At 61.9% G+C, this 57671-nt stretch carries 41 protein-coding genes and 1 tRNA gene (1 of these 42 running past the window's edge); 24 read left to right on the top strand and 18 right to left on the bottom strand.

Features of this window, described 5'->3' with window-relative positions; all coding sequences use genetic code 11:
- On the bottom strand, positions 1–743 hold the 5' portion of the coding sequence (gene egtB, locus D0550_RS07065; protein WP_116808414.1) for an ergothioneine biosynthesis protein EgtB. It extends 556 nt beyond the left edge of the window; the window shows 743 of its 1299 coding nt (coding positions 1–743); the start codon lies at positions 741–743; its stop codon lies beyond the left edge, outside the window.
- Between the two features lie 372 nt (positions 744–1115).
- Between egtB and D0550_RS07060 the strand changes: the two genes are divergently transcribed.
- A tRNA-Phe gene (locus D0550_RS07060) sits at positions 1116–1191 on the top strand.
- Positions 1192–1219: 28 nt separating this feature from the next.
- On the opposite strand, the gene D0550_RS07055 is transcribed toward D0550_RS07060, so the two are convergent.
- Positions 1220–3505: a S9 family peptidase gene (locus D0550_RS07055; protein WP_116808413.1), complete on the bottom strand. Its 2286-nt coding sequence runs from the start codon at positions 3503–3505 to the stop codon at positions 1220–1222.
- Positions 3506–3594: 89 nt separating this feature from the next.
- Here D0550_RS07055 and D0550_RS07050 point away from each other — a divergent pair, with 89 nt between their 5' ends.
- Positions 3595–5007 carry a glycoside hydrolase family 28 protein gene (locus tag D0550_RS07050; protein WP_206606145.1) on the top strand — a complete coding sequence of 471 codons (1413 nt, stop codon included), beginning with the start codon at positions 3595–3597 and terminating at the stop codon, positions 5005–5007.
- Between the two features lie 3 nt (positions 5008–5010).
- On the opposite strand, the gene D0550_RS07045 is transcribed toward D0550_RS07050, so the two are convergent.
- Both D0550_RS07045 and putA read right to left on the bottom strand, forming a co-directional pair.
- On the bottom strand, positions 5011–6183 hold the full coding sequence (locus tag D0550_RS07045; protein ID WP_153067077.1) for a M23 family metallopeptidase: 1173 nt from the start codon (positions 6181–6183) through the stop codon (positions 5011–5013).
- Positions 6184–6674: 491 nt separating this feature from the next.
- Entirely contained in the window at positions 6675–9830 is a 3156-nt protein-coding gene (gene putA / locus D0550_RS07035; RefSeq protein WP_116808409.1) for a bifunctional proline dehydrogenase/L-glutamate gamma-semialdehyde dehydrogenase PutA, read from the bottom strand.
- A 113-nt stretch (positions 9831–9943) separates the two neighbouring features.
- Between putA and D0550_RS07030 the strand changes: the two genes are divergently transcribed.
- On the top strand, positions 9944–10438 hold the full coding sequence (locus tag D0550_RS07030) for an Lrp/AsnC ligand binding domain-containing protein (protein WP_206606144.1): 495 nt from the start codon (positions 9944–9946) through the stop codon (positions 10436–10438).
- A 6-nt stretch (positions 10439–10444) separates the two neighbouring features.
- Here D0550_RS07030 and D0550_RS07025 read toward each other — a convergent pair whose 3' ends face one another.
- The 5 genes from D0550_RS07025 to D0550_RS07005 form a co-directional block, all read right to left on the bottom strand.
- A complete protein-coding gene (locus tag D0550_RS07025; protein WP_116808407.1) occupies positions 10445–11134 on the bottom strand; it encodes a hypothetical protein in 690 nt (229 codons plus the stop codon).
- 92 nt (positions 11135–11226) lie between these two features.
- Positions 11227–11787, bottom strand: a complete 561-nt coding sequence (locus D0550_RS07020) for an RNA polymerase sigma factor (RefSeq protein ID WP_161965680.1) — start codon at positions 11785–11787, stop codon at positions 11227–11229.
- Positions 11788–11881: 94 nt separating this feature from the next.
- The gene (locus tag D0550_RS07015; protein ID WP_116808405.1) at positions 11882–14518 is read right to left on the bottom strand and encodes a CHAT domain-containing protein; all 2637 of its coding nucleotides are present in this window, start codon (positions 14516–14518) and stop codon (positions 11882–11884) included.
- Positions 14484–15023, bottom strand: a complete 540-nt coding sequence (locus tag D0550_RS07010; RefSeq protein WP_153067076.1) for a hypothetical protein — start codon at positions 15021–15023, stop codon at positions 14484–14486. The genes D0550_RS07015 and D0550_RS07010 overlap by 35 nt, the downstream gene beginning before the upstream one ends.
- Positions 15024–15034: 11 nt before the next feature.
- Positions 15035–16318 carry a peroxidase family protein gene (locus D0550_RS07005; RefSeq protein ID WP_116808403.1) on the bottom strand — a complete coding sequence of 428 codons (1284 nt, stop codon included), beginning with the start codon at positions 16316–16318 and terminating at the stop codon, positions 15035–15037.
- A 411-nt stretch (positions 16319–16729) separates the two neighbouring features.
- On the opposite strand from D0550_RS07005, the gene D0550_RS07000 reads away from it, so the two are divergent.
- Positions 16730–17704, top strand: coding sequence for a GNAT family N-acetyltransferase (locus D0550_RS07000; RefSeq protein WP_161965679.1), 975 nt, complete (start codon positions 16730–16732; stop codon positions 17702–17704).
- Here the strand turns inward: D0550_RS07000 and D0550_RS06995 are convergent.
- The 5 genes from D0550_RS06995 to D0550_RS06975 form a co-directional block, all read right to left on the bottom strand.
- Positions 17694–19187 carry a tryptophan halogenase family protein gene (locus tag D0550_RS06995; protein WP_116808401.1) on the bottom strand — a complete coding sequence of 498 codons (1494 nt, stop codon included), beginning with the start codon at positions 19185–19187 and terminating at the stop codon, positions 17694–17696. The genes D0550_RS07000 and D0550_RS06995 overlap by 11 nt on opposite strands.
- Before the next feature lie 9 nt (positions 19188–19196).
- A complete protein-coding gene (locus tag D0550_RS06990) occupies positions 19197–20210 on the bottom strand; it encodes a cupin-like domain-containing protein (RefSeq protein ID WP_116808400.1) in 1014 nt (337 codons plus the stop codon).
- Positions 20194–20904, bottom strand: a complete 711-nt coding sequence (locus D0550_RS06985; protein WP_116808399.1) for a SapC family protein — start codon at positions 20902–20904, stop codon at positions 20194–20196. The genes D0550_RS06990 and D0550_RS06985 overlap by 17 nt, the downstream gene beginning before the upstream one ends.
- Before the next feature lie 6 nt (positions 20905–20910).
- The gene (locus tag D0550_RS06980; RefSeq protein ID WP_116808398.1) at positions 20911–22461 is read right to left on the bottom strand and encodes a tryptophan halogenase family protein; all 1551 of its coding nucleotides are present in this window, start codon (positions 22459–22461) and stop codon (positions 20911–20913) included.
- A gap of 82 nt (positions 22462–22543) precedes the next feature.
- Positions 22544–25519, bottom strand: coding sequence for a TonB-dependent receptor (locus D0550_RS06975; protein ID WP_116808397.1), 2976 nt, complete (start codon positions 25517–25519; stop codon positions 22544–22546).
- A 234-nt stretch (positions 25520–25753) separates the two neighbouring features.
- Between D0550_RS06975 and D0550_RS06970 the strand changes: the two genes are divergently transcribed.
- From D0550_RS06970 to D0550_RS06960, 3 genes are read left to right on the top strand one after another with little or no spacing between them, the layout of a single operon-like run.
- Positions 25754–27109 (top strand): sugar porter family MFS transporter, encoded by a 1356-nt coding sequence (locus tag D0550_RS06970; RefSeq protein WP_116808396.1) that lies wholly within the window; start codon positions 25754–25756, stop codon positions 27107–27109.
- Between the two features lie 16 nt (positions 27110–27125).
- Positions 27126–28187: a LacI family DNA-binding transcriptional regulator gene (locus tag D0550_RS06965; RefSeq protein WP_116808395.1), complete on the top strand. Its 1062-nt coding sequence runs from the start codon at positions 27126–27128 to the stop codon at positions 28185–28187.
- A gap of 4 nt (positions 28188–28191) precedes the next feature.
- Positions 28192–29535: a GH1 family beta-glucosidase gene (locus tag D0550_RS06960; RefSeq protein ID WP_116808419.1), complete on the top strand. Its 1344-nt coding sequence runs from the start codon at positions 28192–28194 to the stop codon at positions 29533–29535.
- A gap of 3 nt (positions 29536–29538) precedes the next feature.
- Here D0550_RS06960 and D0550_RS06955 read toward each other — a convergent pair whose 3' ends face one another.
- Positions 29539–29967, bottom strand: coding sequence for a hypothetical protein (locus D0550_RS06955; RefSeq protein WP_153067075.1), 429 nt, complete (start codon positions 29965–29967; stop codon positions 29539–29541).
- 156 nt (positions 29968–30123) lie between these two features.
- On the opposite strand from D0550_RS06955, the gene denD reads away from it, so the two are divergent.
- The 9 genes from denD (at position 30124) to D0550_RS06910 (ending at position 39186) form a co-directional block, all read left to right on the top strand.
- Entirely contained in the window at positions 30124–31104 is a 981-nt protein-coding gene (gene denD, locus D0550_RS06950) for a D-erythronate dehydrogenase (protein WP_116808418.1), read from the top strand.
- Positions 31105–31107: 3 nt separating this feature from the next.
- Positions 31108–31857 carry an SDR family oxidoreductase gene (locus D0550_RS06945; protein ID WP_116808393.1) on the top strand — a complete coding sequence of 250 codons (750 nt, stop codon included), beginning with the start codon at positions 31108–31110 and terminating at the stop codon, positions 31855–31857.
- Between the two features lie 93 nt (positions 31858–31950).
- Entirely contained in the window at positions 31951–32403 is a 453-nt protein-coding gene (locus tag D0550_RS06940; protein WP_116808392.1) for an META domain-containing protein, read from the top strand.
- Positions 32404–32415: 12 nt separating this feature from the next.
- Entirely contained in the window at positions 32416–33576 is a 1161-nt protein-coding gene (locus D0550_RS06935) for an MFS transporter (protein WP_116808391.1), read from the top strand.
- Positions 33573–34046, top strand: a complete 474-nt coding sequence (locus D0550_RS06930) for a cupin domain-containing protein (protein ID WP_116808390.1) — start codon at positions 33573–33575, stop codon at positions 34044–34046. The genes D0550_RS06935 and D0550_RS06930 overlap by 4 nt, the downstream gene beginning before the upstream one ends.
- A 24-nt stretch (positions 34047–34070) precedes the next feature.
- Positions 34071–35387 carry a Xaa-Pro dipeptidase gene (locus tag D0550_RS06925; RefSeq protein WP_116808389.1) on the top strand — a complete coding sequence of 439 codons (1317 nt, stop codon included), beginning with the start codon at positions 34071–34073 and terminating at the stop codon, positions 35385–35387.
- Between the two features lie 4 nt (positions 35388–35391).
- Positions 35392–36735 carry an amino acid permease gene (locus D0550_RS06920; protein WP_116808388.1) on the top strand — a complete coding sequence of 448 codons (1344 nt, stop codon included), beginning with the start codon at positions 35392–35394 and terminating at the stop codon, positions 36733–36735.
- A 121-nt stretch (positions 36736–36856) separates the two neighbouring features.
- Positions 36857–38542: a GMC oxidoreductase gene (locus D0550_RS06915; protein ID WP_116808387.1), complete on the top strand. Its 1686-nt coding sequence runs from the start codon at positions 36857–36859 to the stop codon at positions 38540–38542.
- 8 nt (positions 38543–38550) lie between these two features.
- Complete coding sequence (locus D0550_RS06910) at positions 38551–39186, top strand: gluconate 2-dehydrogenase subunit 3 family protein (RefSeq protein ID WP_206606142.1); 636 nt, start codon at positions 38551–38553, stop codon at positions 39184–39186.
- A gap of 3 nt (positions 39187–39189) precedes the next feature.
- On the opposite strand, the gene D0550_RS06905 is transcribed toward D0550_RS06910, so the two are convergent.
- On the bottom strand, positions 39190–39996 hold the full coding sequence (locus tag D0550_RS06905) for a lysylphosphatidylglycerol synthase transmembrane domain-containing protein (RefSeq protein WP_153067074.1): 807 nt from the start codon (positions 39994–39996) through the stop codon (positions 39190–39192).
- A 330-nt stretch (positions 39997–40326) separates the two neighbouring features.
- Positions 40327–41850, bottom strand: a complete 1524-nt coding sequence (locus tag D0550_RS06900) for a tryptophan halogenase family protein (RefSeq protein ID WP_116808416.1) — start codon at positions 41848–41850, stop codon at positions 40327–40329.
- A 373-nt stretch (positions 41851–42223) separates the two neighbouring features.
- Between D0550_RS06900 and D0550_RS06895 the strand changes: the two genes are divergently transcribed.
- The 4 genes from D0550_RS06895 to D0550_RS06880 all read left to right on the top strand — a co-directional run bounded on the left by D0550_RS06895 (position 42224) and on the right by D0550_RS06880 (position 48051).
- Positions 42224–44581: a TonB-dependent receptor gene (locus D0550_RS06895; protein ID WP_116808385.1), complete on the top strand. Its 2358-nt coding sequence runs from the start codon at positions 42224–42226 to the stop codon at positions 44579–44581.
- A gap of 317 nt (positions 44582–44898) precedes the next feature.
- Complete coding sequence (locus tag D0550_RS06890) at positions 44899–45252, top strand: YciI family protein (RefSeq protein WP_116808415.1); 354 nt, start codon at positions 44899–44901, stop codon at positions 45250–45252.
- Positions 45236–46492: an RNA polymerase sigma factor gene (locus tag D0550_RS06885; RefSeq protein ID WP_116808384.1), complete on the top strand. Its 1257-nt coding sequence runs from the start codon at positions 45236–45238 to the stop codon at positions 46490–46492. The genes D0550_RS06890 and D0550_RS06885 overlap by 17 nt, the downstream gene beginning before the upstream one ends.
- A gap of 14 nt (positions 46493–46506) precedes the next feature.
- The gene (locus tag D0550_RS06880; RefSeq protein WP_116808383.1) at positions 46507–48051 is read left to right on the top strand and encodes an ATP-dependent DNA ligase; all 1545 of its coding nucleotides are present in this window, start codon (positions 46507–46509) and stop codon (positions 48049–48051) included.
- 15 nt (positions 48052–48066) lie between these two features.
- Here the strand turns inward: D0550_RS06880 and D0550_RS06875 are convergent, their stop codons facing one another.
- Positions 48067–49395, bottom strand: coding sequence for a DUF418 domain-containing protein (locus tag D0550_RS06875; RefSeq protein WP_116808382.1), 1329 nt, complete (start codon positions 49393–49395; stop codon positions 48067–48069).
- Between the two features lie 124 nt (positions 49396–49519).
- Between D0550_RS06875 and D0550_RS06870 the strand changes: the two genes are divergently transcribed.
- The 4 genes from D0550_RS06870 (at position 49520) to D0550_RS06855 (ending at position 57569) form a co-directional block, all read left to right on the top strand.
- Positions 49520–50122 carry a rhomboid family intramembrane serine protease gene (locus tag D0550_RS06870; RefSeq protein ID WP_116808381.1) on the top strand — a complete coding sequence of 201 codons (603 nt, stop codon included), beginning with the start codon at positions 49520–49522 and terminating at the stop codon, positions 50120–50122.
- Positions 50123–50317: 195 nt separating this feature from the next.
- Positions 50318–53269 (top strand): TonB-dependent receptor plug domain-containing protein, encoded by a 2952-nt coding sequence (locus tag D0550_RS06865; protein ID WP_116808380.1) that lies wholly within the window; start codon positions 50318–50320, stop codon positions 53267–53269.
- 34 nt (positions 53270–53303) lie between these two features.
- Positions 53304–55709: a TonB-dependent receptor gene (locus D0550_RS06860; RefSeq protein ID WP_116808379.1), complete on the top strand. Its 2406-nt coding sequence runs from the start codon at positions 53304–53306 to the stop codon at positions 55707–55709.
- Positions 55710–55817: 108 nt separating this feature from the next.
- Positions 55818–57569, top strand: coding sequence for a DUF885 domain-containing protein (locus D0550_RS06855; protein WP_116808378.1), 1752 nt, complete (start codon positions 55818–55820; stop codon positions 57567–57569).
- Positions 57570–57671 lie beyond the last annotated feature (102 nt).

The following is a 57671-nucleotide window of genomic DNA, read 5'->3' as shown; positions in this document are numbered from 1 at the left end:
CGGCGATAGCCGCCGTCGCGAATGAACTCCAGATACTCGCCATTGGCGACCAGGCGATCGCTGAGCGCGTACGGTTCCACCAATGTGCGATGACGTGGGGTCTCATTGTCGAAACAAAAGTGCTTGCCGGTCGCACCAATCTCGCGCACGCCGCCTTCGAACGTCAGGAATTGCAGCGGCGCCGAGTTGCGTACTTCGGTCGCTGGTTGCGGCTTGCGGGTGTAGGCGGGCAGCAGGGGATTCTTCGAGAACAGGTGCTTGATGTCCGTGAACATCAATTCCTGGTGCTGCTGCTCGTGGTTCATGCCCAGCGTCGCCAGCGGCTCGAGGTGATCGTCGTCGTCGCTGCGCGAATCGAGCAGCTTCAGCATGTGCTCATCGACGTGCTGGCGATACGCGAGCACCTCCTTGACCGAGGGGCGCGTGAGCAATCCGCGCTCCGGTCGCAGGTGCATGGGACCTACGGTCTGGTAGTAGGAATTGAACAGGTACTCGAACCCGGCTTGAAACGGCTGATAGCCGGACAGCAAGGGGCGCAACAGGAATTGCTCGAAGAACCAGCTGGTGTGTGCCAGGTGCCACTTCGCCGGACTGGCGTCCGGCATGCTCTGGACCACGTAGTCCTCGATTTCCAGCGGGCTGCAAATCGCCAGCGACGCCTCGCGGATGCGGGTATAGCGGCAAGCCAGGGGTTCGTGGGAGCGATCGATGACGGGAGTGGCTGCCGGATAGACCGCTGCCATGAATGGACTCCTTATATATGTGACCTGGATGTCTGCCGGGTTGCGCATCCTTGTCCAAGGAGTCGCCGCAAACAACGCCCGATCGCACCGAAAAGTTGCAAACCCAAGCAAACCGAGGGGTTAGCCGCGACTGCGCGAGCGGGAGAGTATAGAGCCCCAAACCTGACAGCCCCCGCCGGCATTTCCGTGCGCATTTGTGGCCCAGAGCCGGCCCCGGCGGCCATCCGGGTATCGGGCGGGGGCCGGATTTGCCCCCGGACACTCGTTTTCCTTGACGCCTTGCCAAGCCCCCGCTCTAATACGCGCCCGCTCCGGCGCATGTCGCCGAAGCCACCTCTCAAGACCCCCGACTTTGTCCGGGGCACCCCAGATGGCCGGGTAGCTCAGTTGGTAGAGCAGCGGACTGAAAATCCGCGTGTCGTTGGTTCGATTCCGACCCCGGCCACCATTACTCCTCGATCCGTGTTCGCACCGCGCTAGGGACTCAGACTGCTCTCGAGCATCTGGCCCGGCGGGGCCCGCAGCGTCCGCATGAAGAACTCAAACTGACGTCGTTGCACGTACGGGATCGGTCCCGTCGATCTGCCCACGCTGTGCTCGCCACCAGGCACCACCAACAGCTCGAAGTCCTTATCGGCTTTGATCAGCGCATCCACGACCTGCAGCGTGGAGGCGGGATCCACATTCGAGTCCTGCTCGCCGACGATCAACAACAGCTGACCTTGCAGCCTGGCGGCGTGGTCGACACCGGATGCGGCTGCGTAGCTCGCATCGACTGGCCAGCCGAGCCATTGCTCGTTCCAGCTGATCTTGTCCATCCGGTTGTCGTAGCAACCCGCATAGGCAACGGCGGCCTTGTAGAACTCAGGATGAAACAGCAACGCATTGAGGGCGCTCTGCCCACCGGCCGAGGCGCCGTAGATGCCGAGGCGGCCGATGTCATAGGAGGGATCGCGAGCGGCCAGCGCTTTGTGCCAGAGAATGCGATCGGGAAACCCTGAGTCGGCGAGATTCTTCCAGGCGACGTCATGAAAAGCCTTGGAGCGATTCGCGGTCCCCATGCCATCGATCTGCACGACGATGAAGCCGAGATCGGCCTGAGCTTGCATGCCGATCACCTTGTCGCCGCCCGAATGGAAGCCGAACGGCCAGAAGCTCTTCGGCACAAAGCTGTCGTGCGGGCCGGCGTAGATGTTTTCGAGCACCGGATATTCCCTGGCGGGGTCGTAGTCGCGCGGGCGCACGATCAGGCCCCAGATATCAGTCGTGCCGTCGCGTCCCTTTGCCACGAACGGCTCGGGCGCCCGCCATCCGGCGGAGGTCAAGCGCGAGATATCGCCACGTTCGAGCGTCGCAATCAGCGTGCCGTCCGCACGGCGAAGCTCTGAGACGGTCGGCATGTCCACGCGCGAATAGGTGTCGACATAGGCGGACAGGTCGGGGGCAAGGCGCACTTCGTGCGTGGCGTCGGCGGTGGTCAAGCGGGTGAGATGGGTGCCATCGAAGTCGACCCGAAACACGTGTTTGAAATATGGATCCTTCCCCGCATCCATGCCGCTCGCCGAAAACCAGATGCGTCGCTGTGCATCGTCCACCTTGAGCACGTCGCGCACGATCCAGGATCCACGGGTGATTTGTTTCGCTGTGCCAGTCGCGGAATCGACCAGATACAGGTGTCGCCAGCCATCGCGCTCGGAGATCCAAACGATCTCGCGCGCGTCGTCGCCGACGTCGTGTCGAAAGCGGCGGTCTGCATAAACAAAGGTCTGCGCGTCTTCCGTAATCACAGCCTTCGGTGCGCCGCTCTGGCCATCGACCTCGATCACTCGTGCCTGACCGTGGCCGCGTCGCTCATAGTCGAAGACAAAGGTGCGGCCGTCCTTGCGCCACTCGGGCTGGGACATCTCATAGGGATTGGCAAACAGGGCGTTGCCGATGTCGAGCCGACGGCGTTCGGCAACATGAAACAAGACCGGCTGCTCGATGTCGACCGGGTCGCCAGGCTTGGGATACAGCTGCGTGCGCAGCGCGGGTTGCAGCTGATTCGACGGCGACACCGCGATCCGAGTGACGATTCGACGAAAGCCCGGTCGCACGCGATAGGCGACGAGACGGGTCGAATCGGGCGACCATGCGAGCGTCTCTGGATCGTAGAAGTTGCCAGGCGTGCCGTCGGTGCTGAGTGCGATCGCATCCTTCGAGCCCACGGCGCGGACGATGACATTGTCATCTTCGACAAGTGCCTCCCACTGCCCGTCCGGCGATTTGCGCGGACGATTGTCCGCCGGCGCTTCCAAGTCGCGGACCACGCCGAAGGCGCGTGGGCGATTGGTGTCCGCGGGTTCGGCTTTGTGGCACGCGTAGTTCACGATGCCGCAGGTCCAACGCTCGTCTGCGATCGTCACGGTGATCGCACGGTTCTCGTCGGCATATTCGAATGTCTCGAATGGCAGGCGCAGCGGTTGATAGCTCTGCCTGGTCGCGTCGCTCAGCGCGACAGCCAGCTTTTCCGCGTCGAAAGGCGCGCGTCGCTTCAGTGTGCGCGCATCGATTTCAACGAAAGCGAAGCCGCCCTCGACCGTCTTGCGATAGTGAAGCCGCTTGCCTTCATGAGTCCATTGCGCGGGCTCGGCAATGTCACGAGTGAGATACATCCAATCGTCGCGCAGTGATAGCGAGCGACGCAGTGTCGATGGATCCGATGCGTCAGCCAGGGGGGCGGCTAACAGCCCTGCGAGCGAGACGACGGCAATGACTTTCATGGTGTTATATCGTATACCATCGCATCGTCCTGGTCGCGGTATGTGAAGATCACGGCACATTCATTGGGAAGGAACGAATGAGTGCATCGATGAATCGACGGACCTTTGTGGCTGGAGCCGGCGCCGTTACCCTGGTGGCCTCAGGCAAGCTGCCCGCGGCGACCAAGTCGCAGGAAGCCTGGGAACGAGCGGCCGACATCGCGCGCAACGTTCGGCCGCCGACTTTTCCGGATCGCGTCTTCGACATCACCAAATTCGGCGCGGTGGCCGATGCCACGACCCTGAACACCGCGATGATCGCGAAGGCGATTGCAGCCTGCGTCGCGGCCGGCGGCGGGCGAGTGCTGGTGCCGGCTGGCAAATTCCTCACCGGGGCGATTCATCTCAAAAGCAACGTCGAATTGCATGTCGCCGCCGGCGCGACGCTGTGCTTCGACACGAACCCGGCGAGCTACCCGCTGGTGTTCACGCGCTGGGAGGGCATGGAGCTCATGAACTATTCGCCGCTCATTTATGCCTTCGAGCAGAAGAACATAGCCATCACCGGCAAGGGCACGTTGGATGGCCAGGGAAGCGCCGAGCATTGGTGGCCGTGGAAAGGGCGCTGGGGTGGCACCATCGATCATGGCTGGGTTGAAGGCATGCCCACGCAGCTCGAGGCGCGCACCGAACTCTTCAATATGGCCGAGGCCGGTGTGCCGCCGGAGAAGCGTGCTTTCGGTGCGGGCAGATATCTGCGTCCGCCGTTCATCCAGCCTTATCGTTGCGAGAACGTGCTCATCGAAGGCGTTCGTGTGCGCAACTCGCCGTTCTGGAACATTCATCCGGTGCTATGTCGGAATGTGACCGTGCGCGGCGTGGATGTGTTCGGGCACGGGCCGAACAATGACGGCATCGATCCGGAGTCGGTGGATCACATGCTCATCGAGGACTGCTCGTTCGACACGGGCGATGACTGCATCGCCGTGAATTCAGGGCGCAACGCCGACGGGCGGCGGCTCAATGTGCCCTCACAGAACATTCTGATTCGCAATTGCCGGATGAAGGCGGGGCATGGCGGAGTGGTCGTGGGCAGCCAGATTTCGGGCGGCGCGCGTTGGGTCTTCGCCGAGCAGTGTCACATGGACAGCCCGGATCTTTGGTATGCGATCCGATTCAAGAACAACGCGTTGCGTGGCGGGCTGCTGGAGAACTTCTATTATCGTGACATCGACGTGGGGCAGGTCGGGCGTGCGGCGATCACGTGCGACTTCAACTACGAGGAGGGCGCGAACGGTGCATTCACTCCGAGGCTGCGTAACATAGTGGTTGAACGGATGCGGGTCGCAAAGGCCGGGCGAGTGCTGGACTCCCAAGGATTGCCCAAGGCGCCCGTGGACGACATCACTCTCAGAGATTGTGAGTTCAACGAAGTCACGCAGCCCAGTACTGTGAAGTACACACGCAGCGTGCGCCTGGAAAATGTGCGTGTGAATGGCGCGCTGGTGAAGTCGCTGGGATAAGGGCTACGGAAAGGTTATCACGGTGTTCGCGGCAGGCAGCTCAGCGCGGCGTTTGCCTGTCCCGGTTGCAACGGGCTGCCAGCGTTGGCCAGATTGGTATGTTTCGATGCCGGAATAAGCGCCCAGCACCTCGAAATCATCGAACACATAGGGAATGCCCTCGGCCGCCAGCTCTGTGGCCGCGTCGGCAACGTGGAAATGAAGATGCGGTCCGGATGAGCTGCTGCCGGAGTTGCCAAGCAACGCGATGACAGCGCCGCGTTGGACGCGATCGCCACGCTTCACCTTGATGCTGCCATGCTTGAGATGCTCGTAGAACGCATAGCGACCGCGGCCGAGGTCCAATATCACGTAGTTGCCGCTAGCGTTCTCCAGCGCGATTTGCCCGGTTGCTGCGGATATCGTTGCTCCCTCCGACAGGTCGTCGGCAGCATCGATGATCGTGCCATCGGCGACGGCGAGCACTTCGGATCCGTAGCCGTGCCAGTTCGCTGAGACAGAGGCATCGCCGTGCGCATGCGTCGCATCGTCCGCCAGTTTCACCCAATCGATTGCGAAGCGAGCCGGAATACGCGCACGGCCATCGAACGTGTAAATGGAGGTTCGATGGCCGCCGATCATCATCGGGTCGTACAGCGCAACCCACGGGCCACCGCGTACCGGCGCGGTCAGAACGAGGGGCTGTTCGTTGCGCACCTGGCAGCTCACGTTAGCAACCGATGCTCGCTCACGACCGGAAGGTCGCAGCACCGCGAACTCGATGCCATGCTCGAGCTTGACCGGGGTGCCGGCATCGAGCGGCAACCACACATATAGAATCGTACGTCCGCCGGCCACAACACGCCGTCGTTCAGAACCTTCCGCTCGCGGACCCACGCGGGCGAGTTGTTGGGCGAGCTGCGCATCGCTGAATCTCGCCAGGAGGTTGCTGTTGCCAGCATCGAAGATCTCGACTTGCAGCAGTTCCACGTCGAAGGGGCGAAAATTTGTGATGTGCAATTCGTACGCAAGGTGCTTGCGGCCGGCGATGGTCACGGGCATCGGCGGCGATGGAATCTGAATGTCGACCGATTGAACCAGCGGCGAGCGCGGCTGGGGTGTTGCAGCGCTGCTATCGAGCGATCCCAGCAGCATCGTGAGGGCCAGAACGACTACGCACGTTGGGCTGCTTCTCACTGCTATCGTTCCTTGTAATGCGGTGACGGTGCGGGGGCATTATCGGCCCGATGGTTCTGTGTCCGCCGCGACGCTGCGACGAACCGACACGCCAGCGCGATGAATGACGAATGGACTGGTCACGGCCTTCGGACGCTCGTCCCACCGGCCGTCGCATCATCACATTCCGCTGGGTCTGACAGCGGCGTCTGATTATTCGGAACTCACCTGATCGACGAGGTGAGTCCGATGGCTTTCAAGAAGCAGCTCTATGTAATGTCAGTTTTACTGGGGGTGGGCCTGGCGGGGTGTACCACCCCGGCGAATTTCATTCAGCGGGTTCAATCCGCGCCGCCCTGCAATGTGCAGATCTGCACGACCAACGGTGCGAGTGAGGCCCGCTGTCGCTGTCAAACGCACGAGCAAACCCAGCGACAGATCCGTGAAACATATGGGCGGCAGCTCGAGTGAGCTGCCGCCCAAAAAGCGGCGACGTGCGTCGCCGAGGGGGTTCAGGAGCCGAGTGACAGCAAGCGAGCGTTGCCGCCAGTCGCGACTGTATTCACGGTGAGGGTGCGCTCGGTCGCGAAACGGAACAGGTAGTGCGGGCCGCCGGCCTTCGGGCCGGTCCCTGACAAGCCTTCGCCGCCGAACGGTTGCACACCGACGACCGCGCCGATCATGTTGCGGTTGATATAAATGTTGCCGACCGCGGCCTCGGCGACGATTTCCTGCCACACGCTTTCGATGCGAGTGTGGACGCCGAGCGTCAGGCCGTAGCCAGCTTCGCGAATCGCTGCGAGCACGTCGCTATCGAGTTTGTCGCGCTGGTAGCGAACGACGTGCAGGATCGGGCCGAACTCTTCACTGGTCAGCTCCCGAGCGTTGTTGAGCTCGAGCATGCGCGGCGCAAAGTAGCTGCCCTCGGTGCGCACCTGATTCAGGTCGCACTGCTTGAGCACCTTCACACCTCGTTGCGTTACCTTCTTGCTGTAGTCCTCGAGCTTCGACGCGGCGCTCTTGTTGATGACCGGACCGACGTCGGTGGCCGGCTGCGACGGATCGCCGATGTGCAGCTCGTTCATGCCGCCGGCAATCAGCTCGATGAGCCGATCCGCGACCTCTTCCTGCACGAACAACAAACGCAACGCCGAGCAACGCTGGCCAGCGGACGTGAAGGCCGAGGTGAGCACATCGTCGGCGACTTGTTCGAGCAGGGCCGAGGAGTCGACGATCATCGCATTGATGCCGCCGGTCTCGGCGATCAGCGGCACGATCGCGCCGTCGCGCGCGGCGAGCGCACGATTGATGAACTGAGCAGTCGAGGTCGAACCGGTGAAGCACACGCCGCCCAGCGCCGGATGTTTGAAAGCAACCTCGCCAAACACCTTGCCGGCTGCCGGCACGAAATGCAGCACGTCGTGCGGCACGCCGGCTTCGTGCAACAGTCGCACGGCCAGCGCAGCGACCAGCGGCGTAGATTCTGCCGGCTTGGCAACGACGCTATTGCCAGCGACCAGCGCCGCAGTCACCTGGCCCAGGAAGATGGCGAGCGGGAAATTCCACGGACTGATGCATGCGAACACGCCGCGACCGCGCAGACTGAGCTTGTTGTCCTCGCCGGTCGGGCCGGGCAGTGCCAGCGGCTCGGCGAAGTGCTCGCGAGCTTGCGCCGCGTAGTAGCGACAGAAATCCTCCGCTTCGCGGACTTCGGCAATCGCATCGGGCAGCGTCTTGCCGGCTTCCTTGACGAGCAATCTCACCAATTCAGCGCGATGCGCGCGCAGCTTATCCGCCGCGGCCACCAAACAAACCGCGCGATGCGTCGCGCCGGCATCATCCCACGCCTTGCGCGCCTGGCCGGCTTTGTCGAAAGCGAGTGCGATGTCTTGCTTGGTCGCGACGCTCACATGACCGACCAGCTCCGCGAGATTCGCCGGGTTGCGCACTTCATGAGGCGGCGATTCGATTTTGCCGGCCAGCGTCGATGGCGCCGCATGCGGCAGCTCGCCGGACGTCTGCAGCGAGGCGATCTGCTCGGCCAACTGTTGAGGATTGCCCCAATCCACGCCGGCGGAATTCTCACGAGACGCGCCGTACAGATTGTTTGGCAAGGGAATGTGCGGGTTGGTCATGCTCTGCGCCGCTTGCAGGACTGCAATCGGATCCTCCACTACGGTGTCGACGGGGACGCTTTCATTCATGAAGCGGTTGACGAACGAGCTGTTCGCGCCGTTCTCCAGCAAACGGCGCACGAGATACGACAACAGCTCCTCGTGCTGGCCGACCGGCGCGTAGGCGCGAACGCGCGGGAAACCTTCGATCTGGCGCTTGGCTTCGGCATGCAACAGCGCGCCCATGCCATGCAGGCGCTGGAACTCGAACTTCGCTCCAGGCGGACGCAATTCCAGCACGGCGGCGATGGTGTGCGCGTTGTGAGTTGCGAACATCGGATAGATCACATCGCGATGGTTGAACAGGCGCTCGGTGCAGGCGAGATAGGAAACGTCGGTGGACACCTTGCGCGTGAACACTGGATACGACGTGAGGCCGCGTTCCTGAGCGCGCTTGACCTCGGCGTCCCAATACGCGCCCTTCACCAAGCGAACGCAGATGCGACGCCCGGTTTCGCGTGCCAGCGAAGCGACCCACTCGATCACGTAAGGCGCGCGCTTGCCGTAAGCCTGGATGACGATGCCAAGCCCTTGCCACGACTGCGTCTGCGGGTCGCGCGCCAGTGCTTCGAACACGTTCAAGGACAGATCGAGACGATCGGCTTCTTCGGCATCGATGGTGAAACCAACGTCGGCGGCCGCCGCGCGACGGGCCAGATCCCTGACGATCGGTGCCAGGCGCTGCATGACCAGGCCTTCGTGCATCAGATCGTATTTGGGCTCGAGCGCCGACAGCTTTACGGACAGATTGGAGCGCTCGTCGATCGGCGTGCCCTTACGTTGCGAACCGATGGCGTCGAGCGCCTGTTCATACGACTGGCGATAGCGTTCGGCGTCGGCCCACGTGCGTGCGCCTTCACCCAACATGTCGAACGAGCACAGCGACAGTTCGGGCGTCTTGGCCGAGCGCTCCAGCGCCTCTTTGATCGTGCGGCCGACGACGAACTCGCCGCCGATGATCCGCATGGCCTGCCGAAACGCCGTGCGCAGCATCGGCGCACTGATCCGGCGCGATAGGCCTTGCAGCCACGAGGCTGTCTCTTCCTGGGCCTGCTTCGGCGGCTCGACCAATCGGCCGGTGAGCATCAGGCCCCAGGTGGATGCGTTCACCCAAGTCGAATGGGACGCACCGGCGTGAGCCGCCCAGTTACCGGCCGCGATCTTGTCGGCGATCAGGCGGTCCGCGGTGTCGTCATCGGGAATGCGGAGCAAGCCCTCCGCCAGGCACATCAGCGCGACGCCTTCCTCGTTGGACAGCGCGAACTGCTGCAGGAACGAGTCGAGCAGCGGCCGCTCACGGGACCGGGACCGGGCGCCGCTGACCAGTTGCGCCGCCCGCTGCTTGGCGCGGGCCCGCGCGTCGATCGACAGGTTCGAGCTTTTCAGCAGGGCTTTGACGCAGCTGGCCTCGTCCTGGAGCGTGGCGCTCCGGATCTGCTCGCGGAGCTGCTCGAGCGAGGGGGCAACGGGAATGGCGGAGGATTGGGCGACCATGAGGGTGAAAAACGCTGGACCGGGCTGGGCGCGGGGCTTGTGGTAACTGGGGCGAAAGCACTAGCGTATTGCGGTCGGAGCCGTCGAAACGACCTAAAAGTGGGGTGTAATTCGTGAAATCAACTGGCGCGAGTGCGGGGATGGTCCTGGACAAGGTCGACCAGCGCATCCTCGCGCGGCTGCAGGAGGACGGGCGGGTGTCCATGGCGCAGCTCGCCCGGGAGCTGCATATCAGCGTGACGCCCTGTGTCGAGCGGGTGCGTCGGTTGGAGAAGCACGGCTATATCGTCGGCTATCGAGCCGACCTGTCGCCGGCGCACCTTGGCCAGAATCTGCTCGCGTACGTGCAGGTGGCGCTCGATCGCACGACGCCCGAAGTATTCGATCGTTTCCGAACGGCGATGGAAGTCCTCGAGTTCGTGCAGGAGGCGCACATGGTGGCGGGCGGTTTCGACTATCTATTGAAGATCCGCGTGCGCGACATGAAGGAATATCGCAGCGTGCTCAGCTCTCACATCGCGTGCATCAAAGGTGTTCAGCAGACGCACACCTATTTCGTGATGGAAGAGGTCAAGAGCTCGAGCAAAGTGCGGGTGCAGGCGCGATAGTGCAACTCACCCAGTGCGCTTGCTAGCGGGTCGCACACGAATGTGGAAACGGCTGGTTCGGTCGGCGGCGGTGGCCTGATCGCTCGCGATCGTTACTTCGTAGTCGCCGGGCGCGATGCGCGGAGCGTTGAGATAGATGGTGACCATGCCATCGTCGCCTGCGGGCAGATGGTCGATTGCCGAGATTTGTTCCCTTCTATCATCGTCGATCCGCGCCAGAGAGACTCGATAGCGCGCGTCCGTTGCTACGAATTCCGGCAGCACGCGCAATTCGATCGCCTCACCCGCACTTGGCAAGGTCACTTCTGCATCGAGCGGACTGCCGCGACGTCGCAGTACGATGTGAGAGCTCGCAATCGTGGAGGGTCCAGCAAGAGCTGCGACGTTCGCCGCCATCAACGGTGGCGTGGCCGTGCGGATGTAAAAGACCATGCCGATGATGACGATGGCAGCAGCTGCTACCGCGAGATAAAGCCTCCGTGCGTACCACGGTGTGGGCTTTAGCAGCGCCGCGAGCTCACCGCTATCACGAAGTTGCGCCAGGCCCACTTTGAAGCGTGCTGTGGCCTCGATTTCCCGCACCATGTCCGGATGCTCGAGGTAGTAAGCCTCGAAAGCTTCACGCTCCGGTTCAGGGAGTTGGTCCGCGAGATATCTCGCGACGATGTGATGGTCATCGATGTACTGTCGATCCATTGCTCAACCCGCCATGCAGCAAGCACTTCGGACCGCTCCATCCCCTGGTGATACTGTCATCGCCGCGTGGCTTCTCTCAGCTGCTGCACTCATCAGGTGCAACTACTCAATAGGGCGATCAGAAAGTCCGACTTGTCGAAGCCTTTCGTTTCCAACAGCGAGCGCAGGCGCTGCCGGGCACGAAAGACCACTCGATCGAAGTGCAGTGCCGACAGCCCCAGGGAATGACAGATCTCGGCTTTGTCTTCCTCATCCAGATAGAAACGTTTGATGATTTCGCGATCCCGAGCGGTGGGCAGCAACTCGACGATGGCCGCGATCTGACGCACGATGCTGCTATCGATGGCCGCCTCTTCCGTGGCCCGTTGGGCTGGCAACTGATCGACAGCCGCATCGGTCGAGTGCGTGCCGGGTCGATTCGCGTATTCGCGACGATGATTGCGATACAGATTGAGCGCGACGCGAAATACATAGCCCGCCATCCGCGTTTGATCGGCCACCCGTCCGGCGCGCCAATGCGCGATCGCCGTCGCGATGGCCTCATTCAACATTTCCTGGGCAATATTCGGGTCGCGGATGCGACGCTGGAGCAGCGTGTACAGGCCGGTATAGTGCTGCTTGATGAACTCGTTGGAGATCGGATCCTCGATCACGAAGCGTGTTCCCGTCCTTATTGGTTGTCGCGGGCGCAGAATAGCGACGGATGGCAGCGGCGTCATCCTGATCGCAGCGCAAATCCCGGGCTGCTCACAAGGAATGCTGATCGTAACCACGATTCGACGATGCGAGTGCCACGCCCGCCCAGTAGTAGGGATCGGCGAAAGGCCGCGATGTCAGCAACTCGCGCTGCGCAGCTTGCAATGCTGCCGAGCTGCCGGCGCCTCGATGCAGACTGCGATAGAAGCCATCCATCAGCGCGGCAGTTGCCGCGTCGGAAACTCTCCACAATGTCCCGATCACCGAACCCGCGCCCTGACTGAGGAATCCATCCGCCAGACTCCGCACACCCCAGCCCGTGTAGTCCTTGCCCCTCATGGTCTCGCAGCCGCTGACAATGACGAGCCTCGCCGAGAACGGCGCGCTGAATAGCTCAGTGAAGCCGATGAAGCCACCGTCCGGATCGATGCTGCCGCGCCGATTGGATGTGATCAGGCCAACGATGTCTGGAGTGGTCCTGCTGAAATAGCCATGCGTTGCGATGTGCAGAACTCGTGCGGCTCGAACTTCGGGTGAGAGCAGCACATCGCTGGTTGCGTCCGCACCGGTATAAGTGATGACGCGGGTGGCGAAGATCTGCTCGATGCTCGCCGCTTCGGCGCGTGAGCTCGGGATCGCCTGCACTCGCTGTGGCGGCTGAGTGCCCAGCACAGGATCGGCGAATACGACGATATCGGAGTTCTTGGCGACGGCATTGGGAGGTGCCGGTCGCGCAGCGTAGTAGCCGGACAAGGATCTCGCGCGCACGACCTCAAACTTGGCGACTAAGGGCGCGTACGTTCGTGGCCGCTCATCGAGATCGATGGCGGAGAACGGCAGCGGCTGCATGACGTCGTCAGGCACGATTACGAGTCGGGTCGTGTTGGCATGTCTGCGGATGAAATCACGGGGCAATAGTTGAGCAAGCGCCGCAAGCGTCGCCTCGACCTGTGCGCCTCCGCCGGGAGCGTTCAACAGATCCAACGAGCGCTGTACGAGCGCTTGCACCGTCGAGCGCGGCGGCAGATCGAAGTATCGAATTTCGTCGCCGGCGAGCGCGACGCCGAAGCTGACGTCTTCCTGGACGAAGTAGCGAATGAAGATGTCGGTCGGGGGCACCGTCAAGGCTCGGAAAGCGGCCTCAACGTTTGGTTCCTTCGCGGGCGTGCTCGCGGCGAGTGCTTGATACATTGTGAGATAGGCGTCGCGCGCACGATCCCACTCGCGCAATGCCTGGTCCAGGCGTGACTTGGCTTCCTGCCGGCGGCGAGGGTCCGTTGTATCCGGATGGAGCCGGTCCAGCGCGGCGGTCGCGTCGACCAGCATTCGTTGAGCGGTGCGATAGCGCTCGAATAGGTCGATCGCCTCCGCTTCATACGCGCGGCCCACGACGCCGGAATGGCGTAGCTCCGCCGGCTCGATCTGCTGTGCGTAGTACGTTTCCAACAGTGGCAGTACTCGGGGGCGGTCCAGCTCGTAGAGCGCTTTCACATACTCATTGAGCACGGGCTGAGCGGCCGTGAGCCAGGCCAGGCTGTCGTCGTGAGTGGCACGCAGATCGCTCGCGACTTGTCGAGCCAGTCGAATCGCGGCCTGTCCGTGGGCGCGCACGTTGGCGAGATCGCGATTCAACGCATAGTGCCGGATGGCTTGCTCGGCGAATTGCAGCTGATGCGTCGGCCGCGCCCGTTCGGATTTTTGTCGCGCCGAAGAGCCGTTGACCAATGTCTCGATGTCGCGGACCAGCTTGCTGGCGCGCGTCGCATGTCTGGACGCCTCGACCGCGCGCTCACGTTGATCATTCGCGAGGCGTAACAGCAGAACCGACGCGTCGATGCGCTGCTCGGGCAATGCGCGAGGGTCGTCGAGTGCGAGTTGCGCATAGCTTTGCGCCAGCCTCAGCTCGCCTTGAGCGGCGTAGTCGCGAGCCAGCTCGATATAAGTTACCAGCTCGCGATAGTTACGCTCGTCGATGAACACCTGCAGTGCCTGCTCGTGCCAATCGATCGCTTGCCGAAACTCGCCGCGGTCGCGCGCCAGGCTGCCCAACTTCTGTTTCGAGATGCTGATTTTCAGTGCATTGCCCGAGGCCTGGTCCAGCTCATAGGCCGCTTCGAAGTAGCGTTGTGCCACCAGGCGCTCGCCAGTCTTGCGATAGGCATCGCCCAATCCGTAGTACAGCTCGGCCAGCAGATCGCGGTCGTTGTGCTGGGTGGTGCTCACGATCGCGCGCCGCAGGAGATCCTTGGCTTTGGCGACTTCGCCGACCAGGATCAGGGAATAGGAAAGATCGCAGGTGACTCTGTCGATGAGCGCCGCATCGGCGCCTGCCGCGGTGAGGAATTGCAGCGACCGCTCCAGCGCCTGTCGGGCCTGGGCGTGGTCGTCATTGAGCAGGTGATATTCCCAGAGCGCTTCGAGCCATTGGCCGTGCTGCAGCGGATCATCTTTGGAGCCGGCCAACCCGCGCTGGATTCGAGCAAAGGCTTGGGGCAGATAAGACTCGCGTCGTCCCGATTCGTTCTGCGAGCGCCGCAGGAGCTCAATGGCCTCGAGTCGCGCTGCCTGCTGCGCACTCGCATCGGTAGCGCTGGCCTGCAATCCCGATAGGAGCAGGCCAGCGCCGATGAGACAAACCCATGCGACTCGCCAATCAGCGCGATACCTGCGACAAGACGGCTCGTTCATTCGCCACCGGTCCCTGAGCCTGCGGTTGTATCACAGCCGTGCGGTAGGGGCGCCAGGAAAACAACGAAACTACATCGTCCTCGCCCGGCTTGGCCCAGGTAATAAAGTCCTGATGGACCACTTCCAGGTTCGAGTCGCGGCCCTTGGCGACCTTCCAGTGCACCACTTTCCAGCCGTGCATCTCACCGGTGGGCTGATTGCCGATCTGGTCGTCGATCAGCACCGCGCGGCCCTGTTCCATGGCGGGGTACAGGCGCAGGCGTTGCATCACATCGGCCATCTTCTCGTGCCAGTTGGCGGACAACGAGTCGGCCCGCGCGAAAAATCTATTGTTCTCGTCCCGGCCGAGCACATGGCGCAGCAGGTGGGGCGTGTTGCCAAAGCCCGGATGGTAGAACGCCAGCTCGTCGACCGCCGACGGCGGAATGAACGACGGGTGGACGACGGCGGTGGGCTCGTGCGCTTCGTGCGCGACCCAGTCGACCAACTCTGGGGGGATTTGCATGGCAGGCTCCTTCAATGGTTTGTTAGCACCAGCTCGATGACATGTCGCATGCAGAACGTGCGATCCGTGTAGGCGGGGTTGGCGAAGCGGCGTCGCTGCTCCTGCAGCTCATCGCCCAGCGGGCCGAGCCAGGACAGCACTTCATCCACCGCGAACCAGCGATTGCGATAGATGGAGCACTGTGCGCCGGCAATGGCGTTGGCCAAGCCTTCCGCGCAGATCAGACTGCCGACCACGCCGAGATGCTTGCCTTCACTGGCGTGCACGGCTTCGACGAGCACGTAGGGCCACAGTGGCAAGTTGTCGATGGTGATGCCGCTGTCCGGCGGCAATTTGTCAGCGAGCGGGCCGAGGTCGGGTAGCGGTCGGAGACCGAACGCGGCGGCGAGCCTCGCGCCGTTCGCCCCTGCCAGGAGTTGCTGCACATAGGCTTTGCCCGGCGGCAGCTGCGCAGCGATGCCGGCGCGTAGATTCATTTCCGCGATGTTGATGGTGATGCCAGTAGGAATCGGCACCTGACGCATCTCGCGGGTGATGAACGGGTCGATGGTCATCGCATCCTCGATGCGATTGTTCAGCACCGGCCAGCCGAACATTCTGCGGAAGTCCAGCTCCAGCCGCGGATCCAGGTCGCGATTGGTCTGGAACAGCTCGGGCAAAGTCACATCGGGCTGGCGCGGGAACGATTCGTAGAAGGGCCGCACCATCGAATGCCCGAAGCGAAACGCCGCATGCGAGAACTCGCGGGCGAGCGGGCGTGACGGCAGATTCAACCAGCGTCGATTGAAGCGAAACACGCTGTCGAAGACGGCCGGGGCGAGTACCTGTCGCAGATAGTCCTCGACGACGACCAGCTGAAAGACGAGCGTCGTCATCACGCGCGCTTCGCCGGCGTTGCTGGCATAGCGTCGTTGCAGGATGGCGTTGTGTACTCGCTGCCAGAACAGATGCAGCTGCGAAACGATCACGTTGTCGTCGTTGCGCAGCTCGGGAATGTTCGGAACGCCCTGGGTACGAGGCAGATCCTCGGGGCCATCCGGATTCGTTCGTTTGATAGGAAAGAAGCCGCGCGCATCCAGCAGCGACTCGGTTTGAGCGCCGCTCCCATAAACGCTGTCCAGATTGAGATAGGGCAGTACGTCACGAGACTGGCCGGCAATGGGATTCGTCTGCGGCACGATGTCGTGCGCGATGAACTGTCCCAGGTAGGTGTAGCCCACGTCGATGAAGCGCGAGACATGCGACGATTCCGTCATCACCTGCGCCAGCGTCGTGACCTGTTGTTCTGTCAGCATGGATTGTGGATCTTCTTGGCTGCCGTGACAGGGGCACGGGTATCTGTGGCTGGCGGTGGAGATCTCCCAGCCACAAGTGCCGTCCTCGGCGGCTGCTCGGAGGCGGAAAGCGCGCGGTTGCGGACTAGCCACTGCGCACCGTCCGGTGGGTCAAATTGCGAATCCGAGGCCGAGCCGCCTTCGAAATGGGGCGCTCGTTGCGCCGCGATCACTGGCTGCTTGTAGGCTTTACGCTGTCAAGTGACAATTCGGTGACGGGTTATGTGAATAAGCCACCCCGGATTGCATTACTATCGCCAAAGTAGTCGTCGAGCCTCCAAAGCCCCCCTTGGCGCGAATGCGAGAACCATGGCCAAGGCGATTACAAGCAACCCGAATTTTTGTCTCGAGCAGTCGATTACATCAGCGGTAATGTCAGTTTCTCAGTCGGATCCCACGCCGGCCGCAACGGAGCGGCGGGCGAGCTATTGTATTTTTCAAGAGCCGTGGTGGCTCGATGCGGTTGCGCCGGGCGCGTGGAGGGAAGTCACCGTGTCTTCGGGCGGCGTGCTTCGGGCGCGCTGGCCGATTTTTGAAGAGAAGCGCGGCCTGTTCGATGTGATCACGTTGCCGCCGCTCACACACCGGCTCGGCCCGTGGCTGGATCTGGGCGATGCCACCAAGAGCTCGCGTCGTTACGAGCTCGAAAAAGATCTCACCGTCGCGCTGCTCGAGCAGCTGCCGAAGTACGACATCCTGCAGATCAATTGTCACAGCGGCATCACCAACGTGCTGCCGTTCGTGTGGAATGGCTTCGAGGAGATGGCGCGGTATACCTACGTGATCGATCTCGCCCCGAGCGAGGAAGAGCTGTGGGGCGCGCTGCGAGAAAACATTCGTCGCGAGAGCCGCAAGGCGCGCAAGCAGCTGGTCATCGAGACGACGACCGATATCGAAGCTTGCATCAAGCTCATCGGCAAATCGTATGCGCGCCAAGGCAATCCGAATCCATTCGATTCACCGGCCATGCGTCGACTCGACGCGGCCTGTGCTCAGCGCGGCCGGCGCGAGATTCTGGTGGCGCGCGACCAGAGCGGTGCGCTGCATGCCGCGCTCTATCTCGTCTGGGACGACAAAGTGACTTACTACCTGGCTGGCGGTGCCGATCCTGAGCTTCGCACCAGCGGCGCGCACAGCCTGATCGTGTGGGAAGCCATCATGCGGTCGAAGGCGCGCAGCGTGGAATTCGACATGACTGGCTCCATGGTCGAGAGCATCGAGCGTTTCTTCCGCGCATTCGGTGGCCAGCAGCGGATCTATTTCAGCCTCAACAAGATGAGCCGCCGCGCGCGCTTCGCCTGGCACGGCAAGAAAATGATTCAGGCGCTGCTCGGCATCAATAGCTGACCGTCGCCTTGCAGTACTGCTCGACGTACGCCTGATGTTTCGGCAGCTGTATCACCGTGTTGTCCACGTGTGATTTGATCTGGTCCAGGAAACGCGACAGCTCCGCGTCGCCCATCAAGTCCGCCACCTGGTGATGTTGCTTGGGCACGATGCCCTGACCCAGCATCACCTGGATCCAGGAATTCTCGGCGAACAACTCGTTCTGAAAGCGGAACACGCGCCCGGTCTCGCGGAACAGCTCGATGCGATGCTGTAGCGAGGCCGGGATGTCCATCGTGCGGCAGGCATTCCAGAACGGCGTGTCCTGACGATTCGTCACGTGATAGTGCAGCACGATGAAGTCGCGGATGTGCTCCAGCTCGGCCACCGTCTGGCGATTGAATTCCTCGATGTCGGTCGGATTGATGCCCTCGCTCGGGAACATTTGGAGCAGCCGGATGATGCTGCGGCCGATCAAATGGATGCTGGTCGATTCCAGCGGCTCGACGAAGCCGCTGGCGAGTCCGACAGCGACGCAGTTCTTGACCCAGGTTTGCCGACGCTGCCCCGGCTTGAACTTGATGACGCGCGGCTCGGTGCGCACCTTGCCTTCGATATTCGCAAGCAGCGATTGTTTCGCCTGCTCGTCGCTGATGTACCGGCTGCAATAGACCATGCCGTTGCCAACGCGATGTTGCAGCGGAATGCGCCACTGCCATCCGGCGTCACGTGCAATGGATCGCGTATAGGGGACCGCTTCGCCGACGGATTCTGTTTGCACGGCGACGGCGCTGTCGCACGGCAGCCAGTTTGACCAATCCTCGTACGGCTCGTGCAACGTCTGACCGATCAGCAGCGCGCGGAATCCGGTGCAATCGATGAACAGATCGCCTTCGATCTCCGCGCCCGAGTCCAGGCGAATGGCTTTGATGAAGCCAGTGTCGTCGTGCGTGAGAACGTTGGTGATCTTGCCCTCGATTCGTTTGACGCCGTAGCCTTCGCTGAACTTGCGCAGAAACTTTGCATACAGGCCTGCATCGAGGTGGAACGCGTAATTCATTCCGCCGCGGGGCAGATGAGCGAACTTGTTCTCCAGCGCGGCCTTGAGCTCGACGCAGTAATCGCCGTAGTCGCTGGCGAGATTGCGCTGACGGCCCTTGAGCCAGAAGTGCTGGAAGCCGGCGGTCCAGTGATCCTTGCCGGTCGTGCCAAACGAATGAATGTAGTTCTGGTTCACGTCGCGCCAGTTCTCGAAGCCGATGCCCAGCTTGAACGTGCCCTGGGTGGCGGCCATGAACTCCTGCTCGTTGATGTCCAGCAGCCGATGGAAGGTCACCAGCGTCGGAATGGTCGCCTCGCCGACGCCGACCGTGCCGATCTCATCGGACTCGACCAGCTTGATGTCGAGCGCCTTGCCCAGCGTTCGCGACAGACCGGCGGCGACCATCCAGCCCGCGGTGCCGCCGCCGGCGATGACGATCTTCTGGATGCGTTTGCTGGTCATGCGATTCCCCTAACGATTCAATCTTTGTAGCAGCCGCGCACGGATGTCGCGGGCGATATCGGCGTCCATGGGCGACAAGGCGCGGCGGGCATTCTCTGGAATGTGAGCGGAGGTCTGCTGGTCCGCCTCGAAAACGTAGTGACGAAACAGGTTGAACCAGGCATCACGCTGCTCTTTCGGCAGATCGCGCACAGTCATGATGGCGTGCATCAACGCAGCGATCGGCGAGTCCATGAACGCGGGCGACTGGCGCCACCAGTAGTTCACCAGCACGTTGAGCGAGTCGAGGGCCTCGATGTGATGCCACCACATGCTGGGAATGAAGATCGCGTCGCCGGGACTCAGTTCGGCAACCTGCGCGTGCCGGGCCGCTTCTGCGAACTTCGGAAAGCGCTGCAGGTCGGGCTTCGCGAAGTCGACGAGACTGATGGCCTGGCCGGCCGGCGTGAAGTCCAGCGGCCCGATATACAGATTCTCCAGCTGCTCGGGCGGAAACAGGGTGAAACGCCGATGACCGACGACGACGCACGCGATGTTGTCAGGCAGATCGTGATGAGCGGCGATGCGCGTGCGATTGCCGAGCCAGATGCTGACGAGCGGCTGGCGATCGCCAAAGCCCAGGTCGTTGTCATTGCGAAATCCGGGCAGACAGGTGTCGATTGTGGTCGAGCCGACGTAAATGGCCGGCGGCTGCTGCGCATCCTTGTGGCGCTCGACTTCATCGAGCATGACATCCAGCTTCAGTTTGACCGCTTTGAAGTTGAAGCCGCTGAGGTCTTCGTTATAAAAGAACCGGCCTGCGATGTCCGGTGCGCCGAGCAGCGCGCCGACCGTGGCGTCACGATAGAACTTGCGGATGTAAGCGGCCGCCGATTGATTGGATTCCAGTCCCGCGCGCACCAGGGGCCAATCCGCCACCAGGCCTTTGAGCACGACAGGCTGCGTCGATAGCAGCACATCATCCGGCAGTGCGCGCGGATCGACGCCGGTGCGCTCCGGAATTTTCTTAGCGGCCGCCAGCATTGAGCACGTTCACGCGCTCGATCAGCGCACGGAAGTTGGATAGCGATGCGATCGCCATGTAAATGGCTTGCAGGTGACCGGCACGGTTCAATCGCTCCAGCACCGCGCCGTTCAGATCGAGCAGGCGCTCTTCCTTGATGGTGTAGAAACCCGCCAGGCGATTCTGCGAACCATCGTTCAACTGGATGTCGAGCACGAACGACTCGAGCAACTCGTACTGCAGGAGCGCGCCGATGAAGTGCTCGCTGGCGGCCAGGCCCTCGTGGATGGCCAGCAGCAGCGAGCTCATCCGTTCGAGGAACTCGCTCTTGCCGCCAAACTCGCGAAAGATCGGCTCGCCCTGCGTGCGACTGACGCGCGGGTGTTCCAGATCGATATGCATCATCGGCTGGCGATCGTGCGAGAAGCCGATCAGGAACGGCAGGCGCTCGAGGGTCATCGGAATATACGTTGCATCCCAGCCGCGGGCGGTGAGAAACAAGTTCTGACCGTCTTTGAAGCCCAGCAGCGCAACAGGCTCGAACTGTCCCTGCGCGTTCTTGCGGAACACGATGGGGTAGTGGGCCTGCAGGTTGCGGAACTCCGCCGGGAACGTCGCCGCGAGCATGACGTTGTCGCCGTACTCGGCGCCGCGAGTCGTGATTACACGCAGGTCTTTGTGATCGACATTGTTCAGCAGGACAGGTTTGCTCATGACGCGTTATATCTTCGACAGGCCGTGACGCTTGATATGACCGATCAGCGCGCGATTCGTGGGTAATGCCGCGAGCATCTTGCTCGTCAGCGCCGCTGCTTCTCGAAAGTAACCATCGGCGCGGTCAGCGTCGTCGCCGCGCCGAGCCGTTCCAGGTCGATCCGGGCGAAAGTCCATGCCGTACAGCACGTATTGGTAGCTGGCCGACGGAAACACCTCCTCGACGCGATGGAAATCGTAACGGGACGGCGGCTGATGGCGCCACAGCGTCAGCTGTTCCTGCAGTCGATCCGGAATGGACTCGGAGCGGCAGTTGTCGATCCAGAAGTCCGAGTCGGTGCGCTTGGTCAGCACGTAATGCAGCTTCAGGAAGTCGATGACTCGCTGCCAGCGGTACGTGAACGAGTCATTGAAGCGGCGCGCGACGATGTCCATGGCAGCGCGCGTTGCCGGCATCTGATCTCTCAGCATCGCAGCGGACAGCTCGACCAGCGCGAGTGCCGAAGCCTCCAGCGGCTCGATGAATCCCGCCGAGAGTCCGATTGCCACGCAGTTACGATGCCAGAACTTCTCGCGATAGCCTGGATTGAACGTCAGCTTGCGCGGCGACGGCATGCCTTGCGGCCCACCGGTGCGCTCGATGTACGCGCGCAGCTCGCGCTCAGCAGCGTCATCCGACGTATGTGCGCTCGAATAGACATGACCGATACCACGGCGCGTCGGCAGGCCGATATCCCAGATCCAGCCATTGCTTTGCGCAGTGGAGATTGTCTGTGACGCAATGGGGCTGTCGTCATTCTGATGAGGCACTTGTATGGCCAGTGCTGAGTCGTTGAACAGCACGTGCTGCTGCGACTTGAACGGCACCTCGTAATGCTGGCCAAGCAACAGCGATTGCATGCCGCTGCAATCGACAAAGAGGTCGGCGGCGATGGCGCCGTTCTCTTTCGTTTGCACGGACGCGATATCGCCACTGTCATGCGTGTTGATGCCGATGACGTGATCGAGAATGTGATGCACGCCCAGTTGCTCGACGCAGTGCTTGCGCAGGAACAGGCCGAACTTGCCGGCGTCGAGGTGATAAGCGTAGTTGGCGACGGCTGCGTACTCGGGCGTCGCCGCTTGTTTGGGCGCCTTGTTGTGCGCGCACAGGTGCGGCTGGAAGCTCACCAGGTCCGCGAAAGGCACATCGGCGTGCCGCTCCAGCCAGCCCGCGACCAGGTTGGTCTCGGTGTAGCCTTGCGGCAGAACGAAAGGATGAAAGTAACTATCGTCCGCTCGCTTGCTGACCCATTGCTGGAACCTGGAGCCTTGCTTGAACGAGGCGTCGCATTCGCGGATGAAATCGGTCTCGGTGACGCCGATGCTGCGCAGGGTGTCGCGCATCGTCGGCCAGGTGCCTTCGCCGACACCGATGGGCCCGATGTTGGGAGATTCGAGTAGCGTGATTCGCAGCGTCGGGCCCGTGCGCGAGCGATGCTCGGCCGCGAGCACGCCGGCGGTCAGCCAGCCGGCCGAGCCGCCACCCACGATCATGATGTGTTGGATCTCCGCCATCGCCCAATAATGCCTGTAAAAAGAAAAAGCCGCCGGGGGAACAGCGGCTTTTCCTGCCTGCAGCGGGGTGCAGGCTCCGGCTCTAATTGCCGAACTTGTAGCGCGCGCCGATCATGAAGCGCGGCCCGGTCTGCTGGACCATGATGACCTGATGCTGGTTGCGTCCATGCTGACGATAGATCTCGTCGGTGAGATTGATCGCCTCGGCCATCAAGGTCAGGTTCTCGTTCCAGTTATAGCTGGCATTCACGTCGAGCTGTCCGTATGCCTCGGTGTACACCGGGTTGGGCAGGCCGCCGCCGTCGAAGGTGTTGGCGAGGAACTTGTCGCGCCAGTTGTACGCCGCGCGCACCTGGAACTTCTCGTTCTCGTAGAACGCCACGAGGTTGGCCGCGTCGCTCAGGCCGACCAGCGCGAACTGATCGCTGAGCGAGTAGTTGTTGTAAACCAGGTCGGAGTCCACCTTCGTGTAGTTCGCCGAGAGGCCGAAGCCGGTATCCCCGAACATGTGCTGGATGTTCAATTCCCAGCCGTCGAGCGTCGCCGAGCGCTGGTTGGTCGGCACCTTGATGGCGAATGTCGCGACCGGATCGCCGGGCACGCCGGCGATGCTGCCGGTGTAGATGCCGGAGTTCTGATCGAAGCCGGTAATGGTCACGCCCGGATCGTTGGCGTGATTGGTGAAGATGAACTGGCGAATGCAGGTCAGCGTGCTGCAGCCCGACGCCACTGCCTCGTTGTAGTACCCACCGAGCGCCGGAGTCAGCAGCTCATACGGAGTCTGCTGCTCGATGGAAGTACCGATGTAGTTGTCGATGTTCTTCTTGAAGTAGCCCACCGACAGGTAGCTCGATTGACTGTAGTACCACTCCACCGACAGATCGAAGTTCTCCGACTCGAGCGGCTTGAGCCTGGGATTGCCCTGCGCACCCGTGCCGCCATCCACGCGGACCAGCTGGTCCAGCGTGCGGCCGCCCTGGATCTTGTCCCACAGCGGCCGGCCAATGCTCTGCCCGTAGCTGGCGCGAGCTTTGATGGTGTCGGTGAGGTCGACGGCGAAGTCCAGGCTCGGCAGCACGTAGTCATACTTGCCTTCCAGTCGCTCGAACGTGCCACTGCCTTCCGGTATCTGCAGCGAGAATTCGTTCTCAGCGACCCACACGATGCCGGTGGCAACAGGCACGAATGCGTCTGAGCCCACCGTGGTTTCTTCATAACGCAGGCCGATCGCGCCCTGCATCGGCAGACCCCAATGCCATTGGGTGCTGTATTGAACGAATGCGCTCTTCGACTCTTCCTCGATGCGACGGTCGGTGTTGAAGACCGACGATGCGCGATACAGCGCTTCGTTGCCCACGGCGCGAGCCGCGAGAGCCCGGACCGTCTCGAAGTCGAACGTGAAGAACTGGTTGAACAGTGCCGGGTTGCCGCTGCCGGAAATGTTGTTGAAGTAATGACGGACCGTATCGGCGCGCCACACGTCATCGGGATAATCCGACGGATCGGTGGCACCCGACCAGGTGTCGGCTTGCACGTTCGAATAGGCCGAACGGTTCTTCACATTGGTCAGCGCCACGCCGAAATCCAGTCGCGAGTCTTCCAGGAACTCCAGATCGCCGGTCAGCTGGGCCTGCTTGATGTCGCTCTTCATGTAGCTGTTGCGGAAGCTCGAGCCGGTGACTTCCATTTGCGAGGCGTCGATGCCGTTCTGTCCCGGCGGCAGAACCACGCTCATGACGGGGAAATCGCGTGAGAAATCCGCAGTCGTTGTGCCACGGAAGAAGCCGGCGACGCCGAGCACTGCGTTGGAGCCATACGGACTGTCGGGACCCGACTCGGCCGAGGAGTCGTGATAATCGAACTGCAGGCCGAGGCGGTCGGTCGGCCGCCATTCGACGTTGAAGCCCAGCGACTTGTTCTGGTTCTTGGTGCCGAATTTCGCGCCGCCCATCGACAGGTCGCTGCTGGCTGGCACGATGGTTTCGGAGTAGATCAGCGGCGCCGCCACCGGGCCATCGGTCCAGGTGCTGGAGGAGGGGCCGAAGTTGAACCAGACCGACAACTCGTTGCGCTGCTGCGCGATCTTGTTCTCGGAGTAGGTGTAATCGAGCGTGGTCGTGATCGTGTCGGTCGGAGCATATTGCAATGTCAGCTGGCCGTTGGTGCGCTTACGCTCCACGCCGTTGACGCTGTAACCGAGGTTCTGTGGCACCGAATAGATATCGTTCGGTCCCGGAGCATTGACGATGTTTTCCGAGCCTGGCTCGCCGGGCGTGGGAATGGTGCCCCAGCTGTTCGTGTCATCGCCCCTGAAGGGTTTCCAGCCGTTGCCGACCGAGGCCTGGTTGTAGCCGAAGTCGCGCTCCTGATAGCTCGCGCTCAAGGCGATACCGAATTTGTTGTCGCCGAAAGTCTGGCTGTAGATACCGGAGACTTCGGGCGTGATCGAATCGCCTTGCAGGCTGCTCGGCAGATTGTCCACCGACGTGTCCATCACGCCTTTGGCACCGAAGCTGGTGTGCAGGCCCGGATTGTCGAGCGGGCGCGCGGTCTTGATGTTGATCGTTGCGCCGATGCCGCCGGTAGGCGTCGCTGCGCGACTGGTCTTGAAGACTTCGATCGCCGAGATCGACTCGGACGCGAGGTTGGCGAAATCGAAGGCGCGCGAGGCCGACGCCTGGGTATCTTCCAGTGCCGAGGCGGGCATCTGGCGACCGTTCAACAATACGAGGTTGAAGTCGGGGCCGACGCCGCGGACGGTGACTTTCGAGCCTTCGCCAAGCGAGCGGTCGATCGACACGCCGCTGACGCGTTGCATGGACTCGGCGAGGTTGGTGTCCGGGAACTTGCCGATGTCTTCGGCGACGATGCCGTCCATCACGCCCTGCGAGCTGCGCTTCAATTCCATCGAGGAAGTGAGGCTGCCGCGGATGCCGGTGACGACCACCTCTTCGAGCTCGCTGGTTTGCTGCGAGAAGGCGGGTACTGCCACCGCCGTTCCGAGAATCAAAGAGATAGCACGCGCTACTTTACTGCCCTGGAATGCGCGATCGCTCACGACTCGTACCCCCCGTGTCCATTCGTTGCCAATTTATTGTTGCGCCCGGCGCTTCGGCATATAGACCAGTAAACACCGGATGTAAGCGCTTACAAATTACGGTAGCATGCTCCCGAGCGTTCCGGCAAGCGGCCACTTGCGCGGGATGTGGCGAAGTTTGCGGGATGCGGTCATAGTGACCGCTAACATTGGCCGCGTGACGCACTATCACGATTAAAAATATCGGCGAGTCATATGCTGCAAGGAAAATTGAACATCGCATTCGTGGCACTCACGGTCGCGATCGGGGGTTTCCTGCTCGGCTTCGATGCCACGGTGATCTCGGGCGTGGTGCCGTTCATCAAGGAATATTTCTCACTGAACGGTGCCAGCGGCGATTTGAAACTGGGCTTTGCCGTCAGCAGTCTCGGTTGGGGTGCGATGGCGGGCAACGCAATTGCCGGTCCGTTGAGCGATCGTTTCGGGCGGCGGCGGGTGTTGCTCGGCACCGCGTTGTTATTCGTGCTGTCTTCCCTGTTGGCGGCCTCCGCAACTTCGTTTCCGAGTTTCGTGGTCGCTCGCATCGTGGGGGGGCTGGCCGTCGGCGGGGCCATCCTGATTGCGCCGGTGTATATCGCGGAGATCGCGCCGGCCGAGAAGCGCGGCGGTCTGGTGTCGTTGAATCAATTGATGATCGTCATCGGCATCTCGGCGTCGTTCTTCTCGAACTACTTCCTGCTGAATCTGGGCGAGCACAATTGGCGCTACATGCTCGGCGTGCAGATGGTTCCGGCGCTGCTGTATTTCACTTTGCTGTGGTTCGTCCCCGAGAGTCCGCGCTGGCTGTTGCTGAAGGGCAGAGATGAGGCGGCACTCGCAGTGCTGCGCAGGGTCGCGGGAGAGCAGCAGGCGCAGGAGAATCTGCAACAGATCCAGCGCAGCTTGAACACGAAGGCCGTGTCGCGCGGCTTTCGCGGTTTGTTCGATTCGCGCGTGCGCCTGATCATGATCGTCGCGCTCGGCCTGGCGTTCTTTCAGCAGATCACCGGCATCAACGCGATCTTCTATTACCTGCCGACGATCTTTGCGCAAGCCGGCGGCGGCGTGAACGACGCGTTCCGTCAGGCCGTGCTGGTGGGCGTGGTCAACGTGCTGATGACGTTCGTTGCGATCTGGCTGATCGACAAGCTGGGCCGCAAGCCGTTGCTGGTCATGGGCATCGCCGGCATGGCGCTGTCCTTGTTCGCCATCAGCTGGGCTTTCAGTCAGGAAAGTTACAACGCCCGGCTGGTGCTGATCGCCATCATCGGCTTCGTCGCCTCGTTCGCGATTTCGCTCGGGCCGGTGATGTGGGTGCTGCTGTCGGAAATATTTCCGAACGAACAGCGCGCCGCAGCCATTTCGGTGGCAGGATTCTGGAACGCCCTGGTCAGCGCCACGGTCACGATGATATTTCCCTGGGCGCTGTCTACTCTGAGCTCCGGCGGCACCTTTCTGGTATTTGCATTGTTCGCCACCGCGGCGTTGCTGTTCGTGGTGCTGCTCGTGCCTGAAACCAAAGGCCGTACGCTCGAGCAGCTGGAGAGCGACCTGATGACCGCCAAAGCATGATTGTCACTGCACGACAATGAGTAAGCGAGCTGCCAACAACAACGCCAAGACGCGCGCTGCGACCGCCTTGCCGGATTCCCCGCCCACCCTGGAAATGGTGGCGAAGGAAGCTGGCGTGTCGATCGCGACCGTGTCGCGCATCATCAACGGGACTGCGAAGGTCAGCGCCGAGCGCAAAGATGCGGTCGAGGCGGCCATCGCCAAGCTCAACTTTCGTCCGAATGCCGCGGCACGCGGACTGGCACTCGGCAAGTCCAACACCATCGGTGTCATCACGCAGGCCATCGACAGCCCGTTCTACGGCGAAGGTCTGAGAGGCATCGAGGATTATCTGCAGCAGCGGGGCTACACCGCGCTGTTCATGAGCGGCAATTGGGATGAAGGGGACGAGGAGCGCTGCATGGCCGAGCTGCTCTCCCGGCGCGTCGACGGCATCATCATTTTCTCGGGCCGCTTGCAGGATCGCCAGCTGGCCCAGTACGCGAAGCAGGTGCCGCTGGTGGTGAGCGGTCGCAGTCTCAAGGCGGCAAACATTTTCAGTTTGCAAGTCGACGACGAGCGGGGCGCGCTACTGGCGACGCGGCATTTGATCGAGCTGGGGCATCGGCGCATCGCGTTCATCGCCGGCATTCTCGATCACCCGGACGCATCGCTGCGTTTCAAGGGCTATCGCCGCGCGCTCGCCGATGCGGGCATTGCGCATGATCCAAAGCTGGTCGTGCCGGGCGACTTTCACGAAGAAGGCGGTGTCGAGGCAACGCAGCGGCTGCTGAAGTCTGGAACCAGGTTCACCGCGCTGTTCTGCGTGAACGATCAGACCGCCTACGGTGCGTGCCTCGCCTTGTATCGCAACGGCCTGAATTGCCCGCGCGATATTTCCGTCGTCGGCTTCGACGACCTGCATTCCTCCTCGTATCGAGTGCCGCCGCTCACCTCGGTGCGTCAATCGATCCGCGTGCTGGGTGAGAGCTCAGGCGCGGCCATGCTGCAGATGTTGCAGGGTGAGCAGCCCAACATTGCCTTGCCGCAAGTCGAGCTGATCGTGCGTGAATCGACCGCGGCGCCTGCCAAAGAATGATCAGATGACCGAGCAATTACCGCTAGCCGAGCTGCGTCGGCGCTTCCCCAGCAATTTTGTCTGGGGCGTTGCTACCAGCGCATTTCAGATCGAAGGCGCAGCGCGCGTCGACGGCAAGGGCCCATCGATTTGGGATGAGTTCTGCCGCGTGCCCGGCGCCATTGCCGATGGCGGCACCGGCGATGTGGCCTGCGACCACTATCATCGGCTCGAAGCCGACCTGGATCTCATCGCCGATCTGGGCGTGACGGCCTATCGCTTCTCCATTTGCTGGCCGCGAGTCCAGCCCACAGGCACTGGTGCATACAACGAGCGCGGCATCGGGTTCTACGAGCGTCTGGTCGATGGCTTGCTGGAAAGGAACATTCAGCCCTATGCGACGCTGTATCACTGGGATTTGCCGGCGGAGCTGCAACATCGCAGCGGCGGCTGGCTGGCACGCGACACGGCCTATCGGTTTGCAGAGTACGCGGAAGCGATCTCGCGTCGCCTGGGTGATCGCGTCGTTTCCATCGCAACTCACAATGAGCCCTGGGTCTCGGCGGTGCTCGGTTACGAGCGCGGCGTGTTCGCGCCGGGCGTGAAAGATCGCCGCATCGCTTATCAGGTCAGTCATCATTTGTTGTTGAGCCACGGCCTGGCGATGCAGGCGATCCGCGCGGCGGGCGTCAAGGCGGAAGTGGGGATCGTGTTGAACATGTCGCCGGTGCGGCCGGCTACCGATTCCGAGCTCGATGCGCATCATGCGCGACTGGAAGATGGGCGACTGGTCCGCTGGTACACGGACGCCTTGTTCAAGGGGCAGTATCCGAGCGACATCGTCGAGCATCTCGGCGCCGATGCTCCGGAAATCCAGGCCGGTGATGCGGCGTTGATCGCACAGCCATGCGACTTCGTCGGCATCAACTATTACCACCCGACAGTGTCGAGCAGCTCCAATCCGGCCTCGCCGGCTTCAACCGGCGCAGCGGTCACGGATATGGGTTGGGAGGTCGCGCCGCATGGGCTCTCGGACTTGTTGCTCCGGTTGCAGCGCGACTATCGACTGCCGCCGATCCATATCACTGAGAACGGTGCTGCATATCGCGATCAGCTGGTGGACGGGCGGATCGAGGATGAGCAGCGGCGGCAGTACATCGAGTCGCATCTGCTGGCGGTGGCCGAGGCGATCGACCGCGGGGTCGATGTGCGGGGCTACTTCGTCTGGAGTCTGATGGACAACTTCGAGTGGGCCGAAGGCTATCGCAAGCGATTCGGCATCGTGCACGTAGACTACGCGACTCTGCGGCGGACGTTGAAGCGCAGCGGTCTGTGGTATCGATCGCTGCTCAAGACAGTGACTGTGTGACGATCAGCAGACGCCGACCGGCAGGATCAGTTGAGTTGTCTCCGGCTGCTGGAGGCGGCGGCCGCGGGCGCGACCCTTACTGCTTCGGCTACGAGGTCCGGCGTGGATCGCTGAAAGGGTATCGCGAGCCGCTTCCGTGGCATCGGTTGCGGACTCGTAGCCGAGCATGCACGTGAAGAGATCGGCCATCGGCGTGTGCTGATAGCTGTGCAGCTCGTAGCTGTAACCGTCCTGGTCGTAAAAAATCCGTGCGTATCCGTGCTCGGTATGGAGTAGATCGACCAGCGTGCGCATTGCCTTCGCCAGCAGGGTGAAACGAGACTCGACCGATGCATCGAGAGTTGCCATAAGCCGGCAGTATAAGAAGTACAGGGGGCCGAAAAGAGGCGACCAGTCCGCAGCCTGAATATTTTCGGGGAACGCCTTATTCATTTTCCGCCGCCACGGTCGGCGTTGACTTGGCCATGGACCGGGCGCGCGCCCGAGGGCTCGGCTCGGCCTGTTTTAGCAAGAACTCTCGGTCCGCCGTCACTACACTCGTCGCTCATGCGACAGCGACGTCGCGATCAACAGGGCGAGAGTGCATCCATGAAAGTGGTGATCACGGGCGGCACGGGATTTCTCGGTCAGCGTCTGGCGGCTCGCATCCTCGAGCAGGGGGCATTGTTCGCGCCGTCGGGTGAGCGTCGGCCGGTGAGCGAGCTGATGCTGTTCGACAGCCGCATCCCGGCCGATTTCACGGTCGCCGATCAACGCGTCAAGCTGCTGGAAGGCGACATCGCCGATCGGGCCACCGTGACCAAACTGATCGATCGCCCCGATATCGCGGTCTTTCATCTGGCTTCGGTTGTCAGCGCCGGCGCGGAGCAGGATTTCAATCTGGCGATGCGTGTGAACCTGGATGGCCACCGGTACTTGCTCGAAGCGCTGACTGCGCTGGGTTCTCGTCCTAGATATGTGTTCACCAGTTCGCTGGCCGTGTACGGCGGCGACGGCGCGCTGCGCGAGGTGGATGATCCCACGCGGCATATTCCACAAACCACCTATGGAATGACCAAGGCGATCGGCGAGCTGCTGGTCAACGACTACAGCCGCAAAGGTTTCATCGACGGCCGCAGTGCGCGGTTGGGCTTCGTGATCGTGCGACCGGGCGCGCCGAACCGTGCGGCTTCGGGTTTCGCGAGTGGAGTGCTGCGCGAGCCGCTCAATGGTGAAGACTATGTGTGCCCGGTGCCGTTCACGACCAAGGTGGCGGCGATCGGTTATCGCACTGTCATCCAGGGATTGCTGGCGCTGCATGAAGTCGATGGCGCCAAGTTGGGTGCCGATCGCTCGGTCAATCTGCCCACGCTGACGGTGACGGTTGGAGAGATGATCGAAAGCCTGCGACGAGTCGCTCGCGACCGGAAGCTCGGCGCCATCAGCGAGCAGCCCGATCCCTTTGTCATGAAGGTAATATCGGCCTGGCCCGAGCAGATGCTGGCGACACGAGCCAAGGCGCTTGGGTTTCCGCGGGATGAGAGCGTGGATAACATCATCCGCGCGTACATCAGCGACTACCTCGAGTAAGCCATGGACCAGAAAAAAGTTGCAGTCGTCACCGGCGCCGGCAGTGGCATTGGGCGGAACGCCGCGCTTGCATTGGCGAAGAAGAATTTTGCAGTCGTGCTCGCGGGCCGCAATCTGCAGAGTCTGAACGAGACTGCATCGATGGCCGGTGGCGCGGACATGCTTGCGGTAGCGACAGACGTGACGCGGCCGGATTCGGTAGCGCAGCTGTTCGAGAAGACGCAGGCGGCTTTCGGTCGCGTCGATGTGTTGTTCAACAATGCTGGCGCCAGTGCGCCGCCCGTACCTTTCGAAGAGCTCACTGCGCAGCAGTGGGACGCTGTCGTCGCAGTGAATCTGACTGGTGCATTCCTGGTCGCACAAGCCGCGTACCGCGTCATGAAAGATCAGACGCCGCAAGGGGGTCGGATCATCAACAATGGCTCCATCTCCGCCCATGCGCCCAGGCCGAACTCGGCGCCCTACACGGCGACCAAGCATGCCATCACGGGGCTGACCAAGTCGTTGTCGCTCGACGGTCGCAAGCACAACATCGCCTGCGGGCAGATCGACATCGGCAACGCGGCCACGACCATGGTGAACACGATCTCCACGGGCGTCATTCAAGCCAACGGCTCGCTGCTGGCGGAACCGACCATGCCCGTCGATCATGTAGGCGAGGCCATCGCCTACATGGCCGGGCTGCCGCTCGAAACCAACGTTCAGTTCATGACGGTGATGGCGACCGCCATGCCATACATCGGCCGCGGCTGAATCCGGAGCAATACGCGAGCGTGCGGCTCGACGCCGCTCAGGCGAGGTTGTATTTTCTCTCGCCGTGAACTCCTCCAACGAGGCGCCGCAGACATGGCTCGAGCCAGATACGCTGCAGTCATCGCCGTGCTGCTGGCGATGACTGCATGTAATAGCAATGAGCCCCAAGCTCCCGCATCGAAGCGCACTGACGAAGTGACGCACGAGCTGGCGGGCACGCGCTGGGCGTTGGTGCAACTCGACGACAAGCCGATAACGCTCAGCGAAGGCGGCCGCGAGCCGTACATCGCGCTCAATTCCACTGATCATAGTGTGGCGGGGCACGCGGGCTGCAATCGGCTCTCGACGACATATAAACAGACCGGTGCGCAGCTCAGCTTTGGCGATCTCATCACGACGCGCATGTACTGCCCGGATCTGCCGATCGAGACCGCACTCGTGGCAGCGATGCAAGCGACGGCGGGCTGGCGGATCACGGGCTCACAGCTGGAACTGCTGAACGCTCAGCAGACGCCGGTCGCGCGGTTCGAAGCCAGGAATCTTTGACTCGTGCGGCGCATGCCGCTGCCTCGTGGGGTCTGGGCGCTCGGCCTGGTCAGCCTGTTCATGGATGTTTCTTCGGAAATGATCCATGCGTTGCTGCCGGTGTTCGTGGTCGGCACGCTCGGCGCCGGCGCGATCTGGCTGGGAGTGATCGAAGGCGTCGCTGAAGCCACGGCCAATATCGTCAAAGTGTTCTCGGGCGCGCTGTCGGATCGATGGGGTAAGCGCAAATCGCTGGCGCTGCTCGGCTACGGTCTCGCCGCGATTACCAAACCACTGTTCCCGGTCGCGGGTAGCGCCGCTACAGTCTTCGCTGCACGTTGCATAGATCGTATCGGCAAGGGAATTCGGGGCGCGCCGCGCGACGCGTTGGTTGCCGACTACACGACGCCGGAGCAGCGGGGTGCTGCTTATGGATTGCGCCAGTCGCTGGACACGGTAGGTGCGTTTGTCGGGCCCCTGCTCGCGATCGCTCTGCTGATGATGCTGGCGAACGACGTTCGCGCCGTCTTCTGGATCGCCGTCATTCCGGCGCTGATCGCGGTCGCGATTCTGTGGGTTGCGGTGAAAGAGCCGCCCCATCTCAAGCCCATGCGCAAGCGCGTCGTGGATCTGCGCCCTCGCGATCTGCCCAAATCGTTCTGGGTGATCGCCATCATCGCGACGTTCTTCACATTGGCGCGGTTCTCCGAAGCATTTCTGATCCTGCGCGGCGCCGACATTGGATTGAGCATCACCTGGACGCCGCTCATCCTGGTGGTGATGAACCTCGCTTATATGTGTTCGGCCTATCCGGCAGGCCTGTTGGCAGATCGGATGCCACGCCATCATCTGCTACTGCTGGGAGCTGCCGTGCTGGTGCTGGCGAACGTGATGCTCGCCGGCGCCCACGATGCCGCGGTCGTGTTGTTAGGCGTCGCTCTCTGGGGGCTGCACATGGGGCTGACCGAAGGCGTGTTCACCGCGATGATTGCGGACGCCGCGCCGACGGAGCTGCGGGGCACGGCCTTCGGTGTATTCAATCTCATGCGTGGTCTTTTGTTGCTCCTGGCCAGCGTCATCGCGGGAATCATGTGGGAAGCGAGCGGTCCTGCCGCAACATTCATCACCGCCGCGGTGCTGGCGGCATTCTCGATGTTGCTGCTGATGGCATCGCGCAGTATGTTGCGCTCATGACCGCCAAGGACGTGATTCAGTCGCTGCAGCTCGCTCCACATCCGGAGGGCGGGTGGTATCGCGAGATCTATCGCTCCACGGATCGGGTTCAACGCGGCGCCGAGTCGCGCAGCGCGACGACCGCGATCTATTACCTGCTCGAGCGTGAACAGCTCAGTCGCTGGCACGTCGTCGACGCCGATGAGATCTGGCACTTTTACAGCGGTGCTCCGCTCGAGTTGCTGGCTTACGACCCCCAGTCCCGGCAGCTGAATCGCCACTTGCTTCACTCTGCAGCGGCGGATGCGCGGCCGGTGGGTGTCATTCCTTCCGGCGTCTGGCAAGCCGCGCGCAGCCTGGGTGAGTATTCGCTGGTCGGTTGCACCGTCAGTCCGGGATTCGAGTTTTCAGGCTTCAGGTTCACCGCCGACTTGCCCGATCATCGCGCGCACTTCGTCGGCGAGTTGTCCCAATACTCGGCGTTGCTATAGCGCCTTCGCTGGTGACGGAGAGATATGACGCAGTCGAAGTCGCTCCGCCGCCCGCTCAAAGCATCGCTGTGTTGGGTCGTGCTTCTCGGTCTCGCCGCAAGTTGGACAAGCCACGCTGAAGCCCTGTGGATTCGTGCCGGCAAGGTGATCGATGTGGAGCGCGGCCGCGTGCTCAGCGATCAAGCAATTCGCATCGACGGCGAGCGCATCGTCGCAGTCAGCGACTATAGGGCGGATGCGAACGCGGGTGGTCGCTGGCTGGATTGGTCCAGCTACACCGTGCTGCCCGGCTTGATGGACATGCACACTCATCTGGCGGACTACGTCACCTCCTCGGAGGTCGCCGCTCCTTTGTATACCTCGGCGGCCGACACTGCGCTTCAAGGTGTCGACAACGCACGTCGGACGCTTCGAGCTGGATTCACGACTGTGCGTGATGTGGGTTGCTATCGCGCCTTCACTGATGTCTCCCTCCGTAACGCCATCAATCGCGGCATCATCGACGGCCCCCGGATGTTCGTTGCCGGCGCGTATATCACCGTCAGTGGCGGCGGCGGCGAGGTGACTGGATTCGCGCCCGATGTCGTCGTTCCAGCGGAAATGCGGCGCGGCGTGGCGAACTCGGAACTCGAAATCCGGCAGCGGGTTCGGGAACTGATCAGCGGTGGCGCGACATTCATCAAGATCATCGCGACGGGCGCGGTGCTGACAGCCGGCACGACGCCTGGCGCTGCCGAGTATTCGGAAGCTGAGATACGAGCGGCAGTGGACGAGGCCGCCCAGTATGGAGTCTTCGTCGCTGCCCATGCGCACGGTGCCGAAGGAATCAAACGAGCCGTGCGCGCCGGCGTTCGCTCCATCGAGCACGCTTCGTATCTCGACGACGAAGGCATCGCGCTCATGAAGAAGCACGGCACCTGGCTGGTGGCCGATATCTACAACGGTGACTACATCGCCGAGATCGGCCGACGCGATCATTGGACCGAGGAGATCCTGCGCAAGAACGACGAGACGACGCAGACACAACGCGACGGTTTCACCAAGGCCGTCAAAGCCGGAGTGCACATCGCGTTCGGCACGGACGCTGGCGTCTATCCTCACGGCGACAATGCACGTCAGTTCTCTTATATGGTGCGTTATGGACTGACGCCGATGGATGCAATCCGAGCCGCAACGTTGAACTCGGCGCAGTTGCTCGCCAAGGAGCGCGAGCTCGGTTCCATCACGGCCGGCAAGTTCGCCGATCTGATCGCCGTGGAGGGTGATCCATTGCAGGACATCGACCGGCTTCGTCAGGTCCGCGGCGTCGTCAAAGCCGGCCGGCAGATCGGCTTAGACTAAAGCCATGAGCGCCAACCCGTTGCCGCAGCGTCGAATGGGTTTCTGGATGTGCCTGGCGCTGGTGATCGGCAATATCGTCGGCTCCGGCGTTTATTTGTTGCCGGCGTCACTTGCACCGTACGGTCTCAATAGCATCTTTGGCTGGCTCATCACTGCAGGCGGCGCGGTCGCCCTGGCGGTGGTCTTTGCCCGGCTCGCGAAGCTCTTTCCAAAGGCCGGCGGGCCGTATGCTTATGCGCGCGTTGCGTTCGGGGACCGGGTAGGTTTTCTCACAGCCTGGGGCTATTGGATCGGCGCCTGGGTCGGCAATGCGGCCATTGCGATTGCGACTGTCGCCTATCTCGCCGAACTGATTCCGTGGATCAAACATACGTCGGGCGGGCCTGCGATCGCTTCGTGCGTGATCATCTGGGTGCTGACCTATGTGAATTGGCGGGGTGCGCGCGAGGTCGGCGGCTTGCAGATAGTCACGACGGTGCTGAAGCTGCTGCCGCTGATCGCGATCGTCGCGTTGGGGCTGTGGTTATTGATCACAGCCGACGCATCGGTCATCAAGGCCGAACCGCCCTCGTTTTCCCTGTCCGCAATCAACTCGTCCGCGATCCTGACTTTATGGGCGTTTCTCGGATTGGAGTCGGCCACCGTGCCTGCGCGCGCTATGGACAATCCAGAGCGCAACATACCGCTCGCAACTTTCTGGGGCACCATGGTTGCAGCAGTCATATACATCCTGACGTGCTCCATCGTCGTGTTGCTGCTGCCGAGCTCGCAGCTCGCGGACTCCAGTGCGCCGCTCGCCGATGTGATTCGAATGTTCTGGGGCGAAGGCATCGCCAGCACGCTGGCGCTGTTCGCGTTCGTCAGCGGCTTCGGCGCGCTCAATGGCTGGATCCTGCTGCAAGCGGAGATGCCGCGCGTGCTGGCCAATGAAGGTGTGTTCCCAAAAGTGTTCGCTCGCGAGTCGCGACATGGCACGCCCGGGGCGTCGCTGGTGATTACCAGCCTGTTGCTCACCACCCTGGTGTTGATGAATTACAGTCGCTCCATGGTGCAGGTGTTCACCTTCATCATTCTGATCGCGACATCGACGTATCTGGTCATGTATCTGTGTTGTGCCGTGGCCGCGCTCAAGCTTTGCTGGAACGGCTTGCTGGGGCCGGCGGGCCGGCGGCTGTCTCCATTCTTGCTAATAGCGATGCTCGCAGCCGCGTATTCGCTGTGGACGCTGTTCGGTGCCGGCGCCGAGGCGTTCTGGTGGAGCCTGGCGCTGTTCGCGGCAGGGCTGCCGGTTTACTGGTTGATGCAGCGGCCGGGAACCGAGGCTCGACCCGGCGCTCCGACATATTGACTGACAATTCACTCGCCAGCGGGCCGTGCGGCGATGCATACTGCTGGCAAATGCAACCGGTTACACTCCGGAAAGTAGCCATGGGATTCGACCGCCACGAAGGCGGAGCGAGGGGGGTTGGATGAACCAGAACACCTATGACGCCATTGTCGTCGGCACCGGCATCAGTGGCGGCTGGGCGGCCAAAGAGCTGACCGAGAAGGGGTTGAAGACGCTGGTCCTGGATCGGGGACGCATGGTCCGGCACGTTCAGGACTATCCGACCGCGACCACGGATCTATGGGACTTCCCATATGCCGGGCGCGCCACGCCCGAAGAGTTGCGGCGTCACGAAACCGCCGCTCGCACTGGTTACGCGATCACGCAGGCGACCAAGCATTGGTGGGTGGACGACACCGAGTTCCCCTATACCGAGAAGCAACGCTTCGACTGGATCCGCGGCTATCACGTCGGCGGCCGCTCCATCATGTGGGGCCGGCAGAGTTATCGCTGGAGCCCGATGGATTTCGAAGCCAATGCCAAGGACGGAATCGCGGTCGACTGGCCGATCCGCTACGACGACCTCGCCCCCTGGTATGACCATGTCGAACAGTTCATCGGCGTCAGCGGCCAGAACGAAGGTTTCGCGCAGTTGCCCGACGGCAAGTTCCTGCCGCCGATGGAAATGAACTGTGTCGAGAAACATTTCAAACAGGCGGTGTCCGACAAGCTGGGCCGCCAGATGACGATCGGACGCGTCGCGCATCTCACGGCACCGCTGGCGCACAGCCCGCAGCGAGGCACCTGCCAGTATCGAAACATGTGCATTCGGGGCTGCCCGTATGGCGCCTACTTCAGCAGTCAATCGAGCACACTGCCGGCCGCCGAGAAGACCGGCAACATGACGCTGCGGCCGAACTCCATCGTTTACGAGATCATTTTCGACGAGAAGACGCAGCGCGCGACTGGCGTGCGCGTGCTCGATGCCGAGACGCGGGAGCAGACCGAGTTCTTCGCCAAAGTGATTTTCCTGTGCGCATCGACGTTCGGCTCGACGTACATCATGATGAACTCGATCTCCAAACGCTTCCCGAACGGCTTCGGCAACGACAGCGGCGAGCTCGGCTGCAACATCATGGATCACCAGCTCGAGATCGGCGCCCGCGCCATGGTCGACGGCTTCGACGACAAGTACTACACCGGCCGCCGCCCGAACGGCATTTACATTCCGAGATATCGCAACGTCGGCAAGGACAAGCGCGATTACCTGCGCGGCTTCGGTTATCAGGGCGGCGCTTCACGCGGTGGTTGGACCGGGCTGATGCTCGATACCAAGCTGGGTGAAGCGTTGAAGGAGCGCGCGGCGGAGCCTGGTCCCTGGTACATGGGAATTGGCGGCTTCGGTGAGATCCTGCCGTATCACGAGAATCGCGTGACCATGGATCATTCCAAGAAGGACAAGTACGACATGCCGGTGCTGGCGTTCGACGCCGTGCTGAGGCAGAACGAACTGGCGATGCGCAAGGACATGGCCAACGATGCGGCTGAAATGCTCGAAGCCGCAGGTTATCGCAACGTGCGCAGCTACGATCGCGAGATGGGCATCGGCCTGGGTATTCACGAGATGGGTACGGCGCGCATGGGGCGCGATCCGAAAACGTCCGTGCTCAATGCGTGGAATCAGGTGCACGCTTGTAAGAACGTCTATGTCACGGACGGCTCGTGCATGACCTCCGCGGCGTGTCAGAACCCGTCGCTGACTTACATGGCGTTGACCGCGCGGGCCTGCAATCATGCGGTCGAAGAACTCAAGCGCATGAACATCTGAGGTGACTCATGAGTCTGGACAACGCGAACATGAATCGTCGCCAGGTGTTGCAGCGGGTCGCCTACTTGATGGGCGGCGCAGTGTCGGCGCCCGCGGTGCTGGGGCTGCTCAATGGCTGCTCACCCAAGCAGGAAGCATCGGTCTGGCAGCCCGCTTTCTTCAGCAAGGAGCAGGGCGCGATCGTGGCCGAGGTCGCGGAGATCATCATTCCTCGCACCAAGACGCCGGGCGCGAAGGATGCCGGCGTGCCCGGGTTCATCGACACCATGCTCAAGGATCTTTATGAGCAGGAAGATCGCGATCGGTATCTGGCGGGCTTGCAGGAATTCGACGATGCCGCGCGCCAGGCCCACGGCAAGCCGTTCGTCGAGCTGAGCAAAGCTCAACAAACCGAGCAGGTGCAGAAATTCAACGACGACGCCATCGCGACCGAGCTGGCCTACGATCCGCGGCCGAAAGATTTGAAGCGTCCGTTCATCCTCATGACTCGCGAGCTGACGCTGCTGGGCTTTTTCTGCTCGGAAGTCGGCGCCACGCAAGTCTTGCAATACGTTGCCGTGCCCGGTGGCTTTCAGGCCTGCGTCCCGGTTGCTGAAGCGGGCAACGGCAGGGCCTGGGCGCAGGAGGCGATGGGGCGTCTGTGATCGTTACCGACGCAGCAGCCGGCGGCGCAGTACGCCGCTGGCGCTGGTCGATTCGAAGATCAGTAACAAGCCCAGCGCAATCAGCAGCGGCAGGAACTCGTAGACTGCGCGATAGGCCAGCACCGCGCCAAGCAGTTTCGACGGCGGTACCTGCGGCAGCATCAGTAATAGCGCCGCCTCCAGCACGCCCAGCCCGGCCGGCACACTGCTGAGCTGGCCTGCGACGAAGGCGATGCAGTAGATCGCGATGAACGCCGGCCAGCTCATGTTCAGCTCCGGCGGCATGAACACGTAAAGAATCCCCGTCATCAGCGAGATTTGCGCGAGTCCGATGATCAGCTGCAGCGAGGTGTCGCGAAATGTCGGCACCGGCAGCGTTTGCCCGCGTATCACCAACGGTGTTTTGCGGCGGATGACGAACGTCAGCCAGCCGATGTCCTTCGCCAGGCCGATTGCGCCAAGCAGCAGCACCGTGCCGGTTGAAAGGCGCAGCGCCTGTGCTGCCGTCTCAGCGTTGAGTAAAAGCGACAAATCGATCAGCCAGCCGACGCTGAAAAAATAGGGCATGGCGGCGATCACGACGACTGTCGCGACTTCTCGCGCCGATAAGCCTACCGTCGCATACATGCGATAACGCAAGGCGCCGCCACTGACCAGTGCGAGACCGATGGCGCGCCCGATCGGGTTCGAGATGATCGCGGTTCGAAACGCGATCGCGTACAGCGCGCGGCCGCTTGCCATGCGTACCGCAATGCCTTCGTAAATTCCGACCAATGCATAGAGGCCTGCGCTGAACAGCAGGCCGAGCATGACGGTGGCGTGCGGCTGCGCGAGCAGCTGCTGTTTTACATCACCGAAATCGATGCTTTCGAGTCGATCGGCCAGCACCCAGCCGGCCAGAGCGAGCATCGGAATCCACAGCAGCGGGGCCCATTTCTTCATGTAGCTGAACGCGCGGATACGGGTCTTCGATCATCTCAAATCGGCCGCTTCGCGCGGCATCTGCAACCCGATGCAATTCGTTCAGGTGGACGGGCGTTCCCTGTCTTTGCCCCTCGCGCACCCCTTTTGTCCGACGCTGCCGGGCACAAAGCTCTCATCCGTCGTGCAAGCGTCGGGCTGTGCCCGACAGCTGCCCTTCTACCAGCTGCCCGAGCGAACCGGGCCCGGCTGTGCCGCGCAGTGCTGGCGGATGAAATCCATGTGCTTTGGCATGGCGTTGGCGCAGTTGGCGATGACGGAGCGGACCTGGAGCACGCGCCGGCGTGATTCGTCGGCGGATAACGTGTCGCAGACGGGATCGTAGCCGCGGGGCACGATGCCCTGGCCGATGAACACTGCGAACCAGCTGGTGTCGGTGAAGAGCTCGGTGTCCTGACGGAAGATGCGGCCTCGACTGCGGAACAGCTCCATCCTTTGCTGCAGGCTCTCCGGGATGCTCATGGTGCGGCACTGGTTCCAGAACGGCGAGTCATCGCGCGTAGTTGCGTGATAGTGGAGGATGAGGAAGTCGCGAATGCGCTCGTACTCGAAGGTGCAGGCCCGATTGTATTCCTCGATGTCCGCGGGTTCGAAGTGGCGGTCGGGAAACAATGAGAGGAGCCGCGCGATGCCGCTCTGGATCAGGTGAATGCTGGTGGACTCGAGCGGCTCCATGAATCCTGAGGCAAGGCCAATGGCCACGCAGTTGTTGATCCAGAAGCGCTTGCGGCGTCCGGTCACGAACTTGAGCAGTCGCGGGTCGGCGAGCGGCCGTCCGTCGAGATTGGCGAGTAATGTTTGTGCTGCCTCGTCATCGCTCAGGTGGTTGCTCGAGTACACATAGCCATTGCCGGTGCGATGCTGCAACGGAATGCGCCACTGCCAGCCGGCGCCGCGTGCGGTGGAGCGCGTGTAGGGTATGGGCTCTCCCACGTTTTCAGAGGGCACGGCCACAGCGCGGTCGCAGGGCAGCCAGTGGGTCCAGTTCTCATAGCCGCTCTTGAGCGCCTGCTCGATGAGCAGGCCGCGAAACCCTGAGCAGTCGATGAACAGGTCCGCTTCGATGCGCTCTCCGCTCGCGAGTTGCACCGATTGGATGAAGCCGCTCTCGCCGTCGAGCTGCACGTCGACCACCTTGCCTTCAGTGCGCACTACGCCGCGCTTCTCCGCGTAATTACGCAGATAGCGCGCATACAGAGCCGCATCGAAATGAAATGCATATGAGAGCGTCGCGAGCGGCGTGTTGCCCGCCTGCAGCGGCCGCATGAACCGTCCGTTGCGGGCCGCGACTGCAGGCAGTGAGTAATCGTCGAGATCGGTAGGCTCGCGGAGCGAACGCAGTTTCAGCCACCAGGCATGGAAGGAGACGCCCTTGATGTCGGTGCCGAAGGGGCCGAAGGGATGCAGGTAGGTGCGGCCGATGGCGGCCCAGTCCACGAACTGGATGCCGAGCTTGAACGTGCCCTGCGTCTGGCGCACGAAGTCGTTCTCATCCAGGCCGAGCAGCCGGTTGAAGACCGAGATCATGGGAATGGTTGCTTCGCCCACGCCCACGCTGCCGATCTCTTCGGACTCGACCACGCGAATCGCGCAGTAATCGTTCTGCAGCACCTGCGACAGCGCGGCGGCCGTCATCCAGCCGGCCGTGCCGCCTCCCACGATGAGCACGCTGCGAATACGCATGTCGGACACGGCTTCTTCCTTGGCTGTTGGGCTGCGTTGCGCACGACGAGGCGCGGAACTCACGTGCTGCTGTATCAAATGGACAACAACGTCGTTACGTGAAGCGTACGTGCTCCTGACCAGAATTGTCCAGCGATGGTCAAGCCGAACAAGGACTTGAGATGGGGTAAACAGCGCACAATTAGCGCAATTATCTGCGCTTTCGATGGCGCGCAAGATTTGATACTCAAAATTATTTGGACAGCGCTGTCATTTTGCCCTTAGGATATTTGCCAACAGCGGGGTCAGAACGCCTCAATCGCCCGGGTTGGGCATCGGCTCCGGCAACGCTGATAGCAACTACGGAATGTGCAAAGAAATTGGGGGATGAGACATGCGAAAGGTGCCTTTGGTACTGGGTGGAGTGGGCATGTGCCTCTCCATGTCGGCGGGCGTGCAGGCTGCCGAGACGGGCGAAGCGGGTCTGGAAACCATTGTTGTGACCGCGACGCGCCGCGAGACGAATCTGCAGGAAACGCCGCTGGCGATCTCGGCCTTCAATCAGCAAGCCCTGGACGAGAATCGCGTCTCGACGCTGCTCGACATGCGCGGCCTCGTGCCGAATCTGCAATTCTTCTCGAACGGCGATCACGCGGTGCCGCTGGTTTTCATTCGCGGCCTCGGCACGCGCAATCAGACGGAAGCGGGCGATCAGGGCATCGCGTTCTACACTGACGGCGTGTTCTCGGCCCGTTCTCAGGGCACGACGGTGATGATGTACGACCTCGATGGCGTCGAGGTGCTGCGCGGCCCGCAGGGCACGCTGTTCGGACGCAACTCGACCGGCGGCGCGGTGTCGCTTCGTTCGGCCAAACCACGTTTGGACGGCTTCGATGCTTCCGGCGAGATCACCGCGGGGAGCTACTCGATGCTGGAACTGCGCGGCATGGCCAATGTGCCCCTCACAGAGACCTGGGCCGTCCGCGTTGCCGGCGCCAAGGATGAGCAGGAAGGTCAGACCAGCTACGCGCCGGGCAATCAGTTTGCTTCTTCGCGCAAGTACGGCACCGTCGATCTCAGCTCGTTCCGAGTCAGCTCGCTCTTCGAGCCGTCCGAAGACGTCACGTGGCACCTCGTCTACGAGAATTTCCGCAATCGCGGTACCGGCGATGTGGCCAGCCAGAATTTCAAACGTCGGGTCAACGACGCGACCGCGGCCGGCAACCTGGACCTGGATTCCGACAGCCTCCGCACGCGTCTGGATGTTGGCTTCGGCAAGGGTTACACGCTGAGCTACATCGGCGGCTACTCCGAGTTCAGCCAGGCCCAGATGTACGGCAATGAGCCGCAGGGCGACACGCGCCACACGGTGGACTCGAGCTACAAGGGCACGCAGCACGAGCTGCAGCTCACCAATCCGTCCGAAGCACGCTTCAACTACACCACCGGCCTCTACTACTTCGAGGAAGAAAACAGCATCCGCTTCGACATGCTGCACGGGAGCTGGGGCTTCACGCCTCAGGACCAGGCCACAGTGCTCTCGGCCTTCGTACAGCCGGCGCGCTCCCTGGAGACGAAGAGCGCATACGCGCAGGGTACGTTCAAGGTCACCGATGATCTGCGGCTGACCGCGGGCGCCCGCTACATCGACGATGCTCGTGAGGATAAGGGCGGACGTTCGATCGACTGCACCTTCGGCCTGCGCGGCGCCCTGCCGACCAACCTCGCACGCAACGCGGCGGCACTGAACGGGGCGCAGGGTTGTTACTACCGCCAGTACAACGACATGAAAGGCGACTGGAGCAAGACGACGTGGATGGCGCGCGGCGAATACGACCTGACCGATTCGGTCATGACGTATCTGTCGTACGAAACCGGCTGGAAATCCGGTGTCTTGCAGGATGGCAAGGGCTACGACGATCTGGTGACGCCCAGCGGCTCGCTCGATTTCTCGCGCAACAACTCCCTGCTGCAGCAGCCCGAAGAGGTCAACAGCATCGAGCTCGGCATCAAGACGGATTTCAGGGACTGGCGGCTGAGCGCCAACGTGTTCTACATGGACTTCAAGGACATGCAGGTGACCGGAGCGGTCATCGATCCGGTCACCGGCCAGTCGACGCTGACCAACACCAACGCGGGCGGCGCCACCATCAAGGGTTTGGAAGTGGAGGCCTCGGCGGGGCTGTTCGACGGCGCGGGCCAGCTCGCTGCGACGTTCGCGTATCTGAATGCGAAATATGACGAGTTCCTCGGCAACGAACAGAACTTCGGCGACGCGCGTGGCCGCATCTGGAACGACTGCGCCTTCGGTGTCGAGCCCAGCGGCGCTTGCGTCGGCAACGTGTTCAACTTCGCTGGCAATAACCTGCCGTATGCACCGGAATATCAGCTGACCGTGCAGTACTCGCACGAGTTCCCGCTGCCCGGCGGTGCTGCGGTGGTGCCGCGCATTCGTGCCAGCTACTACGACGACATGTTCCTCGGCTGGGAGAACCGCACCGATCGGCCCGCGGGTACGTTGAACGCGACCGATCCTGGTGAAAAGGACTTCAGCCGTCAGGCTGCCTACACCATGCTGGATGCGGCCATCGCCTTCCGTTCGAGCACGAATCAATGGACCGCTGAGGCGTTCGTCACCAACGCGCTCGATGAGGCGGTCAAGACCGAAGCGTTCTATGGGACGCCGCAGACGTTCTACAGCTGGGGCCAGCGCCGCCAGGTGGGTGTCCGCCTCGCGTACAAGTACAAGTAATCGGCGATCTGGACCGTCCGCTGATATCAGCGGGCGGTCCGCTTCTGCGAGGAATGCCGGCTCGGTCCGCTAGTCAATCATTCGTTGGCAGGAGCAGAGGGCACCTCCCGCCTCATCCTGCACTCCGGCACGGCCCAGGGATGGGCCGTGCCCTTTTTAATAACGACCGATCGGAGATCCTGTCACGACGGAGCCGCCGCCAATGACGGCGGGGTACATTCCTGTACCCGAATTTCTTCGTCGATGTCTATTCCCGCCCTGCCGCTTCGTCATGGCCTCGGACAGGTATGCTGTCCGTCACTGTCGAGGAGTCCGCCATGGCTGAGTATCTGGTTCTGTTGCACGAAGATCCCGCCGCTACCCGTCAGCTCAGTCCCACCGAAATGCAGGCGCTGATCCAGCGCTATTCCGATTGGGTCGACGGCCTGCGCGTCGAGGGAGTCGTCAGCGTGGGCAAGAAGCTCAAGGACGAAGGTGGTCGTCATCTGCGCGCCGAGAAGGGCAAGATGGTCGTGAGCGAGGGGCCCTATGCTGAAGGCAAGGACATCATCAGCGGCTTGTTTGTCGTTACCGCCGACAGCTACGAGCAGGCGCAGGCCCGGCTGGCGTCGGGGCCGCATCTGGAATTCGGCTGGATCGAGTTGCGCGAGATCGATGTCATCCCCGACTGATCGAAACGCACGCGGTCTGGTTGCCGACCTGTTTCGTCGCGAATCGGGTCGGCTGATCGCACTGCTCGCCAATCGCACCGGTGTGGCGCGCATCGACATGGTTGAGGACGCCGTACAGGATGCGCTCATCTCGGCGATGCGCAACTGGTCGATCAACGCCGTGCCGGCGAATCCGTCGGCATGGCTTTATACAGCGGCTCGGAATGCGCTTACCGACAAGCTGCGCCGCGCCCGCTTCGAAGTGCCCGAGCAATTTACCAACGAGCCTGCAGTCGAGGCGGACATCTCTTTCTCCGCCGAGAACGCGTTCAATGACGAGCTGCTGCGACTGATCGCATTCTGTTGCCATCCTTCGCTGACGCCGGCGTCACAGCTGGCGTTGACCTTGCGCCTGGCCTGCGGCTTGAGCGTCGACGAGATCGCGCATGCCCTGCTGACGACGCCGCAATCCATCATGCAACGTATCGTGCGAGCGAAGCGTGAGCTGCGTGATGCGGATGTGACTTTCGACATCGCTCCACGCGAGCTGGTTCAGGAGCGCCTGCCTCGCATTCTGAATGCGATCTATCTGCTGTTCGACGCAGGCTACCTGAGCCCGAGACATCCGCAGTGGTTCCGGCCTTTGCTGTGTGAGGACGCATTACGCCTGGTCAGGATGCTGGCCGATCATCCATTGACGGCGGAGCCTGAAACACACGCATTGGCTGCGTTGCTGCACCTCACGGCTGCGCGCTCTCCTGCGAGGGTGGATGATGAAGGGCACCCAGTGCCGCTGGCGAGGCAGGATCGTTCGCGCTGGAACCCGGCGGCCATCAACGCCGGCATGGAGTACTTTTCACGAGCCATTCGCGGCGACTCGTTGACGCGCTATCACATCGAAGCGGCGATCGCGACCGTGCATGCCAGCGCGACCAGCATGGATACCACCGACTGGGCGCAGATCGTGCGTCACTATGATCAGTTGTGCGAGCTGTTCCCCAGTCCGGTTGCAACTTTGAATCGGGTCATCGCGTTACGCTACGCACGTGGTGCGCAGGAAGCCTTGCTGGCGCTGCGGGCCAGCGATGAATTGCACGCGCTCCAGGACACGCTCGTGTATCACGCCACGATGGCGGAATTGCATGAAGCGCTCGAAGAGCATGCTCAGGCGGCGACCGCATTTGAGGCGGCGGCGGAGCTTGCCGAGAGCGATACGCTGGCTGAGTTGTTCCGGCGCCGCGCCCGGGCGGTGAAAAAGTAAGCTTGATTTGAGCCATGACGCTCTTGGCCGTCATCGTCGAGACATCGTCCAAAGTCGCTGCCACATCGGCGCGGCTGGCGAAGGTGCGCGAGCTGTCGGCGTGCCTGCGTCAGTTCGGACCGGACGAGATCGTCATCGGCGTCGCCTATCTTTCCGGCGAAACGCCGCAGGGCAAGTTCGGCATTGGCTACTCGGTCTTGAAGACGGCGAGCGCAGAGGCACCAGCGCGCGAGCCCGTTCTTGCGGTGCTGGAAGTAGATCAACGATTGACCGAGATTGCGAGCATCCGCGGCAGCGGGTCGACAACGCGCCGAGCCGATGCGTTGCGCGAGTTGTTCTCTCGAGCCACAGAAGCTGAACACCATTTCCTGATGCGCCTGCTGATCGGCGAGCTGCGACAAGGCGCGCTCGCTGGCGTAATGGTCGATGCCATCGCAGCGGCTGCTCAAATTCCTGTCGACAAAGTTCGACGCGCGGCGATGTATGCGAAGAGCTTGGGTGCTGTCGCGCACGCTGCGCTGGTCGAAGGCGAAAGTGCGCTCGCGAATTTTCAGCTGGAGCTGCTCTCTCCGGTCGCGCCCATGCTGGCACAAACAGCAGCAGGTGTGGGCGAAGCGTTGGAGCAGCTCGGCGACGACGCTGTGTTTGAGTGGAAAATGGATGGCGCGCGCATCCAGGTACACAAGAGCGGTGGCTCGGTTCATATCTACACGCGCAGCCTCAATGATGTGACTGCCGCGGTCCCAGAGATCGCGGAACTCGTGAAGGAGCTGCCCGCCGGCGAAGTCATTCTCGATGGCGAGGCGATTGCATTCACCGCTGCGGGTCGGCCCCAGCCTTTCCAGATCACCATGCGTCGGTTCGGTCGCAAGCTCGATGTCGACAAGCTGCGCGCCGAGCTGCCAATGCGCGCGTATTTCTTCGACTGTTTGCGCTTGGGAGCTGAAAGTCTCGCCGACCGGCCAGCACGGGATCGTTACGAAGCGCTGGCGCGCGCTGTGCCAGCCGATCTCATCATCCCGCGCTTGGTGACGTCGTCAGAGCAAGAGGCGACCGAATTCTATGACGCCGCGATTGCTGCCGGTCACGAAGGCATCATGGCGAAATCGCTGTCGGCCCCGTATGAAGCGGGCAATCGCGGCGCGAGCTGGCTCAAGATCAAACGAGCTCACACGCTGGATCTGATCGTGCTGGCTGCCGAGTGGGGGCACGGGCGACGCACCGGCAAGCTTTCCAACCTGCATCTCGGCGCGCTCGATCCCGCGACGGGTGAATACGTGATGCTCGGCAAGACCTTCAAAGGTCTGACGGATGCGATGCTCGAGTGGCAGACCCAGGAGTTCCTCGCTCGCGAAACGCATCGCGATGACTGGACTGTCTACATCCGTCCGGAAATGGTCGTGGAGATCGCGTTCAGCGATTTGCAGGCAAGTCCGCGCTATCCCGGCGGTCTGGCGTTGCGGCTGGCACGAGTGAAACGCTATCGCGACGACAAGCGACCCGAAGACGCCGACACGATGGCCTCGGTCCGCAAGATATTCGAGGCGCAGAGCGGCTGAAAGGGAGCAGATCTTTCATTCCAGGCGGAAAATCAAATCTGTCCCCTTTTTGGTCCGTCGTATCGGTTGTACGCGCCAGTAGGTGAGCGAGCGCCACAGCCACTCCGCAGGCCCATAGCGGAAGTGTCGCAGCCACAGCGGACTCCAGATCAGTTGTAGTACCCAGATCGCGGCCACCACATAGTACAGTTCGTGTCTCGCGAGCTGGCCGTACCAGGCGAGACCGGCGCCGGTGAAGATCAGCAGGCAGATCAAGCTTTGCGTGAGGTAGTTCGTCAAAGCCATCTGCCCCACTGCAGCGAGCACACGCGAGGCATTCGCGAACCAGGCAGTCCGGCAGAGGATCGCGATCAGCCCGAGATGGCCCAGCGTCATCGGAACCCGGCCGAGATCGTAGGTAAGAAGGGCGTTTATCTGCGCCTCGGCCGCGAAGCCGGCATCCTCCAGCGCACGTATCTCAAAGGCCCTGACGCTCAATCCAATTGCGTATCCGACGATCATCAGCGTGAGATACACGCGCGTCGAGGTGGCTCCACGGAGTACGCCCCATTTCAACAGCGCCATGCCCAACAACATCATGCCGAAACACTCGACGATGCCGTGTCGAAAGAAGTACACGGTTTGCATGAACCACGTGTCGCCCCGGAGCACACCAAAAGCGGACGCGTAGCTCTCACGCACATTGGCAACATACGCTTGCAGATTCTCGCGCGCCGGATGGTATTCGGCCTGCAGGGCGGCAAAGGCGTCGATGGCCTCCTGATCGCCGTCGGTCAGCGGCTGGCCGGCCGCGAGGCGCGCGTTCGCCGCTTGTGCCACGGCCTGCGTCTGGTGGAAGTCCTGCCACTCACCCACGGAGATCAGTGTTTGCACCAGCATGAAAGCGGTCGCCAGGATCAGCAGCCGGCGTGGTGACAGGTTGCGGAACACGAACAGTGCCAGCCCGGCGATGCCGTAATAGAACAGCACGTCGCCGCTCCATAACAACACATAGCCATTGACCAGCCCGAAGACGATCAGCCAGAGCGTGCGTCGGAAATACAAATCCGCCGGTCGCACGTCATGGGTACGCGAGGCGTGGCGCTGTAGAAACAGCAAAGCGCTGGCACCAAACAGCAGCGTGAACAAGCCGCGCATCGTGCCTTCGAAGAACAGCGCCATGATGCGCCATACGGCCAGATCGGCAGCCGTATTGCCACCCCACACGGTGGGATCGTCGTACGCATAGGGCAGGCCGAAACCCGTGATGTTCATTAACAGAATGCCGAGCACGGCGACCCCGCGCGTCGTATCGAGCATGCCGATGCGATCGTCGCCGGTGGCCGCTGCGGGTTGGGCAGACATGGAGCGGTTACGTTAACCCCACGAAGCGGGGCCATAAAGCAGCTTTTGCGCCCGTCAGTCGCGCCTGCGTCGGACGATTCCGGCACAATAGCGCGTCGGTCTTTCTCGTTCGCAGGAACCCCACGTGAGCTTGCAGCTGTCACCCGCACTGATCATTTTCATCGTCACCATCGCTACCAGTCTGGTCGGCTTGTTCGGCAACACCAAGCTGATCGACAGCTGCATCTTCCGGCCGTACTGGTTCCTGCGTCGGCGCGAGTACCACACCATCGTGACCAGCGGCTTCGTGCACGCCGACCTGATGCACCTGCTGTTCAACATGGTGACGTTCTACTTCTTCGGCTTTCTGCTGGAGCAGACCATCGGCGGGATTCACTTCGCGTTGTTATATTTCATTGGCCTGGTCGTCAGTCATCTCGGCACCTACATCAAGCACAAGAACGAACCCGAGTACGGCAGTCTCGGTGCGTCCGGCGCGATCTCGGCGATCTTGTTCGCGGCCATCGTCTTCTATCCGCAGAACTCGCTGTACATCATTCCGATTCCAGTGCCGATCCCAGCGCCGCTGTTCGGTATCGCTTATCTCGCCTGGACCTGGTGGGCCGCGCGCAATGTGCAGGGGCGCGTCAATCGCGATGCGCATTTCGCCGGCGCGATCACCGGCCTGGTATACGTCGCGCTGATTGCACCCAGTGCGTATCGATATTTCTTTGCTAATTTGCTGTGACTTTTTCCACTGGGTCTGCTCGTTGTATGCGCGCCAATCACTGCGACGCACTAATGCAGTGATGCGAAAATGCGGCAGCCACAAAGTATGCAATCCGGTGCGATATATGTTGTCGTGCAGGTTCAGTATATAGACGTATTGGCCTGACCCTGATCGGTGCTACGTTCCCGACCTTCTGCCAGCGGAGGTCGGACGATGGCAATAACAAACATCGATCGTCGGGGTGGCCGTCGCGTTTATGCAGTAGTGGGTTTGTTTGTTGTACAGACGACACTCGCGTTTTGGAGCGCTGCCGCAATCGCAGCGCAGAATGCGCCCGAAGAGATCATCGTCACCGGCTCGCGCATTCGTCAGAATCCAGTAGATCGCGTCGCGCCGCTGCAAACAGCGACGTCGGCGGACATTGCGCGCAGCGGCGAGATCTCCGTCGCCGACTATCTGCAGCGTTTGCCGATATCGGGCTCGGCCATCAATCGCTCCAACAATGCCAGCGGCAATCTCGGCTTCCCTCCCGATGGCGGCGGTATCGGCGCTGGCGCGAGCGAAATCGATCTGCGTTATCTCGGCTCCAAACGCGTGCTGGTGCTGGTGGATGGCAAGCGTTGGGTGCGCGGTTCGTCGGCGAGCGGCGTGTCTGGCGCGGTGGATCTCAACACCATACCCACTGCGGCCATCGATCGTATCGAAGTGCTGCAGGACGGTGCGTCGCCGATCTACGGCTCAGATGCAATCGCTGGTGTCGTCAACATCATTACGCGCTCCGACTTTCAGGGCCTGGGCTTGGAGACCAACCAGGCGCAGTTCGATGAAGGCGATGGTTACACCCAGGATTACAGCTTGTCGTTCGGGGTAAGTGGCGAACGCAGCAGGGCATTCCTGGCGGCGAGTTACGCGCGTCAGGAGGCAGTGTTTTCGAAGGATCGCGCGTTGTCGCGCGAAGTCATTTATGGCGCGCCGCCGGGAGTCGGTGGCAGTTCCGGCACGCCGCAGGGCCGATTCATTTTCGCCGACCCGCGCGCCGGACTGAATCCGAATGGCACGCCTGTAGTCGTCGATCTTGCGCTCAACAGCAACGCGCTCAACGATGGCGTGACGCGACCGGTCTACAACCCGACCGATCCCGCCAGCGGCGACTTTCATGAGTTCGGCACCGCCGACCGTTTCAATTTCCGGCCTTACAATTATCTGGTCACGCCGAACCGCCGTGTGAATTTGTTCGGCAAAGCCGAATATGACGTCACGGACAACGTCGAGCTGCGCTTTACCGCTGCATTCACCAATCGCAAGTCGAGCAACCAGGCGGCGCCGAATCCGTTGTTCCTCGGCTCCGATGCGGGCGCGGGCTTTTATCTCGACAACATCTTCATTCCAGCCGATCAGCGCTACAACCCGTTCGGCATCGATCTCGACGGCCGCAGCAATCTGATCACGCTGGGCCGCAGGCCGCTCGAAGCCGGCCCGCGCATCTTCGATCAGAACGTCGACACATGGATGGTTTCCGGCACGCTGAGCGGCGAGCTGCAGCCGGCCGGCAAGCCGGTGTTCTGGGACGTGAGCCTCAACTGGGGACGCAACAGCGCCTCGCAGCTCGGCCACAATATCTTCAACGCGCGCAAGCTGGCGCTGGCACTTGGCCCCGAAGCGAATTGCCTGGCGGTGCCGGGCTGCGTGCCGTTCAACATTTTCGGCGGCCAGGGCCCGAATGGCACCGGCAGTATCACGCCGGACATGCTCGCCTGGGCCACGTTCATCCAGAGCGATCAGAGCGAGCAGGAGCTGAACGACATCATCGCCAACATCACTGGCGATCTGTTCGCTCTGCCGGCCGGCCCGATGAGCTATGCGCTGGGCTACGAATATCGCAAGGAAACCGGCTCCTTCACGCCCGACGCGACCGTGCAGGCGGGCGAGACCGCCGACGTGCCGGCTGCGCCGACTTCCGGTGAAACACAAGTGCGCGAGGCCTATCTCGAGTTGCGTGCTCCGCTGCTCGGGGATCTGCCCGCGATCAAGCGTCTCGAGCTGTCTGCCGCCGTGCGCTCGTCCGATTACGATGCGTTCGGCCGAGACGAAGTTTACAAAGGCGGACTGTACTGGCGCGTGGCCGAAGACTTCGCGTTCCGCGGCAACTATGCCGAAGGGTTCCGCGCGCCGAACATCGGCGAGCTGTTCAACAGCGGCTCGCGCTTCGACAGCAACATCAACGATCCCTGCTCCAATTACACGGTCAACGCTTCCCCCGCGGTGCAGGCGAACTGTACTGCGCTCGGCGTGCCGGCGTCGTTCGTCCAAATCAATCAACAGATCAGTGTGCAGACCGGCGGCAACGAAGAGCTGCGGCCCGAGAAATCGAAGACCTACACCGTGGGCTTCTCTTACAACCCGTCCTGGGCGGGCAAGGGCGAGTGGCTCGATCAGCTGAGCATCGACGTGAATTACTACAACGTGAAACTGGAGGATGCGATCCAGGCGCTGTCCGCACAGATTCAACTCACCAACTGCGTGAACACACTCTCACCTCTGTTCTGTAACGGCATCGTGCGCGGACCGGGCGGTTCCATCACCGCATTCGCCAACCAGCTCACCAACATCGGTCGCATCGAAACCGACGGCTTCGACTGGACGGTGGTGCTGGCGACGCCGGAGCTGCGCATCGGCCTGTTGCGGTTCACCTGGTCCAACACTTACCTCAACAGCTACGAGGAATTCACGTTGGGCTTGAACGGGCTGGTCGGTACGCAGCGCGCTGGTATCGAGATCGGTTCGCCGACGCGCGGGTTCGTGCGTTACAAATCGACGCTGGCAATCGACTGGGCGCTACACGACTTCGTCACATCGCTGACGCTGCGCTATCTGAGCGCGCTTACCGAGACCTGTCCCGGCGCCTTGGTCGACGCCGATTTGCAGAACATCTGCTCCGATCCGGCGCGACTGGAGAACGAGATGAAGAGCAAGGTGTTCACCGATCTGCAGCTGAGCTGGACGCCGAACGCTCTGGATGGACAGCTGCAGCTGGCGCTGGGGATCAACAACCTGCTCAACGAAGATCCGCCGCCGTGTTTGAGCTGCGATCTCAATAACTATGACGGCACGCTGTATCCGGTGCCTGGCCGATACATCCATGCCAGAGCCGCTTTGAAATTCTGAGTACGGGGCGGGCAATACAACAAATGGGGGGTTCATGAGTAAACAAAATGTGCTGATGTTGACGGCGGTCGCTTGCGCGGTGGGTATGGCGACGACGTCCGGAATCGCGGCGGCAGCGGAGGCGAACGATGAAATTCTCGAGCTGATCATCGTCACTGCGCAGAAGCGCGCGACGGCGCTGCAAGATGTGCCGTTCTCGGTCGCGGCTGCGAGCGAAACTCAGATTCGCAATTCCGGCGCCAGCAACATGATCGAGCTGTCGCGCAACTTCGCCGGTCTCACCATGACCGATCTGGGGCCTGGCCAGAGTCAGGTCGCAATCCGAGGTATCAGCGCCGGTCAGGTGGTGCGCGATCAGCCCGGTGTGAAGGAATCCGTGGGTGTGTACCTGGATGAGTCGCCGATTTCGGTGGCGCTGTTCACGCCCGATCTGAACCTGTTCGATCTGGAACGTTTCGAAGTGCTGCGCGGTCCGCAGGGAACATTGTTCGGCGCCGGTTCCTCAGCGGGTACGGTGCGTTACATCACCCAGCAACCGAAGCTGCAGAAGCTCGAGGGCGCAGCCGAAGCGAGTGCCTACTCCGGCAGCGATACGGACGACTGGGGCGGCGGCATCAAAGGCATGCTCAATGCTCCGCTAGGAGACACCGTTGCGGTGCGTCTGGTGGGCTACTACGACGAGCAGCCCGGCTTCATCGATTCCTATTATCCCGGTCGCGCCGTACGTAAGGACGTGAACAGCGGCGAGAAGACCGGCGGGCGCGTGACCGTGCTGATTCAGCCGAACGAAAGTATTTCCATCACGCCGCGCCTGGTCTATCAAAAGCTCAAGACCGACGGTTATCCGCGCGTCGATTTCTATAACGTGCTGGGCAATCCCTATACCACGGACCAGCCGCCGGTGAACCCGGGTGAGCGCGGTCAGGTCACGCAATTGCGTGAAGGCTTGGACGATGAGCTCAAGCTGGCCGATTTGAAGATGGAATTCGGCCTCGGCGGCGTGACGCTCACTTCCGTGAGCTCATACACCGATCGCGATCTGACCGTGCTGCGCGACGCGAGTCAGCTCACTGGCAGCGTGACGCTGTCGTTGAGCGGCACGAGCGGCATTGCGACGCCGGCGGACGTGCGCTTGAACTCGCCGCTGTACGACCGGACCTCGCTCAAAGCGTTCAGTCAGGAAGTGCGGCTCGCCTCCGATGGTGGCGGTACGTTCGAATGGTTGGTCGGCGCGTTCTATCAAGACATCGATCGCGATTACGGCCAGGATCTGCCGACGCCGGGCTACGATGCACTGCTGGTCCGCTTGGGGCTACCGACCAGCGCCGCCTTCAACGCGCCGCCCGACACGCCGTATTACTCGAAGGTGCCTTACAGCTTCCGACAGTACGCGGCGTTCGGCGAAGGCACCGTGCATTTCAACGATCGGTGGAGCATGACCGGCGGGCTGCGCTATTACGATTTCAAAGAGGACCGGCGTCTGACGTTCGCCGGCGTGTTCGCCGACATGGGCTATACGAATCAGCCCGGGTCGACCGATTCGGATGGCTTCTCGCCGCGCGTGATCGTTGCGTTCGAGCCCAACGATGACGTCATGCTGACTGCTCAGGTGGCGCGTGGCTTCCGCCTGGGCGGCATCAACGATCCGCTCAACGTCACGCTGTGCAGTGCCAACGACCTGGTGACCTATGGCGGTCAGCCAACCTTCCAGGATGAGAAGGTGCTGAACTACGAGCTGGGCGCCAAGACCCTGCTGGCCGATCGCAAGGTGACGCTCAACGCCTCGCTGTTCTATTCCGATATCAGCGATCTGCAGGTGATCGCCGATGCGGGATCGTGCTCGTCTCGCATCGTGCTCAACGCAGATGCGCAAGCGAAGGGCGCGGAGGTCGAGCTGTTTGCGCGGCCCAGCGAACATTGGGATTTCGGCGTGTCGGCGACCTATGTACAGGCGGAGATCACCAAGTCCCGTTTCGATAGCGGCGGCACACCGATCGCGGGCATTCGCGACGGCAATCGACTGCCGACATCGCCGGAGTTTCAAGCTGCCGCTACGGCCACGTACAACTGGTCGTTCACGCCTGCGATGGATGGCTTCGTGAATCTCACCTATCAGCACGTAGGCTCATCCTATACGCAACTTGCCGATCAGGAGCCGCCGACGGGCTGTGTCGGCTGCGCCGGAGCGCCCGGATTTTTTGCATTCGGCGCGCCGACCATCACGCAGTTCACGTTCCAGCCGGAGTTGCCGAGCTATGACATTGGCAATCTGCGCTTCGGCGTGAAGACGGGCGCGTGGGAAGCGGCCGCGTTTGTAAACAATCTGTGGGACGAGCGAGCCTTGCTATCGCTGGATCGTGAGCGTGGTTTTCGCGCCCGCGTCGGTTATCTCACCAACATGCCGCGCACATATGGCATGTCGTTGCGGATGAATTTCTGAACCAGCGTAAAAATTGCTCGATCTGACGCCGGCCCGTTAGCGGCCGGCGTCGCCTCAGCCAGCGCCGAGCGGTTATCATCGCCGCTCGTCTTTTGCCGAGGATTGGGAATGGCAGGTCTCCGCCACACGCTGTGCGTCATCACGGTGCTGGCCGCACTGGTCGGATGCGATCGTTCGTCACCGCCAGTCGATGAGAACACTGGTCGCGCAGCGGCGACGCCGCAACCGGTCGTCAACGTCGAATGGACCAAATACGTCGACGAGTTCATCGATAGCTATTTCCGCGCCCATCCACCCTTTGCCGTGGCGCAAGGCAAGCATGAATTCGACGGCCAGCTGCCGGACTGGAGCGCGGAGGGCATCAAGAATGAGATCGCGCGCCTCGAGCAGATGCGCGTCAGGGCGGTCGGATTCGACGACGACAGTCTCATGCCGGAAGAGCGATTCCAGCGCGACTACGTCGTGAGTCGCATCGATAACGATCTGTTTACGCTGCGCGAAGCGCGTGCGCCTTTCACCAATCCGTCGTGGTACTTCGATTCCGGTCTGGATCCGAGCACGTATGTCACGACACCCTATGCGCCGCCGGAGCAGCGCGCTCGCGCATTCATTGCGTATGTGAAGCAGGTGCCGAAGGCGCTGGAGCACATCAAAGCCAACCTGCAGCTGCCCCTGCCACGGACCTTCATCGATTTCGGCGTCGCGAGCTTTGGCGGCTTCGTCGATTTTTATCGCAGCGATGTGCCGCAGGCGTTCTCCGGAGTACCCGACGATCTGAAGAAGGAATTGACCGCCGCTATCGAGCCGGCCGCGGTCGCGATGGATGAATTCGCGAAGTGGCTGGAATCACAGCGCGCCACGGCCAATGACAACTACGCGCTGGGGCCGGAGCGCTTCTCGGCGATGTTGCGGATGACGGAGAGCGTCGATGTGCCGCTGGAGAAGCTCGAAGCAGTCGGTCGTGCCGATCTGGAGCGCAACCTGTCTGCACTCAACGAGGCGTGCAAGCGGTTTGCGCCCGGCACGAAGATCGAGGAGTGCGTTGCTCGCATGAACGCCGACAAGCCTGAAGGCGGGGCAGTTGCCGGAGCGCGCTCGCAGCTGGAGACACTCAAGAAATTCATTCTCGATCACGACATCCTCAGCATCCCCGGCAACGAGGAAGCGAAGGTCGAGGAAGCGCCTGCGTATCGTCGCCAGAACTTTGCGTACATCCAGATTCCGGGGCCGTTCGAGAAAGAGCTGCCGTCGATCTATTACATCGCGCCGCCGGATCCGACCTGGCCCAAGGCCGAGCAGGCGGCCTACATTCCCGGCAAGGCCGACCTGATGTTCACGTCGGTGCATGAAGTGTGGCCGGGCCACTTCCTGCAGTTCCTGCATTCGAATCGTTCGCCGTGGCGATTCGGTCAGTTGTTCGTCACCTATGCGTTCGCCGAAGGCTGGGCGCATTACGCCGAAGAGCTGATGATCGAGTATGGCATCGCGGCCAATCAGCCCGAGCTGCACATCGGCCAGCTGCTGAACGCGCTGCTGCGAAACGTGCGTTACATGTGCGCGATTGGCTTGCACACGCAGGGCATGACCGTTGCCCAGTGCGAGCAGATGTTCAAGGAGAAGGCGTTCCAGGATGCCGGCAATGCCCGACAGCAGGCCGCGCGTGGCACCTACGATCCGGCTTATCTGAATTACACGATGGGCAAGCTGATGATCCGCAAGCTGCGCGACGACTGGACCGGCAGTCGCGGCGGCCGGCAGGCCTGGAAACTATTCAACGATGAGTTTCTGTCGTTTGGCGGGCCGCCGATTCCGCTGGTGCGCTCCCAGATGATGCCGGGGCCGGCCGGTGACCTGTTTTGAGCGACGCTACTGGACGTGGAGAGTGCCCGCAGGTCGCGCGACATCTTGATCGCGTCTTCGAGGCCGCTGTAGTAGCTGTCTCTTATACACATCTGACGCTGC

Source organism: Steroidobacter cummioxidans (genome assembly GCF_003104955.1).
The sequence above is the reverse complement of the archived record's forward strand: the minus strand, read 5'-3'. Positions and strand labels throughout refer to the sequence as shown.

Bases quoted from the DNA above. Each gene is read 5' to 3' on its own strand.
- D0550_RS06940 (WP_116808392.1), top strand. From the start codon at position 31,951: ATGGCTCGAGCCAGATACGCTGCAGTCATCGCCGTGCTGCTGGCGATG.
- D0550_RS06960 (WP_116808419.1), top strand. From the start codon at position 28,192: ATGACCGAGCAATTACCGCTAGCCGAGCTGCGTCGGCGCTTCCCCAGC.
- D0550_RS06915 (WP_116808387.1), top strand. From the start codon at position 36,857: ATGAACCAGAACACCTATGACGCCATTGTCGTCGGCACCGGCATCAGT.
- putA (WP_116808409.1), bottom strand. From the start codon at position 9,830: ATGGTCGCCCAATCCTCCGCCATTCCCGTTGCCCCCTCGCTCGAGCAG.
- D0550_RS06895 (WP_116808385.1), top strand. From the start codon at position 42,224: ATGCGAAAGGTGCCTTTGGTACTGGGTGGAGTGGGCATGTGCCTCTCC.
- D0550_RS06880 (WP_116808383.1), top strand. From the start codon at position 46,507: ATGACGCTCTTGGCCGTCATCGTCGAGACATCGTCCAAAGTCGCTGCC.
- denD (WP_116808418.1), top strand. From the start codon at position 30,124: ATGAAAGTGGTGATCACGGGCGGCACGGGATTTCTCGGTCAGCGTCTG.
- D0550_RS06925 (WP_116808389.1), top strand. From the start codon at position 34,071: ATGACGCAGTCGAAGTCGCTCCGCCGCCCGCTCAAAGCATCGCTGTGT.
- D0550_RS06990 (WP_116808400.1), bottom strand. From the start codon at position 20,210: ATGCTGGCGGCCGCTAAGAAAATTCCGGAGCGCACCGGCGTCGATCCG.
- D0550_RS07055 (WP_116808413.1), bottom strand. From the start codon at position 3,505: ATGAAAGTCATTGCCGTCGTCTCGCTCGCAGGGCTGTTAGCCGCCCCC.
- D0550_RS06995 (WP_116808401.1), bottom strand. From the start codon at position 19,187: ATGACCAGCAAACGCATCCAGAAGATCGTCATCGCCGGCGGCGGCACC.
- D0550_RS06890 (WP_116808415.1), top strand. From the start codon at position 44,899: ATGGCTGAGTATCTGGTTCTGTTGCACGAAGATCCCGCCGCTACCCGT.
- D0550_RS07000 (WP_161965679.1), top strand. From the start codon at position 16,730: ATGTCAGTTTCTCAGTCGGATCCCACGCCGGCCGCAACGGAGCGGCGG.
- D0550_RS06900 (WP_116808416.1), bottom strand. From the start codon at position 41,850: ATGCGTATTCGCAGCGTGCTCATCGTGGGAGGCGGCACGGCCGGCTGG.
- D0550_RS07005 (WP_116808403.1), bottom strand. From the start codon at position 16,318: ATGCTGACAGAACAACAGGTCACGACGCTGGCGCAGGTGATGACGGAA.
- D0550_RS06955 (WP_153067075.1), bottom strand. From the start codon at position 29,967: ATGAATAAGGCGTTCCCCGAAAATATTCAGGCTGCGGACTGGTCGCCT.
- D0550_RS07010 (WP_153067076.1), bottom strand. From the start codon at position 15,023: ATGCAAATCCCCCCAGAGTTGGTCGACTGGGTCGCGCACGAAGCGCAC.
- D0550_RS06860 (WP_116808379.1), top strand. From the start codon at position 53,304: ATGAGTAAACAAAATGTGCTGATGTTGACGGCGGTCGCTTGCGCGGTG.
- D0550_RS06885 (WP_116808384.1), top strand. From the start codon at position 45,236: ATGTCATCCCCGACTGATCGAAACGCACGCGGTCTGGTTGCCGACCTG.
- D0550_RS06920 (WP_116808388.1), top strand. From the start codon at position 35,392: ATGAGCGCCAACCCGTTGCCGCAGCGTCGAATGGGTTTCTGGATGTGC.
- D0550_RS06985 (WP_116808399.1), bottom strand. From the start codon at position 20,904: ATGAGCAAACCTGTCCTGCTGAACAATGTCGATCACAAAGACCTGCGT.
- D0550_RS06935 (WP_116808391.1), top strand. From the start codon at position 32,416: ATGCCGCTGCCTCGTGGGGTCTGGGCGCTCGGCCTGGTCAGCCTGTTC.
- D0550_RS07050 (WP_206606145.1), top strand. From the start codon at position 3,595: ATGAATCGACGGACCTTTGTGGCTGGAGCCGGCGCCGTTACCCTGGTG.
- D0550_RS06875 (WP_116808382.1), bottom strand. From the start codon at position 49,395: ATGTCTGCCCAACCCGCAGCGGCCACCGGCGACGATCGCATCGGCATG.
- D0550_RS07025 (WP_116808407.1), bottom strand. From the start codon at position 11,134: ATGGATCGACAGTACATCGATGACCATCACATCGTCGCGAGATATCTC.
- D0550_RS06905 (WP_153067074.1), bottom strand. From the start codon at position 39,996: ATGCTCGGCCTGCTGTTCAGCGCAGGCCTCTATGCATTGGTCGGAATT.
- D0550_RS06965 (WP_116808395.1), top strand. From the start codon at position 27,126: ATGAGTAAGCGAGCTGCCAACAACAACGCCAAGACGCGCGCTGCGACC.
- D0550_RS06930 (WP_116808390.1), top strand. From the start codon at position 33,573: ATGACCGCCAAGGACGTGATTCAGTCGCTGCAGCTCGCTCCACATCCG.
- D0550_RS06970 (WP_116808396.1), top strand. From the start codon at position 25,754: ATGCTGCAAGGAAAATTGAACATCGCATTCGTGGCACTCACGGTCGCG.
- D0550_RS06980 (WP_116808398.1), bottom strand. From the start codon at position 22,461: ATGGCGGAGATCCAACACATCATGATCGTGGGTGGCGGCTCGGCCGGC.
- D0550_RS06910 (WP_206606142.1), top strand. From the start codon at position 38,551: ATGAGTCTGGACAACGCGAACATGAATCGTCGCCAGGTGTTGCAGCGG.
- D0550_RS06945 (WP_116808393.1), top strand. From the start codon at position 31,108: ATGGACCAGAAAAAAGTTGCAGTCGTCACCGGCGCCGGCAGTGGCATT.
- D0550_RS06865 (WP_116808380.1), top strand. From the start codon at position 50,318: ATGGCAATAACAAACATCGATCGTCGGGGTGGCCGTCGCGTTTATGCA.
- D0550_RS07015 (WP_116808405.1), bottom strand. From the start codon at position 14,518: ATGAACGAGCCGTCTTGTCGCAGGTATCGCGCTGATTGGCGAGTCGCA.
- D0550_RS06855 (WP_116808378.1), top strand. From the start codon at position 55,818: ATGGCAGGTCTCCGCCACACGCTGTGCGTCATCACGGTGCTGGCCGCA.